The sequence below is a fragment of the Saccharomonospora sp. genome (genome assembly GCF_027317685.1).
Taxonomy (GTDB): domain Bacteria; phylum Actinomycetota; class Actinomycetes; order Mycobacteriales; family Pseudonocardiaceae; genus Saccharomonospora.
On the sequence record NZ_DAHVQP010000078.1, the window covers coordinates 1 to 50,920 of the forward strand.

General features: G+C 66.9%; 44 protein-coding genes and 3 pseudogenes. 30 read left to right on the plus strand and 17 right to left on the minus strand.

What is annotated here, in order from left to right:
• The first annotated feature begins 46 nt into the window (after window positions 1-46).
• From M7H19_RS09060 to M7H19_RS09105, 10 genes and pseudogenes are all read left to right on the plus strand, one after another.
• A complete protein-coding gene (locus M7H19_RS09060) occupies window positions 47-469 on the plus strand; it encodes a hypothetical protein (RefSeq protein WP_298179551.1) in 423 nt (140 codons plus the stop codon).
• A complete protein-coding gene (locus M7H19_RS09065) occupies window positions 466-1,077 on the plus strand; it encodes a DUF3558 domain-containing protein (protein WP_298179553.1) in 612 nt (203 codons plus the stop codon). The genes M7H19_RS09060 and M7H19_RS09065 overlap by 4 nt, the downstream gene beginning before the upstream one ends.
• Window positions 1,078-1,082: 5 nt before the next feature.
• Entirely contained in the window at window positions 1,083-2,585 is a 1,503-nt protein-coding gene (locus M7H19_RS09070; protein WP_298179557.1) for a hypothetical protein, read from the plus strand.
• A gap of 42 nt (window positions 2,586-2,627) precedes the next feature.
• Window positions 2,628-3,425 carry an ESX secretion-associated protein EspG gene (locus tag M7H19_RS09075; RefSeq protein ID WP_298179558.1) on the plus strand — a complete coding sequence of 266 codons (798 nt, stop codon included), beginning with the start codon at window positions 2,628-2,630 and terminating at the stop codon, window positions 3,423-3,425.
• Between the two features lie 429 nt (window positions 3,426-3,854).
• Window positions 3,855-5,234, plus strand: a complete 1,380-nt coding sequence (gene dnaB / locus M7H19_RS09080) for a replicative DNA helicase (RefSeq protein WP_298179561.1) — start codon at window positions 3,855-3,857, stop codon at window positions 5,232-5,234.
• 18 nt (window positions 5,235-5,252) lie between these two features.
• Window positions 5,253-5,606: pseudogene (locus tag M7H19_RS09085) on the plus strand (class III extradiol ring-cleavage dioxygenase); the annotation flags it as partial.
• Window positions 5,607-5,728: 122 nt separating this feature from the next.
• Complete coding sequence (locus M7H19_RS09090) at window positions 5,729-6,916, plus strand: AI-2E family transporter (protein WP_298179656.1); 1,188 nt, start codon at window positions 5,729-5,731, stop codon at window positions 6,914-6,916.
• Window positions 6,913-8,067 carry an ATP-binding protein gene (locus tag M7H19_RS09095; RefSeq protein ID WP_298179564.1) on the plus strand — a complete coding sequence of 385 codons (1,155 nt, stop codon included), beginning with the start codon at window positions 6,913-6,915 and terminating at the stop codon, window positions 8,065-8,067. Before M7H19_RS09090 ends, M7H19_RS09095 begins: the two co-directional genes overlap by 4 nt.
• Window positions 8,064-8,714, plus strand: a complete 651-nt coding sequence (locus M7H19_RS09100; RefSeq protein WP_298179568.1) for a response regulator transcription factor — start codon at window positions 8,064-8,066, stop codon at window positions 8,712-8,714. The genes M7H19_RS09095 and M7H19_RS09100 overlap by 4 nt, the downstream gene beginning before the upstream one ends.
• A 72-nt stretch (window positions 8,715-8,786) precedes the next feature.
• Window positions 8,787-9,443: a DUF1707 domain-containing protein gene (locus tag M7H19_RS09105; protein WP_298179571.1), complete on the plus strand. Its 657-nt coding sequence runs from the start codon at window positions 8,787-8,789 to the stop codon at window positions 9,441-9,443.
• Window positions 9,444-9,462: 19 nt separating this feature from the next.
• Here the strand turns inward: M7H19_RS09105 and ptsP are convergent, their stop codons facing one another.
• From ptsP to leuS, 3 genes are all read right to left on the minus strand, one after another.
• A complete protein-coding gene (ptsP, locus tag M7H19_RS09110) occupies window positions 9,463-11,097 on the minus strand; it encodes a phosphoenolpyruvate--protein phosphotransferase (RefSeq protein WP_298179573.1) in 1,635 nt (544 codons plus the stop codon).
• 8 nt (window positions 11,098-11,105) lie between these two features.
• Window positions 11,106-11,999, minus strand: a complete 894-nt coding sequence (locus M7H19_RS09115) for a ribokinase (protein ID WP_298179576.1) — start codon at window positions 11,997-11,999, stop codon at window positions 11,106-11,108.
• Between the two features lie 302 nt (window positions 12,000-12,301).
• Entirely contained in the window at window positions 12,302-15,151 is a 2,850-nt protein-coding gene (leuS, locus tag M7H19_RS09120) for a leucine--tRNA ligase (RefSeq protein WP_298179579.1), read from the minus strand.
• A gap of 258 nt (window positions 15,152-15,409) precedes the next feature.
• On the opposite strand from leuS, the gene M7H19_RS09125 reads away from it, so the two are divergent.
• Window positions 15,410-15,808, plus strand: a complete 399-nt coding sequence (locus M7H19_RS09125) for an SdpI family protein (protein ID WP_298179582.1) — start codon at window positions 15,410-15,412, stop codon at window positions 15,806-15,808.
• Here M7H19_RS09125 and M7H19_RS18605 read toward each other — a convergent pair.
• The 4 genes and pseudogenes from M7H19_RS18605 to M7H19_RS09140 all read right to left on the minus strand — a co-directional run.
• Complete coding sequence (locus tag M7H19_RS18605) at window positions 15,805-16,209, minus strand: hypothetical protein (RefSeq protein WP_363321350.1); 405 nt, start codon at window positions 16,207-16,209, stop codon at window positions 15,805-15,807. The genes M7H19_RS09125 and M7H19_RS18605 overlap by 4 nt on opposite strands.
• 2 nt (window positions 16,210-16,211) lie before the next feature.
• Window positions 16,212-16,865, minus strand: a complete 654-nt coding sequence (locus tag M7H19_RS18610; RefSeq protein ID WP_363321351.1) for an MFS transporter — start codon at window positions 16,863-16,865, stop codon at window positions 16,212-16,214.
• Window positions 16,862-17,170: pseudogene (locus tag M7H19_RS09135) on the minus strand (MarR family transcriptional regulator); the annotation flags it as partial. The pseudogene M7H19_RS09135 and the gene M7H19_RS18610, both read right to left, overlap by 4 nt.
• Window positions 17,171-17,265: 95 nt before the next feature.
• Window positions 17,266-17,841 (minus strand): annotated as a pseudogene (locus tag M7H19_RS09140) (YqgE/AlgH family protein); the annotation flags it as partial.
• 87 nt (window positions 17,842-17,928) lie between these two features.
• Between M7H19_RS09140 and M7H19_RS09145 the strand changes: the two are divergent.
• Together M7H19_RS09145 and M7H19_RS09150 are read left to right on the plus strand one after the other, a co-directional pair.
• Window positions 17,929-18,201 carry a YbaB/EbfC family nucleoid-associated protein gene (locus M7H19_RS09145; RefSeq protein WP_298179585.1) on the plus strand — a complete coding sequence of 91 codons (273 nt, stop codon included), beginning with the start codon at window positions 17,929-17,931 and terminating at the stop codon, window positions 18,199-18,201.
• A gap of 116 nt (window positions 18,202-18,317) precedes the next feature.
• Window positions 18,318-20,237 carry a TNT domain-containing protein gene (locus M7H19_RS09150; RefSeq protein WP_298179588.1) on the plus strand — a complete coding sequence of 640 codons (1,920 nt, stop codon included), beginning with the start codon at window positions 18,318-18,320 and terminating at the stop codon, window positions 20,235-20,237.
• Window positions 20,238-20,301: 64 nt separating this feature from the next.
• Here the strand turns inward: M7H19_RS09150 and M7H19_RS09155 are convergent, their stop codons facing one another.
• Window positions 20,302-21,816: a CCA tRNA nucleotidyltransferase gene (locus M7H19_RS09155; protein ID WP_298179659.1), complete on the minus strand. Its 1,515-nt coding sequence runs from the start codon at window positions 21,814-21,816 to the stop codon at window positions 20,302-20,304.
• A gap of 140 nt (window positions 21,817-21,956) precedes the next feature.
• On the opposite strand from M7H19_RS09155, the gene M7H19_RS09160 reads away from it, so the two are divergent.
• From M7H19_RS09160 to M7H19_RS09200, 9 genes are all read left to right on the plus strand, one after another.
• On the plus strand, window positions 21,957-22,475 hold the full coding sequence (locus M7H19_RS09160) for an NUDIX hydrolase (protein WP_298179591.1): 519 nt from the start codon (window positions 21,957-21,959) through the stop codon (window positions 22,473-22,475).
• 22 nt (window positions 22,476-22,497) lie between these two features.
• Window positions 22,498-24,621, plus strand: a complete 2,124-nt coding sequence (locus M7H19_RS09165) for a DUF6049 family protein (protein WP_298179594.1) — start codon at window positions 22,498-22,500, stop codon at window positions 24,619-24,621.
• 628 nt (window positions 24,622-25,249) lie between these two features.
• Window positions 25,250-27,082 (plus strand): murein biosynthesis integral membrane protein MurJ, encoded by a 1,833-nt coding sequence (gene murJ / locus M7H19_RS09170; RefSeq protein WP_298179597.1) that lies wholly within the window; start codon window positions 25,250-25,252, stop codon window positions 27,080-27,082.
• A gap of 93 nt (window positions 27,083-27,175) precedes the next feature.
• A complete protein-coding gene (locus M7H19_RS09175; RefSeq protein WP_298179600.1) occupies window positions 27,176-28,702 on the plus strand; it encodes a protein kinase family protein in 1,527 nt (508 codons plus the stop codon).
• A 71-nt stretch (window positions 28,703-28,773) separates the two neighbouring features.
• On the plus strand, window positions 28,774-29,376 hold the full coding sequence (gene sigM, locus M7H19_RS09180) for an RNA polymerase sigma factor SigM (RefSeq protein WP_298179603.1): 603 nt from the start codon (window positions 28,774-28,776) through the stop codon (window positions 29,374-29,376).
• Window positions 29,373-30,197, plus strand: coding sequence for a hypothetical protein (locus M7H19_RS09185; protein ID WP_298179605.1), 825 nt, complete (start codon window positions 29,373-29,375; stop codon window positions 30,195-30,197). Before sigM ends, M7H19_RS09185 begins: the two co-directional genes overlap by 4 nt.
• Window positions 30,198-30,295: 98 nt before the next feature.
• Window positions 30,296-31,288 carry a thioredoxin-disulfide reductase gene (gene trxB, locus M7H19_RS09190; RefSeq protein ID WP_298179608.1) on the plus strand — a complete coding sequence of 331 codons (993 nt, stop codon included), beginning with the start codon at window positions 30,296-30,298 and terminating at the stop codon, window positions 31,286-31,288.
• A 31-nt stretch (window positions 31,289-31,319) separates the two neighbouring features.
• Window positions 31,320-31,646 (plus strand): thioredoxin, encoded by a 327-nt coding sequence (gene trxA / locus M7H19_RS09195; RefSeq protein WP_298179610.1) that lies wholly within the window; start codon window positions 31,320-31,322, stop codon window positions 31,644-31,646.
• Window positions 31,647-31,874: 228 nt separating this feature from the next.
• On the plus strand, window positions 31,875-33,023 hold the full coding sequence (locus M7H19_RS09200; protein ID WP_298179612.1) for an N-acetylmuramoyl-L-alanine amidase: 1,149 nt from the start codon (window positions 31,875-31,877) through the stop codon (window positions 33,021-33,023).
• Between the two features lie 139 nt (window positions 33,024-33,162).
• Here the strand turns inward: M7H19_RS09200 and M7H19_RS09205 are convergent, their stop codons facing one another.
• The gene (locus M7H19_RS09205; RefSeq protein ID WP_298179614.1) at window positions 33,163-33,801 is read right to left on the minus strand and encodes a GNAT family N-acetyltransferase; all 639 of its coding nucleotides are present in this window, start codon (window positions 33,799-33,801) and stop codon (window positions 33,163-33,165) included.
• A gap of 217 nt (window positions 33,802-34,018) precedes the next feature.
• On the opposite strand from M7H19_RS09205, the gene M7H19_RS09210 reads away from it, so the two are divergent.
• A complete protein-coding gene (locus M7H19_RS09210) occupies window positions 34,019-35,359 on the plus strand; it encodes a PLP-dependent aminotransferase family protein (RefSeq protein WP_298179617.1) in 1,341 nt (446 codons plus the stop codon).
• Between the two features lie 66 nt (window positions 35,360-35,425).
• Entirely contained in the window at window positions 35,426-36,376 is a 951-nt protein-coding gene (locus M7H19_RS09215; protein ID WP_298179619.1) for a D-alanine--D-alanine ligase, read from the plus strand.
• A 90-nt stretch (window positions 36,377-36,466) separates the two neighbouring features.
• On the opposite strand, the gene M7H19_RS09220 is transcribed toward M7H19_RS09215, so the two are convergent.
• The 8 genes from M7H19_RS09220 to rpmH form a co-directional block, all read right to left on the minus strand.
• Window positions 36,467-37,456: a ParB/RepB/Spo0J family partition protein gene (locus M7H19_RS09220; RefSeq protein ID WP_298179621.1), complete on the minus strand. Its 990-nt coding sequence runs from the start codon at window positions 37,454-37,456 to the stop codon at window positions 36,467-36,469.
• Window positions 37,453-38,355, minus strand: a complete 903-nt coding sequence (locus M7H19_RS09225; protein ID WP_298179623.1) for a ParA family protein — start codon at window positions 38,353-38,355, stop codon at window positions 37,453-37,455. The genes M7H19_RS09220 and M7H19_RS09225 overlap by 4 nt, the downstream gene beginning before the upstream one ends.
• A gap of 90 nt (window positions 38,356-38,445) precedes the next feature.
• Complete coding sequence (gene rsmG / locus M7H19_RS09230) at window positions 38,446-39,138, minus strand: 16S rRNA (guanine(527)-N(7))-methyltransferase RsmG (RefSeq protein ID WP_298179662.1); 693 nt, start codon at window positions 39,136-39,138, stop codon at window positions 38,446-38,448.
• Between the two features lie 164 nt (window positions 39,139-39,302).
• On the minus strand, window positions 39,303-39,839 hold the full coding sequence (locus M7H19_RS09235) for a R3H domain-containing nucleic acid-binding protein (RefSeq protein WP_298179625.1): 537 nt from the start codon (window positions 39,837-39,839) through the stop codon (window positions 39,303-39,305).
• Between the two features lie 24 nt (window positions 39,840-39,863).
• Complete coding sequence (gene yidC, locus M7H19_RS09240) at window positions 39,864-40,904, minus strand: membrane protein insertase YidC (RefSeq protein ID WP_298179630.1); 1,041 nt, start codon at window positions 40,902-40,904, stop codon at window positions 39,864-39,866.
• Between the two features lie 5 nt (window positions 40,905-40,909).
• Window positions 40,910-41,167, minus strand: coding sequence for a membrane protein insertion efficiency factor YidD (gene yidD, locus M7H19_RS09245; RefSeq protein ID WP_298179665.1), 258 nt, complete (start codon window positions 41,165-41,167; stop codon window positions 40,910-40,912).
• Between the two features lie 71 nt (window positions 41,168-41,238).
• Window positions 41,239-41,607 carry a ribonuclease P protein component gene (rnpA, locus tag M7H19_RS09250; protein WP_298179632.1) on the minus strand — a complete coding sequence of 123 codons (369 nt, stop codon included), beginning with the start codon at window positions 41,605-41,607 and terminating at the stop codon, window positions 41,239-41,241.
• 33 nt (window positions 41,608-41,640) lie between these two features.
• Window positions 41,641-41,778, minus strand: coding sequence for a 50S ribosomal protein L34 (rpmH, locus tag M7H19_RS09255; protein ID WP_298179635.1), 138 nt, complete (start codon window positions 41,776-41,778; stop codon window positions 41,641-41,643).
• 534 nt (window positions 41,779-42,312) lie between these two features.
• Here rpmH and dnaA point away from each other — a divergent pair.
• The 6 genes from dnaA to M7H19_RS09285 all read left to right on the plus strand — a co-directional run.
• Window positions 42,313-44,112, plus strand: a complete 1,800-nt coding sequence (dnaA, locus tag M7H19_RS09260; protein ID WP_298179638.1) for a chromosomal replication initiator protein DnaA — start codon at window positions 42,313-42,315, stop codon at window positions 44,110-44,112.
• A gap of 934 nt (window positions 44,113-45,046) precedes the next feature.
• Entirely contained in the window at window positions 45,047-46,186 is a 1,140-nt protein-coding gene (gene dnaN, locus M7H19_RS09265; protein WP_298179640.1) for a DNA polymerase III subunit beta, read from the plus strand.
• 30 nt (window positions 46,187-46,216) lie between these two features.
• A complete protein-coding gene (gnd, locus tag M7H19_RS09270) occupies window positions 46,217-47,110 on the plus strand; it encodes a phosphogluconate dehydrogenase (NAD(+)-dependent, decarboxylating) (protein WP_298179643.1) in 894 nt (297 codons plus the stop codon).
• Window positions 47,111-48,283 carry a DNA replication/repair protein RecF gene (recF, locus tag M7H19_RS09275; protein WP_298179645.1) on the plus strand — a complete coding sequence of 391 codons (1,173 nt, stop codon included), beginning with the start codon at window positions 47,111-47,113 and terminating at the stop codon, window positions 48,281-48,283.
• A gap of 313 nt (window positions 48,284-48,596) precedes the next feature.
• Window positions 48,597-49,091: a DciA family protein gene (locus M7H19_RS09280; RefSeq protein ID WP_298179648.1), complete on the plus strand. Its 495-nt coding sequence runs from the start codon at window positions 48,597-48,599 to the stop codon at window positions 49,089-49,091.
• Between the two features lie 287 nt (window positions 49,092-49,378).
• A partial coding sequence (locus tag M7H19_RS09285) for a DNA topoisomerase subunit B (RefSeq protein WP_298179653.1) occupies window positions 49,379-50,920 on the plus strand: 1,542 nt, incomplete at its 3' end.

The following is a 50,920-nucleotide window of genomic DNA, read 5'->3' on the forward strand; positions in this document are numbered from 1 at the left end:
CTGAGCAGACTGCTTCTCACTTCGAGGCTTTGAAGGGGACTTGGACATGCACGTAGCAGCGGACGGCGGCGCGGCGGTCAACAAAGCCGTTGGAAGCACGATCGCGGTCGCGGCGCCGAAGATCGCCGGGGCTCCGGCACCCAGCGGGGGTGGTTACAAGTTCTCCCGTGAGGAGATCGACCAGGTCATCGCGGAGTGGGAGGACCTATACGCCAGCCTCACCCACGACTACCAGCGAGCGCAGGACATGGCGCTCGTGCGGCCGCCGGGGGCCGAGCCCGCCAGCGAGGACTTTACGGCCTACGCCAACCCTTCGGGAAAAGCCTTCATGCAGGCGACCCAGAAGATGATGGACTACGTCCAAAAGTACATTGACGCGCTGCGCAACGCCCGTGACGGCATCACCACCCGCGAGGAACAGTCGCAGGAGGACGTCAACAAGGTCGGCTCAGGAGTGATGGAGGTATGAGCCGCACGGCCCGCGCCGTCTCCGTGCTCGTCCTCGCCACCGCGGCGTCCGTGCTGACCGCCTGTGGTGATGATTCAGCGGCGGACTCGTCGAGTCCGCCCGGGCAGACCGACGCACCCGTGTCCTCGGTGGACACCACCGAGGCCGAAGCACCGAAGGTGACGGATCCGCTCGACACCGTCTCTCTTGTGACCGACCCATGTGGAGCGCTCTCGTCCTCCCAGCTCGATCGGCTCGGGCTCGCCGAAGGGGAGGAGCGGCCGAACGAAGGGTTCGAAAGCGGTGCCTGTAGCTGGGAGCGCACCGAAGAGAGTCTGGACTCCGTCAACCTCTCGGTCATCGTCGAGAACGAGGACGGCCTGAACTCCCTCTACGCCGACAAGGAATCCAACGAGTACTTCGAACCCACCGAGGTCGCCGGTTATCCCGCCGTCTACGCGAGTCTCCTCGACAGCAGGGATTCGGGGATATGTGACTTGTGGATCGGCGTGAACGACCACGAAGTCGTCCACATCATGACGAATCTCGCCTCTGCAGAAAACGCTGAAGCGTCGTGCGAACTGGCCGCCGACGCCGCCGAAGCCGTCGTCACCACCCTGGGGAGTTGATCAGTATGCCGTTGTTCCTCGTTCCGATCATCGCGGGCGGTGCCGCCGCTGTCGGTGGTACCGCGGCCTACGGCATCCTGACCCAGGAAGAGGCCGGTGACTACGCGGCGAGCGCCGGTGGTCGACAGCTCGCCGCGCACCAGATCTACGAGCTGCTCCACGCGGGCGACAACGGCCAGTCCCTCATGACCGGGCGGGAGTCGGCCGACACGTTGAAGAACAACTTCGGCGAACGCATCAGTCAGATGGACGCGCTCGCCAGGAGGATGGACGAAGCGTGGCAGGGCGACTCCGCCGAGGCCGCCAAGGCCGGGGCTCACCCGCTGAAGCAGTGGCTGGAGGACTCCCGAGGCAAGCTGAACGCGAGCGACAACACCATGGCCGCGCAGCTTGACGCTTTCAGCTCGGTGCGCTCGCAGGTACAGCCGTTGCCCGCTCAACCGCCGGAGAGCAACTTCTTAAACGACATCACGCCGTGGGAAACCGACACCGACAAGGCCATCCAGGCGTACAACGCCAAGGCGCAGGCCAACGTCGAGGCTTACAACGCCTACTACAGCGCGAGCAGCGCCAACGCTCAGTCCCTGCCCGTCTACAGCACCGTCGACGGCCAGTTCGGTGACATCCAGGTGGACACCAGCGGCATCGCCGGTGGCGGGGGCGCCGGTGGCGGAGCGGCAGGTGGCGCCTTCCCGGGCGGCGGTGCCGGTGGCGTCGGCAGCGGTGCCGGTGGTGGCGCGGGCGCCGGTGGCGGCTACGCCGGTGGTGGCGCGGGCGCCGGTTACGCCGGCGGTGGTGCCGGTGGCGGCGCAGGCGGTGGTTACGCCGGTGGCGTGCCCGGTGGCAGCTACCCCGGCATCGGTGGTGGCAGCGTCGGTAGCGGTGGAGTCGGCAGCGGTGCCGGTGGCGGTATCGGTGGCGGGGGCACTCCCAGCTTCGAGTACTCGCCGGGCACCTGGGACGACAGCACCAGCGCATCCGGTTACACGCCGCCGTCGGGTACCACTCCCGGGTTCTCCGGTGGTGGCGGATTCGGTGGTGGCATCGGCGGCGGCAACGTGAACCTGCCCGGCGGCGGAAGCGGCGGCTTCACCCCGGGTGGTTCCACACCCGGGTTCGGTGGTGTCGGCGGTGGTGTGGGCGCCGGTGGTGCCGGCGGTATCGCCCCGGTCGGCGGCGCGTTCGTTCCCGGTGCCGGAGGCGTCGGGGGAGTCGGTGCCGGAACCGGAGGCGTCGGCGCAGGCGGACCGGGGGCCGGTGCTCCGGGTTCGTCCACGGGTGCCGCGGCGCCGGGCGCACGCGGTGCGATGGCGGGCCCCGGAGCCGGCGCCGGAGCGGGTGCCGCCGGTGCACGGGGCATGGCCGGGGTGCCGATGGGCGCCATGGGCGCCGCCCGTGGACAGGGCTCCGAGGACGAGGAGCACCAGACCAAATTCCTCGTCGAGGAAGACGGAGACTCGTTGTTCGGCAGCGACGAGCTGACCGCACCGCCGGTCATCGGTGAGTAGGTCTCTCCGGCTGGACTGGAACCACGAAAGAGGACGAAAACCGTGCTGGAACAGCAGGTGAGCATGTCGACGGCCACCATGCTCAACCTCATTCGCCGCACCGGTGCCGAACCACACCCCGTGCTGTCGAGCACACCGGTGTGGGAGGACGAACGCGCGCGGAAGCAGGCCGAGGAACGGGCCAACACCGAGTTGGCCCACCTCGGGCTGCTCGACGGCAGCGGCGTGCATCGGGACCTGGTAGCCACCGTGGAAGCCATCGCGAATCCCACGTTGGAGTACTACGCGTGGATCAACGGTGGCATCGAGGACCAGGCCGTGAATTACGCGGTGCTGGCCGGAACCGGTGTCGGCGAGGCGTTCGTGCTGGTCCGTAATTCCGATTCGGACGTCGTGGCGTTCGGGTGCGTCCACCCCAACGAACTGATGGAGAACTTCATCGCCCAGTTACCGGCGCTGAGCCCCGGCCGGGGCCAGCCGCTGTGGGTGCCGAAGAGCGTGATGTCGGGTGGTGCGAGGCAGCGCGAATTCGACGGCGAGAACTTCTCCGTGATGAACAACGGTCGGCGCAGCGCCACGGCGACGGAGGCGTCGGAGATGCGCCGTATCCTCGGGCTGCCCAGGTTGGGCGGCGGAAGTCTGTACGTGGCGGCACGCAGCCGTAGCGGCAAACGGGAGCGTGCCGAGCGCCCGGTGAACTACATCGACACTTCCGAGGGGCGTTGGCTGACCGAGGAGGTGCCGGGCAGTGGGGAACCGATGATCGCGTTCCACCCGGCATCACCACAATTGCTCGCCGAGCGGCTACGGAAAGCACATAGTCGGCTACCCATCGCCTGATGGATTCGCACCCGTTCAGCCTACGGTGCGATCACTCTACGCTGCGTAACGTTATCCACAGGTCTAGTCCGGGACGGAGATCCGCCCCGGACCGCGACACGCCGAAGGGCGGGTATCGCGCGACACGCCGACAGATCACACACAAAGTTCTCCACAAGTTATCCACAGGGCCTGACCTGCGTTTTTCATGAAACAGACATAAGTTCTCCCCAGGTTATCCACAGGCTTCCGCACACCTGTGGACAACTAGGGCCAGTCATCAACAAGTTATCCACAGCTGCATCCACAGGTGGAATTGCGATGCTCCGTCCGAGCGATCTAGCGTGCCCGGACAGAGAGTGCGAAACGCGGACTCGTCCGCTCGTCCACACTCGATAAATCATCGAACAGATGTTCGATCCAGCCTTTTTCCGGGAGGTGCCTGCACCAGTGGCGATCACCGACGACCGCGGTTCCGCGTTCACCGGCGAACACGGCGGGTTCGAACGTCAGCCGCCCCAGGACACGGCGGCGGAACAGTCGGTGCTCGGCGGCATGTTGCTGTCCAAGGACGCGATCGCGGACGTCGTCGAGGTGCTGCGTCCCGGCGACTTCTACCGACCCGCCCACCAGGCCGTCTACGACTGCATCCTCGACCTCTACGGACGGGGCGAACCCGCCGACCCGATCACCGTGTCGGCCGAACTGGAACGCCGAGGCGAACTCGCCCGGGTGGGCGGGGCACCGTATCTGCACACGTTGATCGCCACCGTGCCCACGGCGGCCAACGCGGGCTACTACGCCAGGATCGTGGCCGAGAAGGCGATCCTGCGCAGGCTCGTGGAAGCGGGCACGCGCATCGTCCAGTACGGCTACGGGGCCGACAGCAGCGACGGCGGCGACGTCAACGAGGTCGTCGACCGCGCGCAGGCCGCCATCTACGAAGTCACCGAGCGGCGCACCAGCGAGGACTACATCGCACTGGAGGAGTTGCTCCAGCCGACGATGGACGAGATCGACGCCATCGCGTCCAGAGGCGGTACGGCGCAAGGCATTCCCACCGGCTTCGCCGACCTCGACGAGGTCACCAATGGTCTGCACCCCGGGCAGATGGTCATCATCGCGGCGCGTCCCGGTGTGGGGAAATCGACGCTGGGCTTGGACTTCGCCCGCTCCTGTTCCATCAAACACGGCATGACCAGCGTCATCTTCTCGCTGGAGATGAGCCGCACCGAGATCGTGATGCGTATGTTGTCGGCCGAGGCCAAGATCAGGCTCGCCGACATGCGGGGTGGGCGCATGTCCGACGACGACTGGACGCGGCTGGCCCGGCGCATGAGCGAGATCAGCGAGGCACCGTTGTTCATCGACGACTCGCCGAACCTCACGATGATGGAGATCCGCGCCAAGGCGCGGAGGCTGAAGCAGCGCAACGACCTGAAGCTGATCGTCGTCGACTACATGCAGCTGATGACCTCGGGCAAGCGAGTCGAGTCACGGCAGCAGGAAGTCTCCGAGTTCTCGCGGCAGTTGAAGCTGCTGGCCAAAGAGCTGGAGGTCCCCGTGGTGGCGATCAGTCAGCTCAACCGTGGCCCGGAGCAGCGCAACGACAAGCGGCCCATGCTGGCCGACCTGAGGGAGAGTGGGTCTTTAGAGCAGGACGCCGACGTGGTGCTGCTCATCCACCGGCCCGACGCGTGGGAGCGTGACGACCCACGTGCCGGTGAGGCGGACCTGATCCTGGCCAAGCATCGCGCGGGTCCGACGAGCACCATCAGCGTGGCCCACCAGCTGCACTACAGCCGCTTCAGCGACCTGGCCCACGAATAGTCGAGCGAAGAAAGGAGCCTGTTCGGCGTCGGCCGCAGACTCGCGCCGCTACGCGACCAAGGGGTGCTCATCATCGGCAGCGGGTTCTTCACCCACAACCTGAGTGCGCTGAGCACGAGCGTCGACGGGCCGCCACCCTCGTGGTCGGCAGAGTTCGACCACTGGGGCTCCGAAACACTCGCCGGCGGGGACATCGACTCGATACTCGATTTCCGGCACAAGGCTCCCGCCGCCGCACTCGCACACCCGCGTACGGAGCATTTCGCACCGCTGTTCGTCGCACTCGGCGCGCACGACGCCGCACGAACACCCCGCACCGTGATCGACGGCTTCTGGTTCGGGCTCGCGAAACGCTCGTTGCAGCTGGACTGAGCTCCGCAGACAGCGGATCAGGTCACAACCCCGGCACGGGGCAGGACCGATACGGTTACCTCGTGAGCGAGTCGGAAAACGGAACTGGGGGCCGTAACGGCCGCACGAAGAACACGAAACCGCTGTTGTCCGAAGACGCGGAAGTCGTCGGCTGGGTGCCCAAAGGGCTGCGGGTGTCCGCCGCCCTGTCCTGGCGCTTCCTCGTCGTGGTGGCGGCGCTCTATGTCGTAGTCTGGCTCATCGGCTACCTGTCGTTCGTGGTGGTGCCGGTGGCCATCGCGCTGCTACTGGCCGCTCTTCTCGCGCCCGCCGTGCAACGCCTCGTGAAGTACCGCATTCCGCAGTCCATCGCGGCGGCGATCGTGCTGATCGGCGGCCTCGGCCTCGTCGGTGCCCTGCTGACGTTCGTGATCACCCAGTTCACCGCGGGCCTGCCCGCCCTCCAGGAGAAGGTGAACAGCAGTCTCGAACAGGTCAACGATTGGCTCATCAACGGGCCGCTGCACCTGCGTGAGACCCAGATCGTGGACTTCGTCAACAACGCCGTCGACTTCCTCCAGGAGAACCAGGCCACCATCGCCGACAGCGCTCTCTCCACCGCGGGCACCGTCGGCGAGATCCTCACCGGCCTGCTGCTGACGCTGTTCGTGCTCATCTTCTTCCTGGCGAACGGGCAGCAGATCTGGGGTTTTCTGATGCGCGGTGTGCCGGCGCCCGTGCGTAGACGGGTGGACATCGCCGGGCGGCGAGGCTTCGACTCACTCGTCAGCTACGTGCGCGCTACCGCTGCGGTCGCTGTGGTGGACGGTGTGGGCATCGGCATCGGCCTGTGGATCGTCGGCGTGCCGCTGGCCATTCCGCTGGCCACTCTGGTGTTCCTGGGCGCCTTCATCCCCATCATCGGGGCGGTCGTCACCGGAGCCGTCGCCGTGCTGGTCGCGCTGGTGACCAACGGGTTCATCACCGCACTCATCGTGCTCGCCATCGTGGTGGGCGTGATGCAGCTCGAAAGTCACGTGCTGCAGCCGCTGCTGCTGGGCCGGGCCGTGCGCCTGCACCCGCTGGCCGTCATCCTCGCCATCACGGCGGGTATGACCACCGCGGGCATTCCCGGCGCGCTGCTGTCGGTCCCACTGCTCGCCGTGCTGAACTCCGGCATCAAGTCACTGCTCCAGGGCGACGAGGATGACGAGAACGACGAGGAGAGAACCGCCGCGGCGCACGTGGAACCTGGGACGGACGACACCGGCGGCGACGAGCCACCGTCCTACGGCTCGGACAAGGCCCGCAAGGAGCCCGATCCGGCATGACCAGCTCCACGTCCACGTCGTTGCGTGATCCAGCGACACCGTTGTGGTGGGGAACTGTCGCGTTGCGCTGGATCACCCTCGGTTTCGCCTTCAGCGCCGTCCTGGTGCACCACGACAACTACGTCCGCCCTTGGCTGGCGTGGGTGGGCCTCGGCGCGATGTTGGCCTGGTCGTGCGTGACCAGCGTCGCCTACACGCGTCCCGCCGGTCGTGAGGCGTGGATCGTGGTGATCGACGTGGCCGTCACGTGCGCGATCATGCTGACGTCGCCGTTCGTGTTGTCCGAAGCCCAGTACGAGCAGCTCGCTCCGTTGGTGACGACGGTGTGGGCGGCCGTGCCGCCGCTGGCGGCGGGTATCCGCTTCGGGGCGGTGGGAGGCGTCGTCGCGGGGCTGATCCTGACGGGGTGCACGGGAGTGGCCAGGCTCACCCTGGACCTCAACGTGGCCAGCGACGGTGTGCTGTTGACCGCCAGCGGGCTACTGCTCGGTGTCACGGCCACCACGGCCCGCCGCTCACAGGCCGCGTTAGCTCGAGCCATGCGCAGCGAGGCCGCGACGGCCGAGCGGGAGCGTCTCGCACGTTCCATTCACGACAGTGTTTTGCAGGTGCTCGCGCGCGTCCGGAGGCGCGGTTCCGAGCTGGGCGGCGAGGCCGCCGAACTCGCCCGATTGGCGGGGGAGCAGGAAATCGCGCTGCGAGCGTTGGTCACCACGGAACCGAACAGCCACTCGGAGAACGACATCTCGGATCTGCGTTCGGCCCTGCAGATCCTTTCGACGTCGCGGGTGCAGATCGCTGCCCCCGCCGGGAAAGTTCCGATGCCGTCGAACGTCGTGACCGAACTCGTCGCGGCCACCAGAGAAGCTTTGTCCAATGTAGAGAAACATGTGGGACCGTCGGCCAAGGCCTGGGTCCTGCTCGAAGACCTGGGAGAAGAAATCGTGTTGACGGTCAGAGACGACGGGCCGGGGATTCCACCGGGCAGGCTCGAACAGGCGCTGAGTGAGGGACACCTCGGTGTCGCCAAGTCGATCCGGGGCAGAGTCACCGAACTCGGCGGCACGTGCACGCTCGAAACCGCCCCCGGTGAGGGCACCGAGTGGGAAATACGGGTCCCGAGACCGAGATCAGGGAGGAAAGTCCGATGACGATATCGGTCATGATCGTCGATGATCATCCGATCTGGCGTGACGGTGTCGCCCGCGACCTCTCCGAGCACGACTTCGACGTCAAGGCCACGGCGTCCGACGGTGATTCGGCCATCCGGATCGCCTGCGCCGTCCGCCCCGACGTGGTGTTGATGGACATCAACCTCGGCAGCACATCGGGCGTGGACGCGACCAGAGAGATCACCAACGAGCTTCCCGACACCCGGGTTCTGGTTCTGTCGGCGAGCGGTGAGCACGACGACGTCCTGCAGGCGGTGAAGGCGGGCGCCTCGGGGTATCTCGTGAAGTCGGCGTCGGTGGCCGAGCTCGTCGACGCCGTACGGCGGACGGCCGAGGGCGACCCCGTGTTCACCGCGGGACTGGCCGGCATGGTGCTCGGCGAGTACCGGCGGATGGCCGACCTGCCCAACGTGGGCGATCCACCACCGCGGCTGACCGAACGGGAGACCGAGGTGTTGCGACTGGTCGCCAAAGGTCTCACGGCGAAACAGATCGCCGACCGGCTGGTCATCTCACACCGCACCGTCGAGAACCACGTACAGTCGACGCTGCGCAAGCTTCAGCTGCACAACCGGGTGGAGCTGGCCCGATACGCCATCGAACACGGACTCGACCAGGAATCCTGAGGCCTCCCTTGGGGGTCCTTTCAGGGATTCTCCCGGATCCCGGGGACCGGCCCGATGCCTAGCATCGGAGCAATGAACGAGGAGCAGATCTCGGCGGAGCAGCGCAGGCTTCGGGATCTCCGGGTCTCCGACCGAGAACGTGAGCACGTCGTCGAACTGCTGAAAACCGCCATCGGGCGGGGTCTGATCGACCTCGACGAGTTCAGTGAACGCGCCGACACCGCCTACGCCGCACGCACCAGGGGCGAGTTGAACAAGGTGCTCGTGGACCTCCCGGGGTTGTCGCACCCCGAGGCCATCGGAGTCGCCGCCACAGCCACCACGGCCACAGCGCCCGGTGTGGTCGGTGTGGGCGTGCCGAACTACGCACCGGGCGAGCGCCTCGTGCTGCGGTCTCACGGCTCGGATCTCGTGCGGAAGGGCCAATGGACGGTGCCGTCGGCGATTCTGCTGCGCAACCGGTACGGCGAGGCGCGCCTCGACTTCAGCGAGGCGAATGTGACCAGCGACGTGGTGCACATCGAGCTCGACGTGAAGTGGGGGTCGGTCTACTTCACCATCCCGGAGCACGCGTCCTTGGATCTCAATGCGCTGGATGACGTGAAGTGGTCGAGTGTGAACGACAAGACCCGAGGCGGAGCGGGCAGTCCCCGGTTCGTCGTCACCGGCCGTCTCTCGGCCAGCTCACTGACCGTCCGACACCCGCGCAAGGGCCTGTTCTGGTGTTAGGCCGCGTCCTTCCGGCTTTCTAGGCCTCCCTCGCCGCCACGCGGGCGGCCGCCGCCGTGGGGGCGGCCAGTGCGGCGCGAGCGGCGCGCTCACAATCGTCGAAAGTCACCGCCGCGAGGCTCGCGCCCACCGCGCGCACCGAGCCCGCGTTCATGGACAGGCTGCTGATGCCGAGTCCGGCGAGTACGCGGGCCAACAGCGGATCGGCGGCGGCCTCGCCACACACGCCCGCGGGCTTGTCCTTCTCCTTCGCTGCCTCGCCGACCATCGCGATGAGCCGCAACAGGCCGGGCTGCCACGGTTCGTTCAACGCGGCCACCGCACCGAGCTGCCGGTCGGCGGCGAACGTGTACTGCGCGAGGTCGTTGGTGCCGAGCGAGACGAAATCGACGGCGTCGAAGACCTCCCGGGCCGTCAACGCGGCCGAGGGCACCTCGATCATCACTCCCGCCCGGGACAGCCCCGCCGCACGTACCCGGTCGGCGAACCACGCCGCCTCCTCGGCCGTGGCGATCATCGGAGCCATCACCGAGACGTCGGCCCCCACGTCTTCGGTGGCGCCCGCGATGGCCTCCAGTTGCCGGTCGAGCACGCCCGTGCGCTCCAACGACACCCGGATACCCCGCACGCCGAGCGCCGGGTTGGGCTCCGCCTCCTGCGACAGGAACACAAGCGGCTTGTCCGCTCCGGCGTCCAATGTCCGCACGATCACGGGCTTGCTGCCGAACGGTTCGAGCACCGCGGCGTAGGCGACGCGCTGCTCGGCCACGGTGGGCTCGGAATCGACGTCGAGGTAGCAGAACTCGGTGCGGAACAGACCGACTCCCTCGGCACCCGTCTCCGCGGCCGCGCGGGCGTCGGCGGGCGCTCCCACGTTGGCGAGCACCTTGATGCGCCGACCGTCCGACGTGGCACCCACGCCGTTCCAGTCGGCCCCGGCCGCTTCGGTCGCCGTCACCACGGGCGCGTCCTTGTCGACGGCCGTCACCACGCCGGTGTCGCCGTCCACGGCCACGGCCTCGGCCTCGAACGAGAGCGCACCCTTCGCCGCCACGACAGCGGGAATACGCAGCGACCGCGCGAGAATGGCGGTGTGGCTGGTCGGGCCGCCCTCCTCGGTGATGAGAGCGAGCACCTTGGCGGGATCGAGCGAGGCGGTGTCGGCGGGAGCCAGGTCGCGGGCGACGAGCACACTCGGACGCTGCAGATTCGGCACACCGGGCGGCTCGATACCGAGCAGTTCGGCGATGATGCGGTCGCGCACGTCCTGGATGTCGCGCACCCTTTCGGCCATGTAGCCGCCCGCGGAGGACAGCGCTTGGGCGAAGTTGTTCGCCGCCTCGTACACCGCCCTCGCCGCCGGGATGCGTTGCGCGGTGACAAGCTGCTCGGCCTGACTCACCAGTGCCGGGTCGGACGCCATCGCAGCCGTGGTCATCAAAATCGTCGCGGCGTCACCACTGGCCGCCGCTGCGGTCGCTTCGAGACGCGCGGCCACGGCCTGTGCGGCCGGTGCGATCCGTGCCGCCTCCGCGTGGGGATCGTCGGGAGGGGGTGTACTCGCCGGCTCCTCGATCGACTCGGTAACCCGGACGACGGGACCACTCGCGCGGCCGGGGCTCACTCCGACCCCGGAGACCTGCGGTTGGTGCATGCTTACGCTCACTCTAATTCGGCGACAGTCGGATACGAGGGTTGGGCACCTCGGCGAGTGACCGAGAGTGCCGCTACCCGCACGGCCGAAGCGACCGCGTCGGGTAGTTCGGAATCACGGGCCAACGCGGTGGCCAGAGCCCCCGCGAAGGCATCACCGGCACCGGTCGTGTCGACGACATCGACGGTGGGTGAGGGTATCTCACTGAGCCCGGTGGACTCGACGACGACGGCTCCGCGTGCCCCCGAGGTCACCACGGCGGCGCGGGGACCGAGATCGAGCAGCTTCGACAGCTCGGCGGTCGAGACCGCATCGTCGTCTTCGTCGGCGGCCCCCAGCAGCCAGGCCGCTTCGTGCTCGTTGACGAGCAGGATATCCACATCGGCGAGCGTGGATTCGGCCACCGAGGCCACGGGGGAGAGATTGAGGATCGTGCGCGTTGCCGTCTCGGCGGCGGAGCCGATCGCACGTTCAACGGTGTCGAGCGGGATCTCCATCGACACGACCATCACCTTGGGCGACCGCACGGCGGCCACCACGTCGTCGGGGCGCAGCGCGTGATTGGCGCCGGGCGAGACGAGGATGGAGTTCTCGCCGTCCGGGGTGACCGTGATGAACGCGAGTCCCGTCGGCCGTGACACCACACGCACGAGTCCGGTGTGCACACCGGACTCACGCAGTGAGTCGAGCAGGAGCCCGCCGTGCGCGTCGTCGCCGACAGCGCCCAACAGTGCGACGTCGGCGCCCAGTCTGGCGGCCGCTACCGCCGTGTTGGCGCCCTTACCACCGGGCAGGATCTCCGTATCCCCACCGAGAACGGTCTCGCCGCCACCGGGACGGCGGTCGGCGGTGACCACGAGATCGGCGTTGGCCGATCCGACGACGAGCACCTGTGCAGTCACATCAGCCAGGGTGCCACGGAAGTAGGTCCGTCCGCCGCAGCGTTTCGAGTTGTGGGTATGTGAAATCCTTTGTAACTTTCACACCCACCAGAACAAGAGGCAGACGAGAACCTCCCGTGGGTCACCCGATAGGGTGAACTTTGTGTCAGTGAGTCACAATACTGACACGGGGAGTTCTTCACTGGAACCACCGCCACAGTGCGGGGTGTGTCCGAAGTCCCACAGGGACGATCGGGCATCGGGTCGCCGGCATCGGTCACGTAGCCCCCCGAGTGATCGGTGCCGGCGGCGCCCGACCCTTTTCACTTCACCACGTTCACCAGCCGGCCCGGCACCACGATGACCTTGCGTGGCTCCGCGCCTTCCAACGCCGCCACGATCTTCTCATCGGCCAGAGCCGCCGCCTTCACCGCGTCCTGATCGGCGTCCGCGGGCACCGTCATCCTCGACCGCACCTTGCCGTTGACCTGGATCGGGTACTCGACCGTCTCATCCACCAGGTACCGCTCGTCCGCCGTCGGGAACGGCCCGTGCACCAGCGATTCCGAGTGCCCCAGACGGCTCCACAGCTCCTCGGCGATGTGCGGGCACATCGGAGCCAGCATCAGCACCAGCGGCTCCGCCAGCCCCCGCGGAGTCGCCGCGGCCGAACCGTAGGTCTTCGTCACGTAGTTGTTCAGCTCGATGAGCTTCGCGCCCGCCGTGTTGAACCGCAGATTCGCGTAGTCCTCGCGGACCCCCGCGATCGCCCGGTTCAACTGCCGCAGGTCCTCATCGGACAGCTCGGCGTCGTTCACCCGCAGCTCGCCGGTGTTCTCGTCCACCACCAGCCGCCACAACCGCTGCAGGAACCGGTGAGCGCCCACCACGTCCTTCGTCGCCCACGGCCTCGACACGTCCAACGGGCCCATCGACATCTCGTAGAACCGGAACGTGTCCGCACCGTAGTTCTCGGCGATCTCGTCAGGAGTGACGACGTTCTTCAGACTCTTGCCCATCTTGCCGTACTCCTGCTTGACCTCCTCGCCCTTGTAGAAGAACTTGCCGTCGCGTTCTTCCACTTCCTCGGCGGGCACGTACACACCGCGGGAGTCGGTGTAGGCGTAGGCCTGGATGTAGCCCTGGTTGTACAGCCTGCGGTAGGGCTCATCCGACGACACGTGACCCAGGTCGTAGAGCACCTTGTGCCAGAACCGCGAGTACAGCAGGTGCAGCACGCCGTGCTCCACCCCGCCCACGTACAGGTCCAGACCGCCCGGGTCGTTCTCGCCGTGCAACTCGGGACGCGGCCCCATCCAGTAGCGCTCGTTGACCGGATCGACGAACCGCTCGTCGTTGTCCGGATCGATGTAACGCAGCTGGTACCAGCACGAACCCGCCCACTGCGGCATCACGTTGGTGTCACGCCAGTACTTCTTCGGCCCGTCGCCCAGGTCCAGCGTCACCTCGACCCAGTCGGTCGCCCGCGCCAACGGCGGTTCGGGCTCGGCGTCGGCGTCCTCCGGGTCGAACGTCTTGGGCGAGTAGTCGTCGACCTCGGGCAGCACGACCGGCAACTGGTCCTCCGGCAGCGCGATGGGCATGCCGTCGGAGTCGTAGACGATGGGGAACGGCTCGCCCCAGTACCGCTGGCGGGCGAACAGCCAGTCACGCAGCTTGTAATGCACCGTTCCCTCGCCGTGGCCGTTGCGCTCCAGCCACTCGATGATCGTGTTCTTGGCGTCGTCGATCCCCAGGCCGTTGAGGTCGATCTCGTCGTTGGCCGAGTTGATGTGCGCACCGTCGCCGTCGAACGCCTCGCCGTCGAAGCCCTCGCTCGGCTGCACCGTGCGCAGGATGTCCAGGCCGAACTTCGTCGCGAAGTCCCAGTCACGCTGGTCCTCGCCGGGCACGGCCATGATCGCGCCGGTGCCGTAGCCCATCAACACGTAGTCGGCGATGAACACGGGGATCTGCTTGCCGTTCACCGGGTTCGTGGCGTACGCCCCGATGAACACGCCCGTCTTCTCCTTGCTCTCCTGCCGGTCGAGCTCGGACTTGCGCGACGTGTCGCGCCGATACGCGGCCACGGCCTCGGCCGGATTCGCCGCACCACCGGTCCAGCGTTCGTCGACCCCCTCGGGCCACTCTGCGGGCACCAGCTCGTCCACCAGCGGGTGTTCCGGCGCCAACACCATGTACGTGGCTCCGAAGAGCGTGTCGGGACGCGTGGTGAACACCTCGACGGTGTGTTCACCCGCGCGGAACCGGACGTTCGCGCCACGTGACCGGCCGATCCAGTTCCGCTGCATCGTCTTGATCTTCTCCGGCCAGTCCAGCCGGTCCAGATCGTCGAGCAGACGGTCGGCGTACGCCGTGATGCGCATCATCCACTGGCGCAGATTCCGCCGGAACACGGGGAAGTTGCCGCGCTCGGTCCGCCCCTCCGCGGTAACCTCCTCGTTGGCCACCACCGTGCCCAGGCCAGGAGCCCAGTTCACCGGCGCCTCGGACAGGTACACCAGCCGGTGTGAGTCGATGATCTTCCGCTGTTCCTTGCTCGACAGCTCGTTCCACGGACGACCGTCCGGTGTGGCCCGCCGTCCCTCGGCGTAGGCCTTCTCCAGCTCCGAGATCGGCCGCGCCTTGTCCTGCTCGGTGTCGTAGTAGGAGTTAAAGATCTGCAAGAAGATCCACTGCGTCCACCGGTAGTAGTCGATGTCGGTGGTCGCGACCCGACGACGCTCGTCGTGGCCCAGACCCAGCCTGCGGATCTGTGCCAGGTACCGCTCGATGTTCGCCTCGGTGGTGGTGCGCGGGTGCGTGCCCGTCTGCACCGCGTACTGCTCCGCGGGCAGGCCGAACGCGTCGAAACCCATCGTGTGCAGCACGTTGCGCCCGATCATGCGGTTGTACCGCGCGAAGACGTCGGTGCCGATGAAACCCAAGGGGTGCCCCACGTGCAGCCCCGCACCCGACGGATACGGAAACATGTCCTGCACGAACAACTTGTCGGACGGCACCTCGGAATCCTTGTCGGCAAGCGAGCCCACCGGGTTCGGTGCGTGGTAGGTGCCGTGGGCGGACCAGTGGTCCTGCCAACGCTGTTCGATCCATCCGGCCATCTCCGCCGTATAGCGGTGTGCCGGGACCGCTTCGGTGCCGTCCGTCATCGCCGTTCCTCCCGTGAACCCGCCTCCAGAAACAACGCAACCCCCCAGCCCGAAGGCGTGAGGGGTTTGCCGCACCGACCGAGAACCGCGGTCAGCGCGGCCCGCTAAGAAGCAGGTGTGCCGTCTTCATCACCGTTTATGGTAGCCGCCCGGCGCACCCCGTTTTCCGAAGCCCCTGCATACGACGTTGTGAGTCGTGGGCAACAGCACGCGGGCACACCACCGCCGTCCGAGGCGCGACGCAGTATTCTCGCAGTCGTGTTCGTGCTCGCGTTGATCCCCGCAGTGTTCGGCGTCCTGGTCGGTTGGGGTGGATTCCTCGGCTGGAGGGAGAAGCTGCCTCGGTCCCGGGGCGCGGGAGTGCGCACCGAGGCCACCATGCGCAGTGACGAGGCGTTCCGGGTGGCCAATCGGGTGGCAGGACTGCCGACGATGATCGCCGGAGGGGTGGGCGTGTTCTCCAGCGCCGCAGCCCTGGCGATGCCAGACACCCTCGGCACGATCATGGCCGTGGTCTTCGGCGTGATCGCCGTGTTCGTTCTCGTCGCCGGTGGTGGCGTGCTCGGTCACCGCGCGGCCAGTGTCGTGCCCGCCCCCGTCGAGCCCGCGGGTTGCGGCAGCTGCGCGTGCTGCGGTGGTTGCGGCACCCAGAACTAACCGTCGGAGACCGTGTCCGCAGCCTGCGTAGTCGTGTCCGCAGCCTGCGTGCCGAATCGGCGCAGCGATGCGTTACCCATCGCCAGCCCGGCAAGCCCCAACAGACACAGCACTCCACCCGACACCGCCGCGAAGGCGGGCGAGGTGAGGCCCGCGACCGCACCCGCGCGGAAGTTGCCGATGTCGGGGCCGGAAACCCCGAGCACGTACTCCACGCTGCTCACCCTGCCTCGATGGGAATCCGGGATCGCTAACTGCACCAGCGTGCCGCGCGTGGCGACGGAAACGGTGTCGGCCACGCCCGCCACCGCAAGACACACCAACGCGAACCACAAGGACTCGGCCAAGCCGAAGACCGTGAGCGCCAGACCCCTCACCGCCGCGGCGGCGAGCTGAACCACTCCTAGTCGTCGCGCCCGATCGCTTTCGGTCCCGGACGTTCTCGCGTGCTCGACGGCCTCACGGTCGGCAGCCGCAACACCCCGTAGGCGTCGATCACGAGGCTGCCCGCATCCGCCGCGTAGCAGATACCCGGTCCCCAGACTCCGGTGACGACCCCGCCCAACGCCGGCCCGACGAGCATCGCCACCTGAAAACTCAGATTCGACAGGGCCAGCCCCGCGCTCAGCTGCGTATCCGGCAGTAAAGCGACCATGAGCGTCCTTCGTGCCGCTGCTCCCAGACCCGCGAACGCGCACTGGGTCGCCACCAGCGCAAGCACCAGTCCGAACGAATCGACTCCCGCAAGCGCTTGCGCCGCCATGGCCGCGGCGACGAACACCTGCCCCACGGTGGTGGCGAGCACCAACCGACGACGGTCCACGACATCCGCGAGCGCACCGCCCACCAAACCGAACACCACCATGGGCACGGCTTGGGCCAGTCCGAGAGCTCCCACCGCAACCGAGCTGTCCGTGAGATCCCAGACCTGTACGAGCACCGCGATCACCGCGAGTTGATGCCCCAACGTCGAGCACGAAGTACTGATCCACAACCTGCGGAACGCGGCACTCGTCCGCAGCGGGCGGACGTCGAGTAGTCCACCCAGCGAGCTCACGACTCGACCTCTCCGCGCTCTTCGTCGCGGGTCAGCCGTTCGGCGATGCGGTCCCGGAACGGGCGTCTACGCAGAGCCTGCTCCATGTCGCGAACGGTTTGGGCCAACGAGTACGGCAGTTCCGCATCGAGCTCGGCCATCGCCTCCTCGGTGGCCCGCCATTCGGCTTCCAAAAACGGCAGGAGTTCACGCGCGGCGTCGGTGAGCTCCACGATTCGGGTCCGCGCGTCCCGGCCAGGTCGGGTGGTGACCAGCCCGTCGCGTTTGAGCGCGCTGACGGTCTGGCTCATGGCCGAGTGCGTGACCACGGCTGCACAGGCTGCAGACACAGCTGCGCAGACTGCGGACACGACTGCACAACCTGCGGACACGGTGACGCAGGCTGCGGACACGCCCGGGATCAGTTGCGTTGGAGGTCGCCCGGGTGCGTGGCCAGTAGTGCCGTGGGCAGGCCTTGCCTGCGCAGGACGTGGCCCCACAGGTCGCGCGTCGGCCCGGCCAGCACGTCGCTGGGCAACGCGGGCACGATCAACCAGTCGCCACGTTCGATCTCACTCGCCAGCTGTCCCCCGTCCCAACCGGCGTAACCGGCGAAGACCCGCAGCCCCCGAACCTTGGTGACCAGCGAGTCGGGGTCCGAGTCGAGGTCCACGAGCGCCACCGGGCCCCGCACGCCGATCACGCCGGGCACGGTTGCCGCGGTCTCACCCGTGCGCAACGCCGCCAGACACAACGCCGTCTTCTTCTCCACCGGCCCGCCCACGAACACCGACCGGGGCTCGGCGACGTGGTCACCCCAGTGCGGCAGCACCTCGTGTACCGCCACTTCGCTGGGCCGGTTCAGCACGACCCCGAGAGTGCCCTCGGCACGGTGGTCGATCACGAACACCACCGTCCGGCGGAAATTGGGATCGAACATCGTGGGGGCAGCGACCAACAGTGTTCCCGGTTCCACCTGGGCGTCCGCTCTCACACCACCATGATCCCATCCCCGCGCTCCACAATCGTGCGGTGTTCACCGTCTTGTCGGGATCGCGGACGGTGCGCGCTAGGCTCCTCGCTCGTGACCACGGCTGGCAACACGGCACCGATCACCGTCACCTCGGCCGACGGCCTCGTTCGCGCTGCCATCGACTCAACAGGGCAACTGGTCGGTCTGGAGTTCGCACCGGACACCTTCGAACAAACCGATCCCGCCGAGCTGGCGCGGACCGTTCTGGCCGTCGTACGGGAAGCGAGGAACGAGACCCCGCCCGACATCGACCCGCCGACCCGGCAACTCACGCCGCTGCGTCCGCCGAGGCCGACTCCGAAGCGCGCCCGACGCGCCCGCTAGGTTGAAAAACGGGCTAACTCGTTGCTCACAACCGCAGCACTCTGCCACACCGTTACCCCAAAGCACGGTAAAACACGTGTGAAGACACAGGGGAAAAACTGACCGAGGGGGAAACCGTGCGCCACAGAGTCGAGGTGGCCGACCGGCCCGATGTGCTGTACGCCTTGTGGGACGGTCGAATCTTCCGAGCGAGCCACTCGAGTGCCGACGGAACCGTCCTACTCGTCGTACTCGAGGACGAGGAGGCCCCCGAGGGCTTCGACACCGAGTTCGACGGTAGGCCGGCGAAGGTGGTGTCGCAGCAGGAAGCACCGGCTACCTTCGCCATCCACACCTACTGTCTGTACGACGACGAGCCCTACCGCATCGAGCCGCGCTCCGATGAGGCCGAGCTGACCCTGCGCTGGGCCGGCACCGACGAACGTCTCGCCGAAGAACTGGGTCTGGTCGACTTCAGCACCACCACCGACGACCCGGATTCGCTGACCGCGCTGTGGCAGGAACGCCACGACTTCGCCGACGAGAACACGCCCCGCAGCGAACCGGGTAGCGGCGACGCTCAGCTGTTGTTGCGGGCCATCGGACGCACGCTGCACGGTTTCCTTCCCTCCGGTTGGCAGCGGGTCGCCGCACAGTTCCGCCAGGTCGGCGACTACTCCGAACTCGAGGTCAGGGCGGTGGCCGGTGACGTCATCGTGGCGCTGTCGGCACCTCCGCACCTCGGTCAGTTGTTCTCGCAACTGCGCTCGGCGATGTATTCCGCCGACGAGGGGGCCTGGTTCCAGGGCACGTACACGCTCGATTCCGAGGCCAACTTCGACTTCGACTACGACACCGAGAACGAGCCGTCGTGGCGGTTGGGTCCCGACGGCCGTGAGACGGTCGCGAGTTACGACGCCGAACTGCGGTACTTCCCGAGGAAGCAGGTGCCGCGTTGGCTCGCCGCCAAGGCGGGTCTTCCGCTGGACGTGCGGTTCCGGCAGGCGAAGGTGGTCGACGCGCACGCGCCGGGCGAGAAGCCGGTGGTCAACCGCCCACCGGTGCCGCAGGAGCTGGTTCGCGACATCCTGAACTATCTCTACCGGGCTCCCGTCGTGCACACCAAACCCGGCGCGTTGCCCGACATCTTCGTGCCGGGCCCACCCAACGTGCCCGACGCCTTCCACACCGACGGCACGTGGATCTGGCCCGCCGCCGTACCGCACTACCTGCGTAAATACGGCGTGCCACCCGAGTCTGACCTGCTCGAACACATCAAGGCCAACAACTTTCGCGTGCCCTACGTCGAGCCGCAGCTGCGGGCCACCGCCCAGGCCGACGTGCTCGGCGCTCCACGTCCGCCGCAGACGGTCGACGGCGTGGACGACGATCCGGTGGCTCGCGTCGAGCGGGGTGAGGAACCTCAGCGGCCGCTGAGGGCTTCGGAGGTGCTGCGGGCGCTGCGTGCCCGGTTGGGCGAACACGGTGTGGTCGACAGCGCCTACCGCATCGGCGGGGTCGCCGACGGGGCGTGGTGTCTGCGTCGCACGCCGCGGGGCTGGGAGGTCGCCCGGCACGCCGAGGGCGCTCCCGTCGAGCCGAGGTATTTCCGGCGGGCACAGGACGCCGCCGAGGCACTGTTGGGTGCGTTGCTGCTGTTCCCCGGTCGGGCCCGCACCGGCGTGGCCGACGAGGTCGAAGCGCAGGAGCCCCCGGCTCACGCAACCGACTGGCCGATCCTGCCGTTGCGCGGTGAACCCCCGTTGCCCTTCTACAGGGGCAAACGTTTGCTCACGTTGCCGGCGGGCACGGTGGTGGATCGCTACGGCAACGAGGCGGGCAACCTCGTGCACCCGCAGGACACTCCGTTCGCGGAGACCTCACTGACGTTCGAGCGCGAGTTCGAACGGCACCGTTACCGCGTGGTCAGGCCGATCCGGGTGCTCAGCGGCGTGCTGCGGGCCTGGGGTCCGTTGCCTGGTGGAGCGGTGGGGTACCTGCTGCCTCGGGCGATCGGGCAGCACCTGGAAAGCGGCGCGCTCGAACGGCTGGCCTAAAGGCCCTTTGCGAGCTTCCATAAGGCCCGGCCGGTTTCGGTCGGGCCTTCCTTCCGTGCCCGCCCTACGCGTCGGAGTCGGTGGCGGTCTCAGAGGACTCAGAAGATTCCGGAGCCTCCGGGGACTCCGGCGCGTCCGGCACATCCGGCACATCGATGCCCTGCTCGGTGGCCCACCGGCGTAGTTCGGCCACGGCCTCGTCGTGGCCGAGCGGGCCACGGTCGAGCCGCAGTTCCTTCAGGTGCTTCCAGGCCTTCCCGACGATCGGCCCCGGCTCGACGCCGAGGATGCGCATGATCTCGTTGCCGTCGAGGTCGGGCCGAACCTTCGCGATGTCCTCCTCCTTCTCGATCCGGGCGATGCGCTGTTCGAGGTCGTCGTAGGAGCGCTGCAGCGCGGCGGCCTTGCGCTTGTTGCGGGTGGTGCAGTCGGCGCGGACGAGCTTGTGCAGCTTCGGCAGCAGAGGACCCGCGTCGGTGACGTACCGGCGCACGGCCGAGTCGGTCCACTCGCCCCGCCCGTAGCCGTGGAACCGCAGGTGGAGGAACACGAGCTGGGACACGTCGTTGACGACGTCCTTCGGATAACGCAAAGCACGCAAACGCTTGCGGGCCATCTTCGCGCCCACCACCTCGTGGTGGTGGAAGCTCACGCCACCACCCGGCTCGAAACGCCTCGTCGCGGGCTTACCGATGTCGTGCAGCAGCGCCGCCAGGCGCAACACGAGATCGGGCTCCAGCTTCGGCTCGTGCGCGGTCTCCAGGTCGATCGCCTGTTCCAGCACCGTCAGCGAATGCTGGTAGACGTCCTTGTGCTGGTGGTGCTCGTCGATGGCCAGTCGCATACCCGGCACCTCGGGCAAAACGTGGTCGGCCAGGCCCGTGTCCACCATCAACTCGATGCCCTTGCGCGGGGCTTGCCCGAGGATGAGCTTCGACAACTCGGCCTGGACCCGTTCCGCAGTGATGCGGGTGATCTCGTCGGCCATGTCGGTCATGGCCCGCACGACCCTCGGCGCGGGCTCGAAGCCGAGCTGCGAGACGAACCGGGCCGCCCGCAACATGCGCAGCGGATCGTCGGCGAAGGACTCCTCCGGGGTGGCCGGGGTGTCGAGCGTGCGCCGAGCCAACGCCTCCAGCCCGTTGTACGGGTCGACGAACGACTTGGTGGACAGGTCGACGGCCATGGCGTTGACCGTGAAGTCCCGACGCACCAGGTCGTTCTCGATGGAGTCACCGAACGCGACCTCGGGGTGACGTCCGACACGGTCGTAGCGGTCGGCCCGGAAAGTGGTGAGCTCGCACGTCGTGCCGTGCTTGGCCGCCCCTACGGTGCCGAACTCGATCCCGGTGTCCCACACGGCGTCGGCCCAACCGGAAACGATGCTTTGGATCTGTTCCGGCCGCGCGTCGGTGGTGAAGTCCAAGTCCGTGGACAGCTTGCCGAGCAAAGCGTCCCGTACACTCCCGCCCACGAGGTACAGGCGGTGACCAGCTTGTGAGAACCGCGCGGCGAGTTCGTCGGCGATCGGCGAAACACGCATCAGCTCGGCGACCGCGTTGCGTTTCGCCGCTGTCATCCGCCGCGCGGCGGACGTCTCAGTGTTGCGCTCGTTCACCGTGGTCTGACTGCCCAAGGGTTCCCCTTACTACACGGCTGGATCGACAAGGACACGCCAAGCCAGGGTAAGTGACGCGCTGTTTGCTCTAGCATCGCAGCATGCCTGGATCGGCAGGTCGCTCCGGCGGCCCGAACCCGGAACGTCGGAGGCGGCGCCGGCGTCGAACACGGCTGACGACAGTCAAGGAGACGTCCGCTGGCGGCCTTGTCGTGGACCCCTCCGGACGTCACGCGGTGTTGATCGGCAGGCTGGACCGGCACGGCCACCTGCTGTGGTCCCTGCCGAAAGGACACATCGAGGCCGGTGAGACCACGGAGCAGACCGCGGTGCGTGAGGTGAAGGAGGAGACCGGGATTTCCGCGCACGTGCTGCGAAAGCTCGGCACGATCGACTACTGGTTCGTCGCCGAACGACGTCGGGTGCACAAGACCGTCCATCATTTCCTGCTCGAAGCCGACGGTGGCGAGCTCTCCGACGAGGACGCCGAGGTGACCGAGGTCGCATGGGTACCGCTGACCGAACTCGACTCCAGACTCGCCTACGCGGACGAGCGAAAGTTGGTGCGCAGAGCGCTCAAGCTCCTCGACGCGGACCAAGCGGACCAAGAGGCCGACTGAAGGTTAACGGGAGTTACAAGTCGTGAAGAAACTCAGCGCGTTCGGTCTGGCGCTGCTGTTCCTCGCCGCGCAGGCGTTGTTCGCCGCGGCGGGGCCCGTCGCTCCGTCGGCCTCGGCCCAGCCCTCGGGGCCGCCGAAGCTGCTGCAGGTGCGAATCGAGCACATGACGCCCCGTGTCGTGAGCGCGGGCGATGCGGACCTGGAGATCACCGCCGAGGTCACCAACATCGGCGACCGGCCGATCACCGACATCGTGGCCGCGGTGCAGGTGGGCACACGGCAGAACACGTCGGCACAGTTGGCGCAGACGTTGGTGGAGCCGCCCCCCGCCACGGCCGGTGAGTCGGCGTGGGTCGGGGTGGCCGACCGGCTCGGTAAAGGTGACTCCGCCCAATTGTCGATCACCACACCGCTGGCGCAGCTCGGTCTTCACGAACCGGGCGTGTACCCGCTGTTGCTCAATATCAACGGTACTCCGGCGTACGGGGGCACGGCGCGGCTCGCGGACGTGGACCTGCTGCTTCCCGTACTCGGTTCCTCACCGCCGGGTGCCGGCGCTCCCACCGCCGTGTCGGTGTTGTGGCCTCTGGCGGCGCGCGAGCCCAAGGTGGTGTCGGCGTCGCACGACGGCGGAGTGGTGCTGTCCGACGACGAACTGGCGGGTGAGCTCGCTTCCGGCGGACGGCTGCACTCGCTGGTCGACGCGGCCGAGAGCCAGCGCGGTAACGCGGCGTTGTTCGGTTCGTTGTGCTTCGCGGTCGATCCCGACCTGTTGGAAACGGTGAACGCGATGAGCAAGGGCTACCGCGTCCGCACCGACTCCGGGGTCGTCGAGGGCAAGGGCCGCGAGGACGCCGAACGTTGGCTCGCCGACCTGCGGGCGCTCGTCGCCAACCACTGCGTCGTCGAGCTGCCCTACGCGGGCGCCGATCTGGGTACGTTGGCGCAGGTCCCCTCCGAGATCGATCTTGTGGGTGAGGCCGTCACCAACGACGCCACGATCCTGCACCTACTGAACATCGCGCCCAGGCCCGGAGTGTTGTGGCCGGGAGGGGCACTGAGTCCGTCCGCGCTGCAGAAGGCTGCCGGTGCCGGTGTCACCACTGTGATCACCGCTCCCACGAGCACAGACGGCCAAGGGACGCGGCTGGTGGCGTACGACCCACTGGTCCGGGCCGGTTTCGGACACGCCTCCGCCCGCGGTTCCGGCTCCGCGCGCGCGACGGAACAGCCCGAGGTCGCGACCCAGAACGCCGTCGCGGCCGTAGCCTTCCGAGCGGGTCTCGGCGGCGAGACGACCGAGCGCCCGGTCCTCATGGCACCGCCGCACGACTGGAACGTCACCCATTCCGAGCTCATGAGCATGGTCGACTCACTCGGTCGGCTGCAGCAGGCGGATCTGGTCAATCCGATCCCGCTGGGCGATGTCCTCGATTCGGCCGTGGACACCGGAGCGCAGAGCAGCACCGATCCCGCCGGGATGCCGCAGGGGTCGAGGCCCGGGGGCACGTCGTTACCGGACGAGGTGCTGGAGGAGTTGGCGGAGGTCGAGTCCACCGCCGCCGACCTGCAAAGCGCCATGTCGGTGGACCCCACCCGACAGGTTGAACCCGTCAGCCTGATCCAGCCGCTGCACAACGCCGTGATCCGGGCCACCTCCAGGTCCTGGCGCGACGCCGGTGAGCACCGGGCCGCCGCCGAGGTCGCCCAACGACAGGTGCGGCAGCTGAGCGGCAAGGTCACCGTCAGCACGCCGTCCCAGCCGGTCTCGCTGGCTTCGGCGGCGAGCCCGCTTCCGCTGACCTTGAGCAACGACCTGCCCGTCGAGGTGACGGTCCGCGTCAAACTCGACAACAGTCCGGGATTGCGACCGTCCGAGATCGCGGACACCCTCCTGGCGGCCAACAGCAGGGTGAGCCAGCTCATCCCGGCCGAGACCCTGCGGGCGGGTCGTTTCATAGTGAACGTGTCCCTGAGCACACCCGGTGGGACGAGGCTGGGCCAGACCTCCCGGATGGAGCTGACCTCCAGCGAGTTCGGTGTGGTCACGGTCGTGCTCACCGCCACGGCAGGCGCCGCCCTGGTGCTGCTGTCCGGACGGCGGATATACCGTCGAATCAAGACCCAGGGGGAGGAACGCGGCTGAGCTCAGGCCGCGAATCCGACTACCCTGAATCGACAAAGCGGACCATCGACGGATAGGGCACGTGTTGGACGAGCAGTCGGGCAAGCCGCCCGAACGCGGGAGTGGACCCGCGCGTTCGGAGCGCGTGCCTCCTCGGCGACCCGGGCCTGCGCCGCAAGCGCCCCGGAACCAGGCACCGCGCGACCAGGCACCGCATGACCAGGCGCCCCGGCGGCAACCACCCGAACGTCGGGAGGGGCCTCCGGCCCCGGGCAGGGCACCTCAGCCACCGCCGCGTACCCGGCAGATGCCCTCACCACCCCCGCACGTGCCTCAGGGCGGGCCTTCCACCGGTCCGCATACACCGCCCCCGCCGTCCCAGGCACCTCAGTCACCCCGCCGAGGCTTCCCGGTCGGGCGTGCGCCGCACGGAGCTCCTCCGCAACGTGTGCCGAGCCCGCCATCGCCGACTCCGGCGAGCCCGGCGAGCACACAGTCCCCGCCCGGTCCGCATACACCGCCCCCACCGCCGGGACACGGACCCCAGGACGGGCCCGCGGGGCCGCCTTCCGGGCCTCCCGGGCCGCCCCCGGCTTCCGGTCCCGTCGCACCGCGTCGTGGCCGAGCTCCGCAGCCACGTCGTCAGCCCGTGAGGCCGTGGCGGCAGGAGGCGCAGCGTCGCAGGCCGGTGCCGCCAAGAGACGTCGAACGCACGATCTTCATCCCGCGGGAACAGGGCGTTCCGCCGGGTGTGCGCTGGCCCGCGGCCGATCCGGACGTGCTGCGCCCTTACGACGAGCTCGCGACGCGGATGATGCCGCGGATCTCCGCCGAGCCGATCGGGGAGCGGCTGCCGGAGGTCCAGCTCGACCCGCCGAAGGGAGAGCAGAAGAAGGGTCCGTCTCTGGCCAAGGCCAGCGGTCGCATGGCCATCGCCACACTGACCAGCCGCATCACCGGTTTCGCGTGGAAGGTCATGCTCGCGTGGGTCGCCACGCTCGGCGTGCTCTACGACTCCTTCACCGTCGCCAACACACTGCCGTTGATCATCAACGAGCTGTTGCTCGGCGGCGTGCTCACGAGTGTGGTCGTGCCTTTGCTGGTGCGGTCGCAGGACGACGAGGACGGGGGTGAGGCCTACACCCAAAGACTGCTCACCCTCGCCATCACCGTGCTCGGCATCGGCACGATGGTCTCCACGGCGTGCGCACCGTGGCTCACCGGTCTGTTGATGGACGACAGTGGGGACGCGAACCCGCAGTTGGCCACGTGGTTCGCCTATCTGCTGCTACCCGGCCTGCTGTTCTACGGGTTGTTCGCCGTGCTGTCGGCCATCCTCAACGCCAAGCAGATATTCGGTCCCGCGCAGTGGGCGCCGGTCATCAACAACCTGGTCATCTTCGCCACGATCGCCGCTTTCGCCCTGGTGCCCGGCGATCCGACCATCGTGCCGACCCGCATGACCGACCCGCAGGTTCTCGTGTTGGGCCTCGGTGTGCTCACGGCGATGGTGGCACAGGCGATGTTCCTCGTACCCGCTCTGCGCCGCTCGGGCTTCAAGTTCAAGTGGCGCTTTGGCATCGACGAACGGCTCAAGGAGTTCGGCGGGCTCGCCGCGTGGATTCTCGGCTATGTCGCCGTCAGCCAGATCGGCATGGTGGTGAACACCCGCGTCCTCACGGGCGGCGCGGCCGGTGGGCCCTCGATCTATTCGAACGCGTGGCTGCTGTTCCAGCTGCCCTACGGTGTCATCGGGGTCTCGTTGTTGACCGCGTTGATGCCCAAGATGAGCAGGGCCGCGGCCGACGGCGATCACCGCAAACTCGTCGGCGACCTGTCGTACGGGTCGCGTATCACCACGATCATGCTGATGCCGGTCTCCGCCGTGATGGCGGTGGCGGGGCCATCCATCGGTGTGGCCCTGTTCGCGCTCGGCAAGGGATCGGTCGAGGACGCCGAGCGGCTGGGTCAGGCTCTGGCCGTGTCGACGTTCGGACTGGTGCCGTACGCGCTGGTGATGCTCCAGATGCGCGTGTTCTACGCGATGAAGGACTCGCGCACGCCGACACTGATCATGTGCGTGATGACGGCGGTCAAGATCCCGCTGTTGTACCTCGCCTCGGCCCTTTTGCACCCGACCCACGTGGTACTCGGCGTGATGCTGGTGAACTCGCTGGTCTTCGTGGTGGGCGCTGTCATGGGGCAGGTGTGGTTGTGGGTGAAGCTCGGCAACCTGCGTAGCAAGCGCGTGCTGGGCGTGATCCTGTTCACCGTGGTGGCGAGCGGCCTCGGCGCCCTGGCGGCCGCGCTGGTGGGCATGGTGATCCCGGACTTCCTCGGCGACATCGGCAAGGCATGGGTGACCCTGGTCTGTCAGGGCATCGTCGGTATCGCGGTAGCGTTCGGGGTGCTGATCGCTCTGAAGGTGGACGAGCTCGCGCCCGTAACCCGCCGATTAGCTGGTTTGCTCCGACGCGGCTAACCCACTCGGCACGGATGCCCACGGCCGACGCCTCGGTTCACGTACCCTCGTTCCTGACACTGGTGAGGCGAATCGCAGGGGGAGGGCGGCCGAGTGGGCACCCGTACACACGGTGGATCGCTGGCACCCGGCGGAGTCGTCGGCGACGGCCGCTACCGGCTGCTCGCGCAGTTCGGTATCGATGAGCGTGGTGGTGCTCACCTGTGGCGGGCTCGTGACGGACAGCTTCGCAGAGACGTCGCCCTGACCATACTCGTCGGTGATCCAGCCGACGTGGAGGCCGCGCGCCAAGGCAGAAGGACCCTTGAGCGGGCGGCACACGCGGCCAAGTTCACCCACCCCAGTGTCGCCAAGGTGCTGGACGTCCTGACGCTCGGCAACGGCATCAGTTCCAGCGAGGGGCTGCTCGGCATCGTCGTGTCTGAGTGGACCAAGGGCAGCGACCTCATCGACCTCATCAACGAGAAGCGCATCGCCCCCAGCGCCGCGGCCCGGATGGTCCAGGCGCTGGCCGAGCCCGTGGAGCGTGCTCATCAGTCCGGGCTCGTGCTCGGTCTCGACCACCCGCAACGGTTGCGGGTCACTCCGGACGGCAGGTTGCGTCTCGCGTTTCCCGGTCCGCTGCCGAACGCCACGCTGCGCGACGACGTCAAGGCCCTCGGAGGGGTGCTGTACCTGCTGCTCACCGGGCGGTGGGCACTGCCCGGCGGTCCGCCGGCGCTGCGCACGGCTCCCCGAACCCCGACCGGCGAACTCGTTCCGCCGCACGAGTTGGAACCCGCGGTACCGCGCGAGCTGTCGAAACTCGCCGTACGCATCGTCTCCGACGGCGAGCACGGGGGTATTCGCACCAGCTCCGCCATCGTGCGCATGCTCGGCAACGTCGCCGAGGCGGAGGAACGCAAGCGCAAGCCCGCCGAGAACGTCGATCCCGACGGCACGGTGTGGACCACCAAGAAACCGGTCAAGGACGCTCGGCGGCGACGCAGACTCGCGCTCGGCGTGAGCGCGCTCGTGATCGCGGCCGTGGCGGTACTCGCCTGGGTGGGCATGATGGCCATCAGCTTCTTCCAGGACGACGCCCCCTCGGGTCCCGCGGTGAACCTCGCCGAGGAGACGAGCCAGCAACAGCAAGCGGAACAGCCGCAAGCCGACGACTCGGGCGAGGGCGGCTCGGTCGGCGCCGCCGTCTCGCCCTCGGAGGTCACCGTCTACAACCCTGAGGGCGAGGGGGACAGTGTGGCCGAGGCCCCCAACGCCGTGGACGGCGACGAATCGACCACCTGGCGGACCGACCAGTACCAGCAGCAGTTCCCGGCGTTCAAATCCGGTGTCGGGCTGATCGCGGCCTTCGACGAGCCGATCGACCTCGCTCAAGTGGACATCGTCGCCGACAGCCCCGGCACCGAGGTCGAGATCCGGGTGGCCGATTCGGCTCAGCCCGTGCTGTCGGAGACTCGGACCGTGGCATCGGGCACGTTGGAGGGCCAACGCACGGAACTGACGCTCGGCGAACCGACCTCCGCCCAGTACGTCCTCGTGTGGATCACGGCGTTGTCGGGCGAGGCACCCCAACTCCAGTCGCAGCTTGCGGAAGTATCGTTTCTTCCTTCGGAATGACACCGGCTCGTTGACGGCCGGGCAATGAGGTCCGGCGAACAGCACGTCACAGGCTTAGTACGCTCTGCCGAGTGACCGCAGCAGCGCCCACGGATGCTGATCTCATAGCCGCCCACGCGGCCGGAGATCCTCATGCGTTCAACGAGCTCGTCCGACGACATCGGGACCGGATGTGGGCCGTAGCCCTGCGTACGGTCCGTGACCCCGAGGAGGCGGCCGACGCGCTGCAGGACGCGTTCATCTCCGCCTTCCGCGCCGCCTCCAATTTTCGTGCCGAATCACAGGTGACGACGTGGTTGCACCGGATCGTCGTCAACGCCTGTCTCGATCGGGTACGACGTAGGCAGAGCCGGCCGACGGTGCCGTTGGCCGACACCTCGCACCAGGAGCCCGCGGTACCTCGCGATTCGATGGCGGAGCGGGAAACCCGGTTGGTCATCAAACAGGCGCTCCAGCAGTTACCGGAAGAACAACGGGTACCGATCGTGTTGGTCGACGTGGAGGGGTACTCCGTCGCCGAGACGGCACAACTACTGGGCATCGCGGAAGGAACTGTGAAGAGTCGGTGCGCGCGCGGGCGAGCCAAGCTCGCGAAACTTCTTGGTTATCTGCGGAACCCCAGCATCGAAAGTGACGTCCCAACTCACGAAAGCAAACGCGGGGAGGGACGATGACGGACGAACGCAGGGGGCATGGCGAGGCCGTCGGCCCTCCATGGTCTGTCGACGTGCTCGCCGACCTACACGCCGGGGTGTTGGACGAGCAGGAATCGGCCGAGCTGTGGCCGCGGGTGAACGCCGACCCCGAGGCTCGGGCGATCATCGAGGCGTTGGAATCGACCAAGGCCGACCTCTCCGGATTCGCCGCGCTGGACGCCGAGCCCATGCCGGCCGAAGTGGCCGATCGGATCGACGCCGCGTTGGAACAGCAACGGCGGGCCCTGCAGCAGGCATCCCCTCCTCCAGCTCAACCGGCACCACCGCGACAGGAGGCGTCACAGGGCTCGAACGTCGTGAGCCTCGACGCGGCCCGCGCCAGGCGTAACAAGCGCCTCGGCTGGGGCCTGGGGCTGTTGACCGCGGCGGCCGTCGTGATCGCAGCCGCAGTCGTGGTCGTACCGAACATGTCGAGCACCTCAGACACTCCTGAGCTGGCCGAACCGGCGGTTCCTCAGTCCTCCCAAGCCGGTGGAACGCCTCCATTGGCTGTGAACAGCTCCGACCTCGGCGCCGCGATCGGTGAGGTCAGCAATGTCCGTGACTACGGTCCGTTGAAGGACGAGCAGCGTCTCGACGCGTGTCTCGCCGCGAACGGCATCGATCCCGCCGTGAAACCGGTGGGTTTTCGACCCGTCACCATCGACGGTCAGGAAGCCGTGCTGGTGCTGCTCACCACGGGAAAGCTGAGTGAACTGCGGATGTTGGCGCTCGCCCCGGGCTGTGGCCCCGACAACCCGGGCCTGCTGATGGACGAGACCGTCGGCGGGCAGAGCTGAATCTCACGTGTGTTCTTCTTCTGAAACGCCGCCGGGAACAGTCACGCCTACGATGCTGTTGACCAGGGTGAGCAGCGTTGTCGAAGCGGAGGGCGCAGGTGAGCGAAGACATTCGAAACCTCATCATCGTGGGGTCCGGACCCGCGGGGTACACGGCGGCGATCTACGCCGCGCGAGCCCAGCTCGAACCACTGGTGTTCGAGGGCACACAGTTCGGGGGTGCGTTGATGACCACCACCGAAGTGGAGAACTACCCCGGCTTCCGATCCGGCATCCAGGGCCCGGATCTCATGCAGGAGATGAGGGAGCAGGCCAAGGTCTTCGGCGCGGACCTGCGGCAGGAGGACGTCGAGGAGCTGGAGCTGACCGGCCCGGTCAAGTACGTCACGGCTCACGGCAAGCGCTACGCAGCTCACGCCGTGGTCCTCGCGATGGGGGCCGCGGCCCGTCACCTGCATGTTCCCGGTGAGCAGAAGCTGATGGGCCGTGGTGTGTCGTCGTGCGCCACCTGCGACGGGTTCTTCTTCCGCGACCAGGACATCGCCGTCGTCGGTGGTGGTGACTCGGCGATGGAGGAAGCGACCTTCCTCACGAAGTTCGCGCGCAGCGTCACCATCATCCACCGACGTGACGAGTTCCGTGCCTCGAAGATCATGTTGGAGCGAGCCCGCGCCAACGAGAAGATCAAGTGGAAGTTGAACTCCGAGGTCGTCGAGGTGCTCGGTGACGACAAGGTGAGCGGGCTCAAGCTGCGTGACACCGTGACGGGCGAGGAGTCCACGCTGGACGTCACGGGTTTCTTCCTGGCCATCGGTCACGACCCACGCAGCGAACTCGTGCGTGGACAGGTCGACACCGACGACGACGGTTACGTGCTGACCAGGGGCCGCGGCTCCCACACGAACCTCGACGGTGTCTTCGCCGCGGGCGACCTGGTGGACCGTACCTACCGCCAGGCGATCACGGCGGCGGGTTCGGGCTGCTCCGCCGCGATCGACGCGGAACGCTGGCTCGCCGAGAACGCCGCTGTCGCGGAGGCGAGCGAGAGCTCCGAACTCGTGGGCGGCGGGTACGCCGCTCGCGCCAACTGACTACCCGGTCGAACCACTATCAGGAGAGAAGATGACGAACACCGTTGAGGTGACCGACTCCAACTTCGCCGACGAGGTGCTGGCGCACGACAAGCCGGTTCTCGTCGACTTCTGGGCAACGTGGTGCGGGCCGTGCAGGATGGTCGCGCCCGTGCTGGAGGAGATCGCCGCCGAACACGGGGACAAGCTGCGGATCGCGAAGCTCGACACCGACGCCAACCCCAACACGGCCAGGGACTACCAGGTCATGTCGATCCCGACCATGATCCTGTTCCAGGAGGGCAAGCCGGTGAAGCAGATCGTCGGCGCCAAGCCGAAGGCCGCTTTGCTGAACGACCTCGCCGACGTGCTGCAGTAAGACCGAGGCGAGATCCAAAAGCCGAAGAAAAGACCCGGGATGCGCAACATTCGTGGCGCGTCTCGGGTTTCTTTTCGTTAGGCCATCCGGGTAGGTGACGAAGCGGACGAGCCCTCCGTCCTCACGTTCCGTCGGCACGGCACAATAGAGGTTGCAGGCCCCCGGCCGACGAAGAGTTCCCATACCCACGAGCAGCGCACTAGGTGCCCAAGGAATAGCGAGGAGTGCATGCGGGTACTCCGCCGCGGCGACACCGGACCGGAAGTCGCCGAGATCAGGTCCATGCTCTCGGCTCTGGATCTTCTTCCTCCCAAGGAGGAGGCCAATGGACACGGATCGTTCTTCGACCTGGAGGTCGAACACGCGGTCCGTGCCTTCCAGCAGCAGCGCGGGTTGATTACCGATGGGGTGGTCGGACCAGCCACCTACCGGGCGCTGCGGGGCTCGACCTATCACCTCGGTAGCAGGCCGTTGGCGTATTCCATCTCGTCGCCCGTGCACGGTGACGACGTGTTCGCGTTGCAGGAGCGGCTGACCGAACTCGGATACGACGCAGGGAGGCCGGACGGTGGTTTCGGCCCACAGACCGAGCGGGCGTTGAAGAACTTTCAGCGCGACTACGGGCTGGTGGTGGACGGCATCTGTGGTCCGGCGACCGTGCGGGCGTTGCGGCAATTGTCGCCGCGCGCGCGTGGTGGCCGGCCGGTGTTCCTACGGGAACAGGAGCATCTGCGCAGGTCGGGTCCGAGGCTTCGGGGTAAACGTATCGTCATCGACCCCGGTCACGGTGGTCCCGACCTCGGCGTGTCGGTGGCCGGAGTGAACGAGTCGGACATCGCCTGGGATCTGACGCGCAGGCTGGAGGGCCGGATGAAGGCCACCGGCATGGAAGCGCTGATCTCGCGCGGACCGGACCACAGCCCCTCGGAGCTGCAGCGGGCTCAGTTCGCCAACGACGCCGGTGCGGACCTGTTTTTGTCGCTGCACTGTGACGGCAACCGCTCTCCACACGCGCAGGGGGTGGCCAGTTTCCACTTCGGTACGGGTAACGGCACCACCTCCACGGTGGGTGAGCTGTTGGCCGGATACATCCAGCGCGAGCTCGCCGCCCGAACGGGCATGCTCGACTGCCGTACTCATCCGAAGACGTGGGACATCTTCACGCGAACTCGGTGCCCCGCGGTTCGGGTGGAGATCGGTTACCTCACCAACGAGGAGGACCGCCGGAGGTTGTCCGACCCGGCGTTCCGTGACGTGGTGGCCGAGGGCATCCTCATCGCGGTCAAACGTCTGTACCTGCTCGGCGAGAACGACCAGCCGACGGGTACGTTCACCTTCGCCGACGTTCTGGCGCACGAACTCCTCACAACGGAGTAATAGGAGCAGTTATCCACCCACGAGCGGGGAAAACTGTGGATATCTCAGCGACTTGTGCACAGGTCTGTGGATAACTCCGCCAAGTTATCCACAGACCTGTGGATAACTTTGTCGTTGTGGCCTTGGTTTGTGACGGCCGCTACGCCTGCACGATGCTCGACTCGGCCGTCGTCACGCTGACTTGTCCCAGAAGTTTCTCCAACGCTACCTCGACGTCGGCCTTCCACGAGATTCCCGAACGCAGTTCCAGCCGCAACCGTGGCCACCGGTGGTGCGGCCGCACCGTCTTGAACCCCACGCTGCGCAAAAACGCCGCGGGCACGACACAGATGTGCTCGTCGTCCTCGGTTTCCGGCTGCTCGTCCCCGAACGCCTCGACAGCCTGCACACCACGACCCGTGAGATCGGCGACCACGGCCTGCACCAAGGCACGGCCGAGCCCGCTGCCCCGGAATTCCGGCAACACGTAGAACGACGTCAGCAACACCGCGTCCGCACTGGGCGGCGAGGTGGGAAACGCTCCTGCTCTCGGCACGGCGTTCGGTGGCGCGTAGAGCGCGAACCCCACCAGAACATCGCCGCTGTAGACGAGGCGACCGCACGAGCCCCACTCCAACAGCACCGAGGACACCCAGGCTTCCTTCTCCAGTTCGGTCTCGCCGAACTGCTCCGCCTGTTCCTTCAGGTGTGGAGCAACTTCCCAGTAAACGCACCGGCGGCAGCTCAAGGGGAGCTGCTCCAGGTTGTCCAGCGTGACGCCCACCACGCGTCGTGACACCGAACCTCCCCTAACGAAGAATCTCGCCTGCGGACAAACCGGCGCGTATGGCAACGTAGACCGCCGAAAGCCCCGCATGAGCATATGGGGCTGTGAGAAGCCCCGCCAAGCCCCCAGATCACCGAGGGACTGAAGCTACACTCAGGTCACACCTTCAGCGCAGAAAAACCGACGACGAACAACGTGCTTCCTTGGTGAAGCGGAAGCGAAGTGTGTGATGACTTCCTCGCAATCTCCGCAACCGGCGCAGCATCGGCCGGGTTCCGAGCCGGGTCGGCAGAAACTCGACCCCCACATCGACCGTTATGCCGCCCGCACCGCAGGCATGACGGCATCGGAGATCCGAGCGTTGTTCGCGGTAGCGAGCCGCCCCGAGGTCGTGTCGTTGGCCGGTGGTATGCCGAACCTCGCGGCCCTGCCGTTGGACTCGCTGTCGGCGCAGATGGCGGAGCTCGTCGCCGAGGACGGACTCGTCGCTCTCCAGTACGGCTCTGCCCAGGGGGTGCCCGCGCTGCGGGAGCAGATCTGCGAGGTGATGGCCATGGAAGGCATCACCGCGCACCCTGACGACATCGTCGTCACCGTCGGCTCCCAGATGGGGCTGGACATGGTGACGCGTCTGTTCTGCGACCCCGGCGATGTCGTCATCGCGGAAGGCCCGTCGTACGTCGGCGCGCTCGGTTCCTTCGCCGCCTACCAGGCACAGGTGGTACACGTCACCATGGACGACGACGGCCTGGTGCCCGAGGCGTTGCGTGAGGCACTCGCCCAGGCCAACCAGCAGGGCAAACGGGTCAAGTGCCTCTACACCATCCCGAACTTCCACAACCCCGCGGGCGTGACGCTGTCCGTGGAACGTCGGGCCGAGATCGTGGAGATCTGCGCCGAGAACGACGTGCTCATCATCGAGGACAACCCGTACGGCCTGCTCGGCTTCGACGGGCAGACCTACCCATCGCTGCGTTCCCTGGACCCGGACAACGTCGTGTACCTGGGGTCGTTCTCCAAGACGTTCGCCTCCGGCCTGCGCGTCGGATGGGTGCTCGCGCCGCACGCGGTGCGAGAGAAGCTCGTGCTGGCCGCCGAGTCCGCGACGCTGTGCCCACCGACGTTGAACCAGTTGGTCGTGTCGAAGTACCTCGCCACCCACGACTGGAAGGGCCAGATCAAGACCTTCCGGGAGAACTACCGGGAACGGCGCGACGCCATGCTGTCGGCGTTGGAGCAGCACCTGCCGGCGGGATGCACGTGGACGCAGCCTGAAGGTGGTTTCTACGTGTGGGTCACCGTCCCCGAGGGCGTCGACACCAAGGCCATGCTGCCCCGGGCCGTGACGGCACGGGTCGCGTACGCCTCCGGCACCGGCTTCTACGCCGACGGCCTGGGCAGCCGCCAGATGCGGTTGTCCTACTGCTATCCCACACCCGAACGCATTCGCGAGGGTGTTCGCCGACTCGCCGGTGTGCTGGAATCCGAGATGGAGCTCATGCGCACCTTCGGTAGCGTCACCAGCCGCGCGGTGTCCGGACCCCAGTTCCCCGGCCCCGACACCGCGTGAGTCACGAACCCACCCTTTACTCGTTTCTTCGCAAAAGCACGTCCCATAACCGGTGAGGAGCCCGCGTTGGCCGAAGGTACTGTCGCTGTTCTCGCAGGTGGTCTGTCCCACGAGCGGGATGTCTCGCTGCGATCGGGCCGTCGACTCTCCGTGGCGTTGCGCGACCAGGGCCTCACGGTGCAGGAATGGGACACCGACGCGGGGCTGCTCGACCGGTTGAAGACCGAGAAACCGGACGCCGCCGTCGTCGCGTTGCACGGAGGAGAAGGCGAGAACGGCTCGATCCAGACCGTACTGGAGATGTCGGGGGTGCCGTTCGTCGGCACGAGTTCACGTGGCTGCCGCCGGGCGTGGGACAAGCCGATCGCCAAGGCACTGATCGCCGAAGCGGGCTTTTCCACGCCTGATTGGGTGTCGCTGCCACACAGCACGTTCCGGGAGCTGGGTGCACAGCCGGTGCTCGACGCGATGGTCGAGCGCCTGGGTCTTCCTCTGATCCTCAAACCCGACCAGGGTGGCTCGGCGCTCGGCGCCCAGGTGGTTCGGGACGCGGCGGATCTTCCCGCCGCGATGGTTGGTTGCTTCGCGTACGGCGATACGGTGCTCGCCGAACGATTCGTGGACGGCGTCGAGGTGGCGGTGACCGTGATCGAGCGCGAAGACGGTCCGGAGGCGCTGCCCGCGGTGGAAATCGTCCCGGAAGGCGGCGTCTACGACTACACAGCGCGTTACACCGCTGGACTCACCGATTTCTTCGCGCCGGCTCGGTTGTCGGAGGAAGTGGCCAAGGCGGTGAGTGATCTCGCGGTGGGTGCTCACACGCTGCTGGGCCTGCGCGACATCTCACGTACCGACGCGGTCGTCGCCTCTGATGGCACCGTGTATTTCCTGGAGGTCAATTCCTCGCCGGGACTCACCGAGACGTCCACGGTGCCGATGGCGTTGGAGGCTGCGGGCACCTCGCTCGGCGCAGTGTTCACCGATCTGGTGCAGCGCGCGGTTCGCCGGGGCAGTTGATCGGTCGCGGTGGAAGCCCACCACGACCGATCTTTCAGATCGTCACCGTGACGAAATGCCCCGGTGTCATCGGCCATCCACTTTGGATGTCTATTTTGTCTGATTCGGCCGATTCGGTGTCATGAGCGCGACGATGCGCTCCAAATCCTCCATCGAACCGAACTCGACCACGATGCGGCCCTTCCGCTGACCGACATCCACCTTCACACGGGTGTCGAAGGCATCCGACAAACGCTCGGCGAGAGCCTCGACGCCCGGCGCCTGCATCGGCTTGCGGGCGGCCTTCCTCTGCTTCGGCTTGGACTCGCTCTTGGCGAGCGTGACCGCTTCCTCGGTCGCGCGCACGGACAGCCCCTCCGCCACGATGCGCCCGGCGAGCTCCTCCTGCCGATCGGCGTCATCGAGTGACAGAAGAGCGCGAGCATGTCCCGCCGACAACACTCCGGCCGCCACACGCCGCTGAACCGGGAGCGGCAACCGCAGCAGCCGAATCGTGTTGGTGATCACCGGGCGGCTCCGGCCGATGCGGGAAGCCAGCTCCTCGTGCGTCACCCCGAACTCGTCGAGCAATTGCTGGTAAGCCGCAGCCTCCTCCAACGGGTTGAGCTGAACCCGATGGATGTTCTCCAGCAGAGCGTCCCGCAACATCGCGTCGTCGGCCGTGCTACGCACGATCGCCGGGATGTTCTCCAGCCCCGCCTGTTGAGCAGCACGCAACCGACGCTCGCCCATGACGAGCTCGTACTCGTCTGCCGACAGCCGACGGACGACGATGGGCTGCATGAGGCCGAACTCGCGGATGGAGTGCTCCAGCTCCGCCAGCGCCTCCTGGTCGAACACCTGCCGCGGCTGTTTGGGGTTCGGCTTGACGGACCCGACCGGGATCTCACGGTAAACGGCTCCGCCGACTTCACCGCCATGCTCGCCGGCAGAACCACTCGCCGCGAACGATCCCGCGGTGTTCCTCGCGGCCGCCGCACCGTTCGCCGGCTCCGCGCCACGACCGTTCTCCGGATCGACCGGGCCGGTGGGGATCAACGCGGCCAGACCCCGGCCGAGCCCCCCTCTGCGCTCGCTCATTGTCGTCGCTCCCTATTCGAACCACGCTCGGCGATCTCACGTGCCGCATCCAGATAACTCATGGCTCCACGTGAACCCGGGTCGTAAGCCAGCACCGTCTGGCTGTACCCCGGCGCCTCCGACACCTTCACACTCCGTGGAATGACTGTTCGCAACACGACATCACCGAAGTGACGCCGCACCTCCTGCGTCACCTGGTCGGCGAGCTTGGTCCTGCCGTCGTACATCGTCAGCAGGATCGTGGAGACACTGAGTGACTGATTCAGATGTCGCTGCACAAGCTCGATGTTGTTCAGCAACTGCCCCAGACCTTCCAGCGCGTAGTACTCGCACTGGATGGGGATCAACACCTCGTACGCGGCCACGAGCGCGTTCACGGTGAGCAGGCCGAGCGAAGGCGGACAGTCGATGAACACGTAGTCGACATCGAGGGAGTCGAGCGCTTCCCTCGTCAGCGCCTCCTTGAGGCGCGCCTCCCGTTGAGCCATGGAGACGAGCTCGATCTCCGCGCCCGCCAGGTCGATGGTCGCCGGGACACAGAGCAGGTTCTCCGACTGGCTACTGGTCTGCGCCGCATCGACCAACGACACTTCACCGAGCAGCAGTTCGTAGACGGACGGTGTGCCCGAACGCCGGTCCACGTCGAGCGCCGTACTCGCGTTCCCCTGCGGGTCGAGGTCGATCACCAATGTGCGGACCCCATGGAGAGCTAATCCCGCGGCGAGGTTGACGGTGCTCGTCGTCTTCCCGACGCCGCCTTTCTGGTTCGCCACGGTGAGCACACGCCGGTAAGCGGGGCGCGGCATGAAGCCCTCGTCGGGGTGGAGGACTCGGGCGGCACGGACTGCTTCCTCGGCGATCGGCGTGCCAGGCAGGCTGGTCTCGGAAGAAGTGCTCACCGGACATCACCCCGCACCGCCGAGACGCCGCTCTGTTTCACGTGGAACGTCCGCCGCTCCGTATTGCTCTTCATTCCTGAGCCAATCCTCTCAGTGCTTCTTCCGTCCGCGTTTCCGCGCAACTCCGGGTGGCCCCGACTCCACCCGTTCGATAGTCACCACGGTGGCCGGCGGGTCTACGACTCCCTCACCGCACCGCACGATCTCAGGCTCGCCGCCGCCGACCTTGCTGATGGCCGCCCGATCCCGCTCGATCTCGTCGGCCGCCGTCTGCCCCTTCAACGCAAGGAGCACTCCCGAGGAACGGGCCAGCGGCAAACACCACTCGGACAACCGAGCCAACGGAGCGACCGCTCTGGCGGTCACGACATCCGCAGCAGCGATCCGACGTTGCACTACCTTCTCCTCAGCACGCCCGCGTTCGACCGTCACAGGAAGGTCAAGCGCTTCGGCGACCTCGGTCAACCACTCGACCCGGCGGGCCATGGGTTCGAGGAGAACAATATCCAGATCCGGGCGAGCGATGGCGAGAGGCACTCCGGGAAATCCGGCTCCGGATCCCACATCGATGACTCGGGCGCCCACGGGAATCAGCTCGTTGACAACCGCCGAGTTCAGCACGTGACGATCCCACAGGCGATCCACTTCCCGCGGGCCGATGAGCCCTCGCTCGACACCGTGCGATGCCAGCAGTCCGACAAACTCCCCGGCGATCGGAGCGCGTTCCCCGAACACAAGACGCGCCGTCGTCGGGATCGTGGAATCCACGCCTTCCGCCTCCAATGACACTTCTCCGGTCGGCCGTTTCACGTGAAACACGGGCCGAGGTGATTGTCCCCGATCCCCGAAAGTCGCTTGCGTGGACAGCCCTGTGTTTCACGTGAAACACAAAACGGCCCGTCGGGGAGTCCGACGGGCCGCTCTCCAGGATCCAGGGGTCGATACAGCTACTCGGGCTTCACCACGACACGCCGCTTCGGCTCTTCCCCTTCACTCTCGCTCGTCACGCCGTCCACGGTCGCGACCGCGTCATGAACGATCTTGCGCTCGAAGGGGCTCATCGGCTGCAGTCTGATCCTCTCGCCGGAGTCACGCACCGACTCGGCGGTGGAGCGCCCGAGCTCCCGCAGCTGCTCTCGGCGAGCCGCACGCCAGCCGGCGATGTCGAGCATCAGTCTGCTCCGAGTGCCGGTCTCCTGCTGGACCGCCAACCTGGTCAGTTCCTGCAACGCTTCGAGCACCGTTCCCCGGGGGCCGACCAACTTGTCGAGATCGTCACCGCCGTCGATACTCACGACCGCACGACCCGCCTCCACGTCGAGGTCGATGTCCCCGTCGTAATCGAGGATGTCGAGCAGGCGTTCCAGGTAATCGCCGGCGATGTCGCCCTCACGGACCAACAGGTCCTCGTTGTCGTCGATGTCGTTCACCGCGGGCGCGGTTTCGTCTCCTCCCGCACCAATCACCTCGGCCGTGTCAGACATGTCGTCTCTCCTTCCCGCCCCGGGTCAGCGCCGCTTGCGCCCCTGCGTCTTCTTGCCCTGGTTCGCGGGTCGGTTCCCGCCGTTCTTCGCCCAGGCACCGCCCCGGACGCTGCTGCCGCCGCTCTTCGGGGACTTACCGTTCTTGGTGTTGTGGCTCTGGTTCTGCTGCTTCTGGGCCGACTTCTGCGCGGGCTTCTGTCCCGGCTTGGGCTTCTGGCCGACCTGAGGCTTCTGGCCGGGCCTCGGCGCGAGGTTGTCGCGCTTTTCCTTGGCAGCCTGCCTCTTGGCTTCCTCTTCCTTGTCGATCTTCGTGTAGACGATGCGCTGCTGCCCCAGCGTCCAGATGTTGTTCGCGAGCCAGTAGATCAACAGACCGATGGGGAAGAAGGCACCGAAGACCACCACACCCGCGGGGAAGATGTACAGCGTCAGCTTGTTCATCACCGCGGTCTGCTGTGTCGCCGCAGCGGGGTTCTGCCGAGCCACCGAGTGACGCGCGGTCAGGTGTGTGGCGATACCGGCCACGATCATCAGCGGCACGGCCAGCGGAGCGACGTCCCAGTTCCAGCCGCCGTCTCCACCACCACCGGCGAGACCCAGGTGGTTGATCGCGTCACCGAGGTTGATCCCGAAGATCTGCGCATCGACGTAGGAGGCGACGTCGTCGGCGTCGAAGAAGTAGTTCGATTCGGCACCGGGCCGGAAGTTGCGCAGCACCCAGTTCAGACCGATGAAGACCGGGATCTGCAGCAGCATCGGCAGGCAGCTACCGAGCGGGTTGACGCCGTGCTCCTTCTGGAGCCGCTGCATCTCCATCGCCTGGCGCTGCCGGTCATTGGCGTACTTCTTCTGGATCTTCTTGACCTCGGGCGCGAAGTCCTGCATCTTCCGCATCGACCGCACCTGGTTCACGAACGGCTTGAACAGCAGTCCGCGCACCGTGAAGGTCAGGAAGACAATCCCCAGGACCCAGGCAATGGCGTTGTCGTCACCGAAGACGAAACCGAAGACCTTGTGCCACACCCAGAGGATGAACGACACAGGGTAGTAGATGAAGTCGAGCACTAGAGCTACTCCTCGGTAGACATACCAGGGCCTTGGTACCGGAAGCTGAACTTCTCGGGTACCGGGTCTCGTCCCGGCGGGGTCCACGGTCCGCAGCGCAGCAGCCGTCTCGCGGCGAGATACATGCCGCGGGCGGCCCCGAAGCGGGTCAACGCTTCGGCCGCATAGGCGCTACAGCTCGGATAGAACCGGCACATCGGGGGAAGGTACGGGGAGATCGCTTTGCGGTAGAAGCGGATCGGCAGCAACAGGACCCACGCCACCGGCGTCGGCCGAGTGGGCGCATCAGTGTCTTTCGGGTCGACCGTGTGGGTGCCGGCCGCTTGATCTTCATTCACGCCGTTGGTCCAGTGTTGTCGCGGGAGGACGGCGACAGTCGAAGTCGCCGCAATGCCGCGTCGAGATCCGCGCCGAGTTCCTCGCTCGACGCGGTGGCGGCAGCGGGTAGTGCCCTAACAACCAACGCGCTGCCTTCAGGGAGTGTTCCGAGCCTTTCCGCGACGAGGTGCCGTAACCGCCGCAGGACCCGGTGCCTCACGACGGAGTTGCCCACGGCCTTGCTCACCACGAAGCCCGCCTTGGTGTGTTCCGCGTATTCGGGGAGCACGTGTAGCACCAAACGGCGGCGCCCGGCACGGACGCCGCCCCTCATGACGGCACGGAACTCCTCGCTACGCCGCAGACGAGCCTCAGCAGGTAGCACGCCGCGCCTCCGTCGTCGCAGGCTGCGACGGGATCAGGAGGAGAGCCGACGACGGCCCTTGCGGCGGCGGGCCGACAGAATGGCACGGCCTGCACGCGTCCGCATCCGCAGCCGGAACCCATGCGTCCGCGCGCGTCGACGATTATTCGGCTGGAAGGTGCGCTTGCTCACGGCAGTCGTTCTCCTGGTCTTGCGGCGATCGATCTCGGTACCACCGCGACGGGGCAGCCCGCCACCTGCCCGGCACTCGAAGGCGGGCAGGGCGAAAGGCGCCGCTGTCAGCGGTAGGCCCTACGAGGGTACGCATTGACCTGCTGGCCTGCGACACCGCCCCCTGTCTTTTCGGGGTCCGACCTGCCGCCACGGCGTGTCGTCACCCGTTCGCGCAACACGGCTGGCGACACGCCGTTGCCCATGAAACTCTTGCCGCCGCACACACCTTGTGGCAACACGCGTGGCTTGTTAGCGTGCCCCTCCTCGGGAAACCCGCCGAGGACACGGGCATGCCACGGCGAAGGTGGGAGACTCGATCCGGGCGAAAACCGTGATCCCGCGGAATGGAGGGTCCGCGGGTCGGGCGTACATTGGTGCACAGTTGTGGACAACTATGTGGATACCTGCTGCGCAGGTGGCCACGCCGACCTGCCGTGACGCTCCGCTGAGCCGTCGAAGAGCGAAAGGTCGAGGGGAGGGGAGCGGAGCAGCGTGTCTGAGCACCAGCTGAACCTGGCTGTTGTCTGGGAACAGGTTGTCGCAGAGCTCTCCGAGGGAACGCTGTCGCCGCAGCAACGCGCGTGGATGCGGGTGACCCGCCCCATCGGCCTGTTGGACGGCACCGCCTTGCTGGCCGCACCGAGCGACTTCGCCAAGGAAGCCATCGAACGCGCGCTGCGGGAGCCGATCACCTCGGCGCTGTCCCGCCATCTCGGCCGTGAGGTTTCCCTCGCGGTCAAGGTCGACTCCGCCGAAAGCGCGCCGCCACCCCCGCTGAATCCGCTCACGAGCAACACCGGCTCGCCCGCCGACGCCGCCGTGGCGTCTTCCACGACGACTGCGTCCCCGCCGTCCACACAATCCGCGCCGACCTCGCCGACACGCTACGGTTCGGTGCCTTCCGGCGGTGGACGTCCCGATCGTCCACCGGTGCCCTCGGGCGAAGACACGATCATCATTCCCGCGGTCCGGCCGCCTAGGTCCGACCACGCCGAGCCACGCGTACCCGGGGCACATCGCTCCCCGCCTTCGGCGCTCCCGTCGACGCATCCTCCTTCGCGACCCACCGGGCCGCCACAGCCTCCGAACAGCTTTCCCACTCGGCCCAAGCACTCCGCCGAGGGCGAGGACGGCGACGAAGAAGTCGACGAGGAGAGCGAGGCCCTGGCCGCCGTCCACGAGATCTGGCCGACCTTCTCGGGTCAACCGATCGCGGGGCAGCCTTACACGGCACCGGCCCAACCACAGACGTCGAAGACTCGGCTGAACGAGAAGTACACCTTCGACACGTTCGTCATCGGCGCGTCCAACCGCTTCGCGCACGCGGCGGCGGTCGCCGTCGCCGAGGCGCCGTCCCGCGCGTACAACCCATTGTTCGTGTGGGGGGAATCGGGGCTGGGCAAGACCCACCTCCTGCATGCGGTCGGTCACTATGCGCAGCGCCTCTTCCCGGGGATGCGGGTCCGGTACGTGTCGACGGAGGAGTTCACCAACGACTTCATCAACTCCCTGCGCGACGACCGTAAGGTGGCGTTCCAGCGTCGCTACCGGGACATCGACATCCTCTTGGTCGACGACATCCAGTTCCTCGAAGGCAAGGAAGGGACCCAGGAGGAGTTCTTCCACACCTTCAACACGCTGCACAACGCGAACAAACAGATCGTCGTGTCGTCGGACCGCCCACCGAAGCGGCTCGAAACGCTGGAAGAGCGGCTACGCACGCGGTTCGAATGGGGACTGATCACGGACATCCAGCCGCCGGAGCTGGAGACCCGGATCGCGATTCTGAGGAAGAAGGCGGCGCAGGATCGCCTCGCCGTCCCCGGTGAGGTGCTGGAGTTCATCGCCGCGCGAGTCGAGGCGAACATCCGTGAGCTGGAGGGCGCGCTCATCCGGGTCACCGCGTTCGCCTCGCTGAACCAACAGCCCGTGGACGTCGGTCTGGCCGAGATCGTGCTCCGTGATCTGATGCCCACCGATTCACAGGCTCCTGAGATCAGCGCTTCGGCGATCATGAGCGTGACGGCGGAGTTCTTCGACGTCACGGTGGAGGACCTGTGCGGCCCGGGTAAGACGAAGGCCCTCGCCACCGCCCGGCAGATCGCGATGTATCTGTGCCGCGAGCTGACGGACATGTCACTACCGCGGATTGGGCAGACCTTCGGGGGCCGGGATCACACCACGGTCATGCACGCGGACAAGAAGATCCGCAAGGAGATGGCTGAACGTCGTCGGATCTACGACCAGGTGCAGGAACTGACTTCCCGCATCAAGCAGCACGCCCGCCAGTAGCCCACCAGGCTCCGTCAGGCTCTGTTCTAAGGCTTCGGCGCCCCTCTTCTCCTGGGCGCTTATAGGCCTCTTATAGGCCGGCCAGAGACCGCTTCAGAGGCCGCTCAAGATCTCTGTACCGCGTCCGGAACGGCTCCGGGCGCGGTTTTTCGTCTCTCCACACCGCCCCGTGGGCACGCGGTCAACCTTTCGAGAACTTTCGAAGAAAAAAGCGCCCGTGCTTGTTTCCGCAGTTATCCACAGGCGGGCCCGATTGGGGATACACATGTGGATGAACGCTGTGAAGTGGGCCGATCCGAAGTTGTCCACAGTTATCCACAGCCATCCACAACTTATCCCCAGGTTATCCACAGGGTTGCCCACAACTATGCCCACAAGACGAGCTGGGTCACCCATTCAGGTGAGAAGGCTGCGGGTAGGCCTGTGGATAACCTGGGGATAACTGGGCCTAAATCTGTGGATGGAGCTGTGGACAACTCGGCCCGGTTGTGGACACTTCCTTATTGGCACTCGTTCATCCACAGGCGCTTCGAGTTATCCACGGAGTTATCACCAGGTTGTCCACAGGCGTGTGCACCGAGTGAGCTGCGGAAACAAGGGTTATCCACACTATCCACAGCCCTTACTACTACGACTGAACAACTTCTCTCTAAAAGAAGAAAAAGAAAAACAGGTTCGACGTGAAGTTGGGGGCAGACCGGCTCCGAGGGGCCATCGAGCGCTTCGAGGAACCCCTGGCCCGAGGTGAAGCCCGAAGACGACACGCTCTACCGTGGGAGTCCACACGCCGGTCCGCTCGGTGGACGGTGAGCTGGCGACCAGCCGTCAACACGCTCCCGCCGCCCTGCGAACCCGCAAACTCCATCGGAAGTCATCAAGCGGAGTTTGTCGATCTTTCGAGCTCCAACCGGCTCGGTGTCGAAAGGATGGGCGCATGAAGATCCGCGTCGAACGCGACGGGCTTGCCGACGCCGTCGCATGGGTGGCCCGGAGTCTGCCGTCGAGGCCGCCCGTTCCCGTGCTCGGTGGAGTGCTCCTCGACGCGGGCGGTGAATCCGGCAGCGACGCGGACTCGTTGACCGTCTCCGGCTTCGACTACGAGGTCTCGGCCACCGTCGGTGTCCCGTCGACCATCGCCGACGGGGGGCGCACGTTGGTGTCGGGTCGGCTGCTCGCCGACATCACCAAGGCGTTGCCCGCCCAGCCTGTGGACATCGCCGTCGAAGGCGCTCGTGTATCCATCACCTGCGGAAACGCCAGGTTCAGCCTGCCCACCATGCCGGTCGAGGACTACCCCGAGCTCCCCTCTCAGCCCGAGCTCGCAGGTGAGGTCGCGGGTGAGGCTTTCGCTCAGGCCGTCGCCCAGGTGGCCGTCGCGGCGGGCAAGGACGACACCCTGCCGATGCTCACCGGAATGCGTGTCGAGATCACCGGCAGCACGCTCACCCTCGTCGCCACCGACCGGTTCCGCCTCGCCATGCGGGAGTTCAACTGGCAGCCCACCGAAGGCATCACCGACTCCGCCGTGCTCGTTCCGGCCCGCACACTCGCGGACGCCGCCAAGTCGCTCGGCTCGGCCGGCACGACGGTGCAGATCGGTCTCGCGGGCGGTGACGGGTTGCTGGGGTTGTCCGGTTCGGGCAAGTTCACCACCACTCGGCTGCTCGACGCCGAGTTCCCGCCGTACCGGCAGCTGTTGCCGTCCGACCACTCGTCGCGTGCGATCCTGCACGTGCCCGCGCTCACCGAAGCGATCAAGCGCGTGTCGCTCGTCGCCGAACGGGGCACCCAGGTCAGGTTGGAGTTCGGGGACGGATCGCTACGGTTGGCGGCCGGAGGTGACGACGAAGGCAGTGCGGAGGAAGAACTTCCCGTCGACTATGAGGGGGAGCCGGTGACCATCGCGTTCAACCCGACCTACCTCGCCGACGGGCTCGGCGCTCTGCACGCCGAACGGGCCGAGTTGACGTTCACGACACCCAACCGGCCCGCATTGATCAAGCCTGCCGACGACAACGGCGACGTCGTGCCCGGCTATCTCTACTTGTTGATGCCGGTGCGACTTCCGGGCTGAGCACGGCGCACCGGAAGGAGGAGCATGCTAATGGCACAGCTTGGTCTTGTCGGTCTGGGCAAGATGGGCTTCAACATGCGGGCGCGCTTGCAGGAGGCCGGCCACGAAGTGGTGGGCTACGACCGCAACGCCGACGTCAGCGACACCGAGTCCTTGGCCGACTTGGTGGCCGCGTTGAAGGCGCCCCGTGTGGTGTGGGTGATGGTTCCAGCCGGCTCGGCGACGCGGCAGACCATCACCGAGCTCGCCGAGTTGCTCGACGAGGGCGACCTGCTGATCGAAGGCGGGAACTCCCGTTACACCGAGGACGCCGAACACGCCGAACTGCTCGGCCGTCGTGGGATCGGTTACCTCGACGTCGGTGTCTCCGGCGGGGTGTGGGGCAAGGACAACGGCTACGGCCTGATGGTCGGTGGGTCCGAGGCCGACGTGGAGCGCGCGATGCCGTTCTTCGACGCCTTACGTCCGGAGGGACCGCGCGAGGAAAGTTTCGTCCACGCGGGCGGGGTCGGTGCCGGGCACTACGCGAAGATGGTGCACAACGGCATCGAGTACGGGCTCATGCAGGCGTATGCCGAGGGCTTCGAACTGCTCGACGCCTCGGGTGTCGTGCAGAACGTGCCCGGTGTGATCAAGGCGTGGCAGCGGGGCACGGTCGTGCGGTCCTGGCTGTTGGAGTTGCTGGTCAAGGCTTTGGAAAGCGACCCCGAACTCGCCGAACTCGAAGGCTACGTCGAGGATTCCGGCGAGGGACGGTGGACGTTGGAGGAGGCCATCAACAACGCCGTGCCCGCGCCTGTGATCTCGGCGGCGCTGTTCGCGCGGTTCGCTTCCCGACAGGAGGATTCGGCTGCGATGCGTGCGGTCGCGGCGCTGCGCGAGCAGTTCGGCGGGCACGCGGTGAAGACGAAGGTCGCTGACTAGGTGTATCTGCGGCACCTTCAGGTGACCGATTTCCGGTCGTGGGAGCACGTGGACCTGCCACTGGCGCAGGGTCCCACCGTGTTGGTGGGGCCGAACGGGCGGGGGAAGACGAACCTGCTCGAGGCCATCGGATACATCTCCACGTTGGGATCGCACAGGGTGGCCACGGACGCGCCGCTGGTGCGGCACGGCTGTGATCGCGCACTGGTGCGTGCCGCGGTGGTGAACGAGGGGCGAGAACTCACCGTCGAGCTGGAGATCGCGCCGGGGCGTGTCAACCGGGCCCGGGTCAACCGCGGGGCGGTCGGCAAGCCGCGTGACGTGCTCGGGATCCTGCGCACGGTGTTGTTCTCGCCGGAGGACCTGGCACTCGTGCGCGGTGACCCGTCCGAACGACGGCGGTTCTTGGACGAACTCCTCGTGCAACGCGCCCCTCGGTACGCGGGGGTTCGTTCGGAGTACGACCGAGTGCTGCGGCAGCGCAACGCCCTGTTGAAGAGTGTGGGGCGCGGCGGTGGTCAGCGGGGGCGTCGGGAGGAGACAGATCCGTACGCGTTGTCCACGCTCCAGGTATGGGACAACCACCTGGCCTCCGCGGGGGCCGAGCTGCTGGCGGCACGACTCAATCTGGTCGCCGAGCTGGCGCCTCACGTGGCGGCGTCGTACGCGGACGTGGCTCCCGACTCGCGCCCGGCGCGGATCGCTTATCGCTCCAGTCTCGGAGACGCGTTGCCTAAAGGGTGGGGGACGGCCGAGGGGCCGAGAGCGTCGACGGAGGAGCTCGGCGAGATCCTGCTCAGGGTGCTCGGCGAGTCGCGGGAAGCGGAGCTGGAGCGCGGGGTGAGCCTCGTGGGACCGCATCGGGACGACCTCGACCTGGTCTTGGGTGAGACTCCCGCGAAGGGTTACGCGAGCCATGGGGAGTCGTGGTCGTTCGCGCTGGCGCTACGGCTGGCGTCGTACCAGCTTCTCCGAGGCGAGTCGGGTGGCGAGCCGGTGCTGCTGCTGGACGACGTGTTCGCCGAGCTCGACAGCAGGCGCCGGGCCCGCCTGGCCGAGATGGCGGCGAAGGCGGAACAGGTGTTGGTGACGGCGGCCGTCGACGGTGACGTGCCCGCCGAGCTCTCCGGCGTACGGTATGCGGTCTCGGATGGCGAGGTGACACGTGCCTGAGCGGGAGCGCTCCACGGGATTCACGCGACGAACAGTGACGGGTACCACGCGAGTTACCCACCGACCTGGGGATAAGTCTGTGGATAGTGTGGATAACTCAGCTAGCACGCTATTGCCGACAGTGACCGGCGTTCCGGAAAGAGTGGAAAACTCGCCCTCGAAGGGTGTTGTCCCCCCTGGAGCCCTCGGCAGCGGGACAGAGCGTAACAGCGGGGCTGGGCCGAACGGGGGCAGGGCCTCCTCTTCTGCGTCCTCCTCCGCGACGGACTCGTCGGAAAACCATCCACAGGGCCGTGACCTCGCCAGAGCCGCGTTGCAGGCGGCGAAGGAGCGCGCAGCGGCCCGCGGCACGGAGCCGGGTGTGCGCAGGCCCGGCGCTTCCCGCGTCGGCAGGCCGGAACGCAGTGGGCAGAACCCTCGTCGACGTCGTTGGGCGGGACCGGGTTTCGACGAGCGCGATCCACAGCCGTTCGGCCGACTGGTCTCGAACATGACGACCCAGCTGGGCTGGAGTGCGCGCCTGGCGAACGGCCGCGTCTTCGGCCAGTGGTCGACGCTGGTGGGAGCGGAGATCGCCGAGCATGCGCAACCGGTGTCGCTGAACAACGGGGAACTGACCGTTCGCGCCAGTTCCACCGCCTGGGCCACGCAGCTGCGCTTGCTGCAACGGCAACTGCTGGCAAGAATCGCAGCGGGCGTCGGACACGGCGTGGTCACCAGGATGCGTATTCAAGGGCCGACGGCTCCGAGCTGGCGTAAGGGGCCGAAGCACATCCCGGGGCGGGGGCCCAGGGACACCTACGGTTGACTTCGTAGGAAGTCGGGCGGAGCTTCAGTCGGCAGGCACTGCGGCATGCAGCCTGAAACCGCGCGACGCGGGTCGGCACAGGTAGCCCATGAGTCCGGACCCATCTATGTCCGAATTCGTGGCTCTGTGACGCAGCCAGGGGCGTCCTTGGTGCCTGTAAGCGTGACTGGCCAAGTAAACTTGTAGAGACAAGCCGGATCGATGCCGGAACGAGTATCAGCTTCGGGCCCGACGTAGGACCAAAAGTCACGTGAGTCCGTTGGGCGAGACGAGGAGAAGTCAGGCCGGTGGCAGCGAAGAATAGCGAATACAGTGCGTCCTCCATCACGGTGCTCGAGGGCTTGGAGGCGGTCCGCAAGCGCCCCGGCATGTACATCGGTTCCACCGGTGTGCGTGGCTTGCACCACCTGATTCAGGAGGTTGTGGACAACTCGGTCGACGAGGCGATGGCGGGTCACGCCACGCGCGTCGAGGTCACACTGCTGGCCGACGGCGGTGTCCGCGTCGTCGACGACGGGCGCGGTATCCCGGTCGAACCCCACCCTGTGCACGGCAAGCCCACGGTGGAAATCGTGCTGACCCAGCTGCACGCGGGCGGCAAGTTCGACAGTGAGTCCTATGCCGTGTCGGGTGGTCTGCACGGTGTCGGTGTCTCGGTGGTGAACGCGCTTTCGAGCGCGCTCGATGTGGAGATCCACCGCGACGGCAGGATCTGGGTCCAGCACTACGAGAAGTCGGTGCCCGGTGAATTGATCGACAAGGGCCCCACCGATCGCAGCGGCACGAGCGTCACGTTCTGGGCCGACCCCGAGATCTTCGAGACCACCGAGTACAGCGCCGAGACCGTGGCCCGGCGTCTGCAGGAGATGGCCTTTCTGAACAAGGGGCTGACCATCGTCCTGCGTGACGAGCGGGTCTCCGACGACGAAGGCGAGGACGCGGCCGGCGAACGCGCCGAGATCAGGGAACGCACCTACCACTACCCGGGTGGTTTGGAGGACTTCGTCAAATACATCAACGCCTCCAAGGACGCCATCCACCCGAGCGTCATCGCGTTCGAGCAGAAGGGCGACGGTATCGAGGTCGAGGTGGCGATGCAGTGGAACGATGGCTTCACACCGTCGGTCTACACGTTCGCCAACACGATCAACACTCACGAGGGCGGTACTCACGAGGAGGGCTTCCGCGCCGCGCTGACCCGTGTGGTGAACGCCTACGCGCGGGACAAGAAGCTGCTCAAGGAGAAGGACACCAACCTCACCGGTGACGACGTTCGTGAGGGGCTTGCGGCGATCCTCTCCATCAAGTTGACCGAGCCGCAGTTCGAGGGGCAGACGAAGACGAAGCTCGGCAACAGTGAGGCACGGTCGTTCGTGCAGACCGCTTGCAACGAGTGGCTGGCCGACTGGTTCGAGCGCAACCCCGCCGAAGCTAAGATCATCATCAATAAGGCGGTGTCGAGCGCGCAGGCCCGTCTGGCCGCGCGTAAGGCACGGGACCTCGTGCGCCGCAAGGGCGCGATGGACATCGGTGGTCTGCCCGGCAAGTTGAAGGACTGCCGGTCCAACGACCCCGAGGAGTGCGAGCTCTACATCGTCGAAGGTGATTCGGCGGGTGGTTCCGCCAAGGAGGGCCGCGACTCGCGGTTCCAGGCGATCCTGCCGATCCGAGGCAAGATCATCAACGTTGAGAAGGCGCGCATCGACAAGGTGTTGAAGAACCAGGAGGTCCAGTCGCTCATCACCGCGCTGGGCACCGGTATCCACGACGACTTCGACATCTCGAAGCTGCGCTACCACAAGATCGTGATCATGGCCGACGCCGACGTC

What these genes read in the sequence shown, in the direction of transcription:
- leuS (WP_298179579.1), bottom strand. Translation starts at nt 15,151, where the DNA reads ATGACGGACGGCACCGAAGCGGTCCCGGCACACCGCTATACGGCGGAG.
- M7H19_RS09235 (WP_298179625.1), bottom strand. Translation starts at nt 39,839, where the DNA reads ATGTCTGACACGGCCGAGGTGATTGGTGCGGGAGGAGACGAAACCGCG.
- M7H19_RS09185 (WP_298179605.1), top strand. Translation starts at nt 29,373, where the DNA reads ATGACGGACGAACGCAGGGGGCATGGCGAGGCCGTCGGCCCTCCATGG.
- M7H19_RS09105 (WP_298179571.1), top strand. Translation starts at nt 8,787, where the DNA reads ATGAACGAGGAGCAGATCTCGGCGGAGCAGCGCAGGCTTCGGGATCTC.
- M7H19_RS09210 (WP_298179617.1), top strand. Translation starts at nt 34,019, where the DNA reads ATGACTTCCTCGCAATCTCCGCAACCGGCGCAGCATCGGCCGGGTTCC.
- gnd (WP_298179643.1), top strand. Translation starts at nt 46,217, where the DNA reads ATGGCACAGCTTGGTCTTGTCGGTCTGGGCAAGATGGGCTTCAACATG.
- M7H19_RS09070 (WP_298179557.1), top strand. Translation starts at nt 1,083, where the DNA reads ATGCCGTTGTTCCTCGTTCCGATCATCGCGGGCGGTGCCGCCGCTGTC.
- M7H19_RS09095 (WP_298179564.1), top strand. Translation starts at nt 6,913, where the DNA reads ATGACCAGCTCCACGTCCACGTCGTTGCGTGATCCAGCGACACCGTTG.
- M7H19_RS09155 (WP_298179659.1), bottom strand. Translation starts at nt 21,816, where the DNA reads ATGACAGCGGCGAAACGCAACGCGGTCGCCGAGCTGATGCGTGTTTCG.
- M7H19_RS09220 (WP_298179621.1), bottom strand. Translation starts at nt 37,456, where the DNA reads ATGAGCGAGCGCAGAGGGGGGCTCGGCCGGGGTCTGGCCGCGTTGATC.
- dnaN (WP_298179640.1), top strand. Translation starts at nt 45,047, where the DNA reads ATGAAGATCCGCGTCGAACGCGACGGGCTTGCCGACGCCGTCGCATGG.
- ptsP (WP_298179573.1), bottom strand. Translation starts at nt 11,097, where the DNA reads ATGCACCAACCGCAGGTCTCCGGGGTCGGAGTGAGCCCCGGCCGCGCG.
- M7H19_RS09100 (WP_298179568.1), top strand. Translation starts at nt 8,064, where the DNA reads ATGACGATATCGGTCATGATCGTCGATGATCATCCGATCTGGCGTGAC.
- M7H19_RS09060 (WP_298179551.1), top strand. Translation starts at nt 47, where the DNA reads ATGCACGTAGCAGCGGACGGCGGCGCGGCGGTCAACAAAGCCGTTGGA.
- trxA (WP_298179610.1), top strand. Translation starts at nt 31,320, where the DNA reads ATGACGAACACCGTTGAGGTGACCGACTCCAACTTCGCCGACGAGGTG.
- M7H19_RS09160 (WP_298179591.1), top strand. Translation starts at nt 21,957, where the DNA reads ATGCCTGGATCGGCAGGTCGCTCCGGCGGCCCGAACCCGGAACGTCGG.
- M7H19_RS09200 (WP_298179612.1), top strand. Translation starts at nt 31,875, where the DNA reads ATGCGGGTACTCCGCCGCGGCGACACCGGACCGGAAGTCGCCGAGATC.
- M7H19_RS09065 (WP_298179553.1), top strand. Translation starts at nt 466, where the DNA reads ATGAGCCGCACGGCCCGCGCCGTCTCCGTGCTCGTCCTCGCCACCGCG.